Origin of the sequence: Bradyrhizobium sp. SZCCHNR1017 (assembly GCF_032381375.1) — a bacterium.
In the GTDB taxonomy this organism is placed as follows: domain Bacteria; phylum Pseudomonadota; class Alphaproteobacteria; order Rhizobiales; family Xanthobacteraceae; genus Bradyrhizobium.
In genome coordinates this window covers 56,923-113,821 of sequence record NZ_JAUHIR010000016.1, presented here as the reverse complement: position 1 = coordinate 113,821, position 56,899 = coordinate 56,923, and the positions used below count along the sequence as shown (strand labels likewise).

Sequence of the window (56,899 nt, the reverse complement as noted above, 5' to 3'; positions counted from 1 at the left end):
GGCCCGACGGTCCGAATTTCTTTGCCGTTTTCCGCGACCTGTCGCAACTGCATCGCGGCGACAGCGAATTGCTGCAGGCTCGTCGCGTGGCCGATCGGGCCGCCAACGCCAAGGCCGACATGCTGGCCCGGATCAGCCACGAGGTGCGCGCGCCGCTGAACGCGATCATCGGCTTTGCCGAGGTCATGATCGGCGAACGTTTCGGCACGATCGGCAACACGCGCTACGCCGAATACATGAAGGACATCCGCGCCTCGGGCGAGCGCGTCGTCTCCCTGATCGACGATCTCTTGGAGCTGTCGCGCATCGAGACCGGCAAGCTTGAGCTCACCTTCACCAGCCAGAACCTCAACGAGCTGGTGGAGAGCTGTGTCGCAGTGATGCAGCCGCAGGCCAACCGCGCCCGCATCATCATCCGCACCTCGCTGTCGCAACTGCTGCCGCCGGTCATCGCCGACACAAGGGCGCTGCGCCAGATCGCGATGAACCTGATCTCGGCCTCGATCTCGCTGGCAAATCCCGGCGGCCAGGTCATCGTCTCGACCGCGCTGACCGATTTCGGCGAGGTCGCGCTGCGCGTGCGCGACACCGGTCATGGCCTGAACGATCAGGAGGTGGCCGCCGCGCTCGAACCGTTCCGTGCGCCCTCGGCTTCCGAGCAAGGCCCCGATGGCGCCGGTCTCAGCCTGTCGCTCACCAAGGCGCTGGTCGAAGCCAACCGGGCGCAGTTTCATATCAAGGCGGCGCCGAAATCCGGCACGTTGATCGAGGTGGTGTTTCCCCGCGCCGTGGCGCGCAATCAGAGCACCGGCTGAGCCGATCCCGCCCGCCGCACGGCCAGTGACCGACGCTTGAGACCGAGCAGAAGCGGACCGAACGCCAGGACGAAGCCGGCGAATGCGACGATCCAGGCCAACGCCGCGACGTGCAGCAGCACCTCGCCGTGCGCCGGCGCCACTGCGGCGCAGATCCGCGTCACCGCTGCGATGATGATCGCCAGATAGATCGCCTGGGTCGCGGGTGCGGCCGTCAGCGCCTGGCCGGTGTGGCCGAGCGTGGCCCGCGTCATCACGGAAAGCGTCGTGATGCCGGCGGCTCCGACCATCCAGGCATGCAGCCCGGCGCTTGGCAGAATCCATCCGAGGCTGGCGGCCGCCGTGAGCAGGAAGCCGAGCGGGACGAACATGTAACCGACATGCAGGATGACCAGCAGCCGTTCGCGCAAGGTGCGATCGCCGGCCCAGCGCGCGAGCCTCACCACATGCAACATGCCGGCCGCAGCCAGCGCGAGCGCGGTCGGCGCGCTCTCAGGAACCAGGATCCAGCCGAGCAGGCTCAGCGCGCTGAACAGCACGACCGCGATGTCGAAGCGGCCGAACGGCGCCGGCAGCCGGCCGGGATTGTGCTTGACCAGCCAGTTGCGCGTGAAGCTCGGCGTGATGCGGCCGCCGATCAGCGCGAGCAGCAGCACGATCACGGCAACGCCGACGCGGATCGCGTAATCGGCCGAGCCACGCAGATGGGCCTCGACGTGGAAGGCGATGTTGCCGGCGCACAGCACCGTGACGATCGCGACCACCGGCAGATTGCGCCAATTGCGCCCGGCGACGATCTCGCGCGCCGCGGCCAGGACGACGAGCACGAGGAAGCTCGCATCGATCAGCAGCGCGGCCCACCAGGGACCCAGCGCCGACACCGTGACGGCCAGTCGTCCGGCCGTCCATACGAGCACCAGGGTGAGCAGCGGCAGGCCCCGGATCGGCAGCCGTCCGGTCCAGTTCGGAATCGCCGTGAACAGGAAGCCGGTGACGATGGCCGGCAGGTAGCCGTAGAGCATCTCGTGCACGTGCCAGTCTCGGGGGGCAAAGCCCGAACTCAGCTTCAGCTCACCGTAAAAGGCCGGGAGCCAGATCAGGATCGCCAGCGCAGCCTGGAGCGCGCCGAGCAGAAAGAACGGCCTGAACCCGTTGGCGAGGACGGTCCAGCCCTGATAGTTGCGTGGAATGGCCATGTGCATGCTCGCTCGATGAAGGACGGGAACCGCACCGATTGCGGCGCTGTGCTTAACATGTAGTTGCGCGTCGCCCACTATGGCTTGCGCCAGCACAAACTTCCGACGGATCGCAAAAACGTGCTATTGAGCGCCGCAAAATTGAGCCGAATCCGGCCCCGGAGAACATCATGGCTTCCATCGACCGTTCGCTGGTCGCGCATCTGCCGCTGTTTGCAGGGCTGTCCGCTGAGGATCTCACGGACGTGCTGCGGGAAGCCCGCTCCCTTCGCGTCCCCCGCAACGGCGCGGTGTTCGAGCAGGGCGCCGATGCGACCTCGTTCTTCCTGCTGCTCCACGGTCATGTCCGCGCCAGCAAGACGACGCCCACCGGCGACCAGATCGTGGTGCGCTATGTCGTGCCAGGGGACACGTTCGGCGTCGCCCCCGCCATCGGACTCCAACATTATCCGGCGACAGCGACCGCCGTCGATGACAGCATCGTGCTGGCCTGGCCGTCCGCCTCATGGCCGCGGCTGGTCGCGAAGTTCCCATCGCTGGCGGCGAACACGCTGCAGACGGTCGGCCAGCGGCTGCAGGAAACCCACGCGCGCGTGATCGAAATGTCGACGCAGCAGGTGGAGCAGCGCATCGCGCATGCGCTGCTTCGGCTCGCCAACCAGGCCGGCCGCAAGCTCGATCATGGCGTGCAGATCGATTTCCCGATCAGCCGGCAGGACATTGCGCAGATGACCGGGACGACGCTGCACACGGTGAGCCGCATCCTCTCCGGCTGGGAGCAGCTCGGCCTGGTCGAAAGCGGCCGTCAGAAGATCGTCCTGCGCGAGCCGCACAAGATCGTGCTGCTGGCGCAGCAGGGCGCCGGCGACGCGGCCGCATCCCGCAACTGATCACGTGCAGGCACACAGGGCCGCGAGGAACGCGTCGGGATCGACGCCATGCTCGTGGCAGGCATCCGCGACGTTGTGAAAACAAGCGATCGGGCAACCGACGCAACGCATCTGGAAAGCAAGAAAGACGCCGATCGTCTCCGGCCTTCGCCGCATGACATCGTCGACCAGTTCATCGAAGGAGATTGGCATGCGCGCCTCCATTCCAGCGCGAACGGTAGCGGGCATGCCCTTTGCGGTCTTTGTCGCGGCACAAGCACCGCGGCACCTCGACAGTCAGACCGCCCGGCTGTGCAGCTGCTTCGACGCGTCGAGATGCGCATCGAACGCCGCAGCGACGCTGCGCACCAGGAACCGGGAATGCTCGGTCACCGCGAGCGTACCGCCGTTGAGCTCCACCACACCGTCGGAGATCAGCGATTGCAGCCGCGGCGCCGATCTCAGCATGTCGTCGGTGTCCGTGCCATGGCGGGTGCAGATGACGTCGAGATCCACGCCGTAGTCGCACATGATGCGCTCGATGATGTCCGCCCGCAGGCGGTCGTCATCGGTCAGTCCATAGCCTTTCACGGTCGCGAGGCTGCCGGACGCGATCTTCTGCTCATAGGCCCGGACCTGCGGCGCGTTCTGGACATAGCCTTGCGGCAGCTGTCCGATCGCCGAGGCGCCGAAGCCGAGCAGCAGATCATTGGTATCGGTCGTGTAGCCCTGGAAATTACGATGCAGCCGGCCTTCGCGGAACGCGATGGTCATCGGGTCCGTGGGCAAGGCGAAATGATCGAGCCCGATCTGGACGTAGCCTGCGTCCTTCAGCGCGTCAGCGATCGCGCACGCCTGATCGTAGCGTTCCAGACTGTCCGGCAACGCCGAGTCCTGAATCTTGCGCTGGTGCGTCTTGAACGATGGCACATGAGCGTAGCCGAACACGGAGAGCCGGTCGGGGCGCAGGTCGATGGCGCGCCGGACGGTGTCGAGACAGGACTCGACGCTCTGATGCGGCAGTCCGTAGATCAGGTCGAAGTTGATGCCGGCAACGCCGGCCTGACGCAACCCGTTCGTGGCCGCCGCAGTCTGCTCGAAGCTCTGCACGCGGTTGATGGCCTGCTGCACCCGCGGATCGAAACTCTGCACGCCCAGGCTGGCGCGATTGACCCCGCTCACCCCCAGCGCCGCGATCATCTCCGCCGTCAGCGTGCGCGGATCAATCTCGATGGCGATCTCCGCCGATGGCAACACGAAAAAGGAATGGCGCAGCGATCCGACGAGATCGACGAAGGACTCCGGCGCCATGATGGTCGGCGTGCCGCCGCCGAAATGAATGTGCCCGACCTGCAGCCGCCGGCCGATCTGGCGCGCCACCATGTCGACCTCGCAACGTAGTGCCGATTCGTAGACCGCAATCGGCTCGTCGCGTTTGGCGACCATGGTGTTGCAGCCGCAATACCAGCACATCGAGCGACAGAAGGGCACGTGCAGGTACAACGATGCCGTCGCGCTTGCTGGTATCGCGCGCAGCCATTCTGCGTAGGTGGACGGGCCGACCGCGGTGGAGAAATGAGGCGCCGTGGGATAGCTGGTGTAGCGCGGGAGGCGCTCCTGTCCGTAGCATGCTGCAAGATCTGGTCTCATGTCCTGCCTGTCACCTGAGCGTGTCGACCTGGGGTTCGGAGGTTCTTGACACAAGGCAAGGGGGACGACCTTGAGCTTTCTCAAGGCGCGGCCGGCAGATGCCCTGTTGAAGCAGTAGAACGCCGGTGATCACCGCGGACTTTGCGCTTCCTCAAAGTGGCGGGCTCATTTCGCGTCATCATTGATTCACAGACGATTCGAGGAAACCGCAATGGAAGCTGTGCAACTGCTGATCCGTTCATTTGCTGTCCTCGCTGGCATCCGCGGCCATATCCCCCAGTCCGACGGCTTCGAATCGTTCCGCGACGAGTCGGGGCCCGCAGGCCTGCTCGGCAACATCGCCATGTTCATGACCACGGTGTTCTGCATCGCGGCGGCAGTGGCCTTCATGGTGTTGCTGGCGGTGCGCTGGCTGAGCTGACGAGTTCGGGAGCTCATCGTCGATCGGTCCAGAGCTGTGCTCGGAAGCGCGCATCATAGCGCCCGCGATTCTCGTGCCGTATGGGCAAACGGACAGATCCCATCTTATCGCGTCGTCGCGCGGGACAGTCCGGCCCGCTTTGCTCCGCACCCTGTCCGGCCTCCCAAGAAACTGCGCGCCGATGCAACTCATTCGCGCGCTGCGCGGGCGCAGCCGCGCCAAATTCGCTCAAAATCCGCCGCCTGATTCCGCAATTGCGAAGTTGCTTGTTGCAGCACAAACAAGCCGAGTTCCAACGGGAGCATGGTGATTGCGGCACTACAACAGATCCAATGAAGGAGCGATCCATGTTGACCCGCCGCACCGCCATGTTCAGTGCAGCCATCGCCGCGATGATGCTTGCGGCTCCCGCGATGGCCGAGGACCTCAAGCTGCCGCGCCAGAAGGTCGATCTGGTGGCTCCGCCGTTCGTGCATGCGCACGAGCAGGCGACGAAGCAGGGGCCCAAGATCATGGAGTTCAAGCTCGTGATCCAGGAAAAGAAGATGGTGATCGACGAGAAGGGCACCACCTTCCAGGCCATGACGTTCAACGGCTCGATGCCAGGCCCGCTGATGGTGGTCCATGAGGGCGACTATGTCGAGGTGACCCTGGTCAATCCCGCGACCAACAGCATGCCGCATAACATCGACTTCCACTCCGCGACCGGAGCGCTGGGCGGCGGCGCGCTCACCCTGGTCAATCCGGGCGAGCAGGTCGTGCTACGCTGGAAGGCGACGCGGACCGGCGTGTTCGTCTATCACTGCGCCCCCGGCGGACCGATGATCCCCTGGCATGTCGTCTCCGGCATGAACGGCGCCGTGATGGTGCTGCCGCGCGACGGTCTCAATGACGGCCGCGGACACGCGCTGCGCTACGATCGCGTCTACTACATCGGCGAGCAGGACCTCTACGTCCCGCGCGACGAGAAGGGAAACTTCAAGTCCTACGACTCGCCCGGCGAAGCCTATAGCGACACCGAGGAGGTCATGCGCAAGCTCACGCCGACCCATGTGGTTTTCAACGGCAAGGCCGGCGCGCTCACCGGAAAGAATGCGCTCACGGCCAATGTCGGCGAGAACGTTCTGATCGTGCACTCGCAGGCGAACCGCGACAGTCGTCCGCATCTGATCGGCGGCCACGGCGACTATGTCTGGGAGACCGGCAAATTTTCCAACGCGCCGGAGACCGGGCTCGAGACCTGGTTCATCCGCGGCGGCTCGGCGGGCGCCGCGCTCTACAAATTCCTGCAGCCCGGCATCTACGCCTACGTCACCCACAACCTGATCGAGGCGGCCAATCTCGGCGCGACGGCCCATTTCAAGGTCGAAGGCAAGTGGAATGACGACCTGATGATGCAGGTCAAAGCCCCGGCGGAGATTCCGACCGGCACGACGAACTGATCGGCCCTGGGGGCCGGCGTATCCGGCCCCCACTCTCCTGAGTGTGCTGCCATGCTGCTCGCTTTCAAGCTCAAGCTCACCATCGCCTGCGTCGTCGGATTGGCTGGCCCGACCGCAATGGCACCGATCCTTGCCGATCTGCCAAACCGCGCTGCGGACCTCGACGGCCCCGCCCTCACCGAGATCGCACCTGGTACGATCAGCTACCGCGACTCCGGTGACCATCTCCGCGGCGGGCGGCAGGCCGAAGCGCCCATCACGACGGTCCGCATTGATCATCCGCTGACGATCATGACGAACCAGGTCAGTGCCGCGGACTACCACGCCTGCGTCGAAGCGCATGCGTGCCGCGCGCTCGATCGCAACGTTCCCATCGCCAGCGATCGCCCCGCCGTGCAGGTGAGTTGGCATGACGCGGTGGCCTACGCCGAATGGCTCTCACACCGGACCGGCCATAGCTATCGTCTGCCGACCGATACCGAGTGGGCCTATGCGGCGGGCAGCCGCTTCAAGGACGATGGCGTCTCGATCGACGACGCCGATCCCTCGCGACGCTGGATTGCCCGCTACGAACGGGAAGCCGCGCTGCAAGAGGACTCCGAGACGCGCGGCTTCGGCAGCTTCGGCATCAACGAGCACGGCATTGCCGACCTCGCGGGCAATGTCTGGGAGTGGACCTCGACCTGCTTCACACGCAAGATGCAGGATAGCGCAGGTCGCGTCACCAAGACCGTCAGCAATTGCGGCGTGCGGCTGGCCGAAGGCGCGCATCGAGCCTACGTGACCGACTTCATCCGCGACGCGCGCGCCGGCGGCTGCGCCTCCGGCACGCCACCTGCCAATCTCGGCTTCCGGCTGGTCCGCGAACAGCCCTCATGGGGCCGCAGCATGACGCAGCGTCTCAGCCGGCTGCTCGGCGCCATTCGCGCCTGACGCGGCGTGCTCAGCGTTAAGCACGCTCGACAGCAACCGACGCCGGTGCCGGATCGGCGGTGCCCTGACACTGGCACAAATGACAGTCACGCAAAATCAACTTTCGATTGCGGGATGTAAGCTACAAACGTTAGAAATTTCCGTTGAGAGACGCGATGAGCGGACCAGGAGGCGAGTGTGAATTCTCGACATCCGCCGGTCTTCTTCACGTCCGACCTGCACGGTTACGGAATTGGTAACACCAGCTGGTTCGACGACGATTCGCCCCGCGCACTGGCTGGACGCTGCCTCATCGACGCGCTCGAATATCTGCGGACGTCGCCCAAATTCGCCGCCAAGGACTGGCACGTGGTGAATGCGGGCGCGGCGCGTCTCGTGCACCAATGTCTCACGGACGGCGCGCTGGCGCGCAAGGATATTCTCGATCGTGTGGCTCCCGCCATCGAACAGGTTTGCGCACGGATCGTCGCGAGCCGCCAATATCGCATTCCGTTCTATGGCGACGACTTCTGGGACTGGGCCAGTGTGGTCGACGGTTTGTGCGAGGTGCAGCAGGTTTCGGTGACGGCGGGCCAGGTGGCAAGACGCGAGCTCGACCAGTTTCGCAGGACCGTCCACATCCGCATCCCGAGCGGTCTCTCGGTCGGGGACCCCGAGCACGAATGGTTCGGACCGGCGATCGCAACACGCGCCTATCGTCTGCTGGATTCCCGCGCATCGGGAATAGATCCCGACCTGCGCAACGAGTTGCAGGCGCAATCGCTCGAACGCATCGAGCGCGGCAGGTATCGCGGGAGGCAGGTGACCCCGTGGCAACTGAGCTGGCACTACGGTCAGGTCGTCGGCGAATTTCAGCGTGCCGCCAGCGAGCAGGCCGCCGAGCTGGCTGATTTTGCGTGGCTCGCCGTTCCACTCGAACTTGGCAAGCGCGCCCAGGTTCTCGCGCGCATCCTGCAAGGAGCCTACGCCGTCAAGGACCGCAGAACCGTCCTGCAGGCATTGGAGGAGCTCTACCGTTGCGAGACACCCGGCCGCCCGCTCGGCCAGGGCGTGATCGGCGCCGGCATCGAGGCCTCTCTGGACGTGCTCGAAGCGCTGTGGCAGCAGCTCGATGGTCGGGAGAAGGCCAGCATCAACGCGATGCTCGACGCGCTGCGATTTCTCCATGCCAAAGCCAACACGATCGGTTTCCTGGTCGAAACGCCGGAGGATATCGAAGCCCTGGTCCAGGCCATGGGCCCGGGCACACTGATTGAACAGCGCAACGCGGCGCGCGCCATCATCAGGCATTCCTGCTTCCATGCGGTCGTGTGCCTCGGGCGATCGATGGCCGAGGTGGCGAGCGCGGCCGCCGTGGCGATCGAAGAGCATGGGGCGCAGTGGCTGATCATGCCGGGACGGGCCGAAGCACTGGGCCCGAATCTCCCGCACGCGGCCCGCGGCCCGCGATTCGTCGGCGCCGGCCCCGGTGATCTCGTCATCGCCACCGCGGTCGCGCCATTCCGGATTCAGATCAAGCTGCGCGACGCGCTCAGCATTGCCGAGCCGCCCTTGGTCGATGACAGCGGAATGATCATTCCGGCCGATCCCGAGCTTTGCCGCCTCGCGCACGAGGCCGCGGATGGCATGCTGGATGACATCGGCGTGTTCTTCGAAGGAATGACGGTGACGTGCGATGGCGACGGCACGACTGCCGAGATCTCGGCAGCGTTTCCAGGCGCGCTTGCGACGGATAACATGGCCTATGCGATGGGGCTGATCTGCCTCAGCCGCAGTGTGCCGTGTCTCATCATTCAGGGGCTGGCGGAGACCGCCCAGTCCGCCGCTGCGAGCCCGCCGCGGCGAGCGGCATGCCGGCTCGCCGTCAAGGTCGCGGAGATGCTGTGCCGGCGCTGGTAGCCGCGCCCTCAGGCATTCTTGAGCGCGACCCGGAACTCGGCTTCGGTCTTGGCCTTGACCTCGTCGAGCGTCACGCCGTCGGCGAGCTCGATCAGGGCCATGCCGTCATTGCCGTGCTTGTCGATCGTGAACACCGCCAGATCGGTCACCACCATGTCCACCACGCGCTCGCCGGTCAGCGGCAAGGTGCACTGCTTGAGCAGCTTCGGGCCATCCTTGGCGCTGTGCTCCATGACCACGACCACGCGCTTGACGCCGGCGACGAGATCCATCGCGCCGCCCATGCCCTTCACCATCTTGCCGGGGATCATCCAGTTGGCGAGATCGCCGTTCTGGGCGACCTGCATGGCGCCGAGGATCGACAGGTCGATGTGGCCGCCGCGGACCATGGCGAAGGATTCGGCTGACGAGAAATAGCTGGTGATCGGCAGCTCGGTAACGGTCTGCTTGCCGGCATTGATGAGGTCGGGATCCTCCTCGCCCTCATAGGGGAACGGACCCATGCCGAGCATGCCGTTCTCGCTCTGCAGCGCGACGTCGACGCCCGGCGGAATGAAGTTGGAGACCAGCGTCGGAATGCCGATGCCGAGATTGACGTAGTAGCCGTCCCGCAGCTCCTTGGCGGCGCGCGCCGCCATCTGCTCTCGCGTCCAGGCCATCAGACTTCCTCCCCGGCTGCGGCGGCGGCTTCACGTTTGCGCACGGTGCGCTGCTCGATGCGCTTGAGCGCAGTTCCGACCTGGATGATGCGCTTCACGAAGATGCCCGGCGTATGAATGTGGTCGGGATCGATCTGGCCGGCCGGCAGCAGATGCTCAACCTCCGCGACCGTCACCTTGGCCGCAGTGGCCATCATCGGATTGAAGTTGCGCGCGGTCTTGCGGTAGACGAGGTTGCCGGCAGTGTCGCCCTTCCAGGCGTGCACGATCGCCAGATCGGCAAACAGACCGCGCTCCATCAGATATTTCTCGCCGTCGAACTCCCGCACCTCCTTGCCCTCCGCGACCAGCGTGCCGACGCCGGTCTTGGTGAAGAAGGCCGGGATGCCGGCGCCGCCGGCGCGGATGCGCTCGGCCAGGGTGCCCTGCGGGCAGAATTCGAGCTCCAGCTCGCCGGCCAGATATTGCTGGGCAAACAGCTTGTTCTCGCCGACATAGGACGAGATCATCTTCTTGATCTGCCGCGTCTCCAGCAGCCGGCTCAGGCCGATGCCGTCCACCCCGGCATTGTTGGAGATGACGGTGAGGTCCTTCACCCCGGACTCGCGAATGGCGTCGGACAGGGTTTCTGCGATGCCACAAAGACCAAACCCACCCGACATGATGGTCATGCCGTCCTTGAGGAGGCCGGCAAGGGCGGATTTGGCGTCCGGATAGACCTTGTTCATACGGGAATGACCTGATGGAGAGCGGCGACCGCGCGGATATCGACCGGATTATTAGGCGAAATCTTCGCAATGCGTCAATGATGCCTTCCCAACGCGCACATCCTGCTTTAGCTGTCGCACCAGCCTGCGCCTCCGTGGCGATCCGGAGTCCGGAATATCAGGGCTCCGCCGCAATCCGGCCACACCGGCGGCGTGGCCTTGAAAGCGTCAAGAAAGCGCATCAAGTTGTTGATGTTGGCAGGGGTTTTCGGCGCACCCTGCCCATCCCGCGTAACCAGCGATCCGACGATCCCAGGACATGTCCGTGACCATGGCCCAAGGAATGAGGCGCCTCGGCACACCGATCGCGGTGCTGCTGGGCATCGCGTTCGTGGCCCTGCTGGCGAGCTCCTGGCTGGTCAATCGCGAGGCACTGCGGCAGGCGGTGGAGAGCCAGATCCGCGCGGTGACCGGGCTCGAGCTCGTCGTCAAGGGACATATCGACGTCTCCTTGTTTCCGGGCAGCTATGTCTCGTTCCACGATGTCGGCCTGAAGGGCAGCGGCACCGAGGATCCGGCCCTGCGCGTCGACGTGCTGACCGCCAATCTGCAGTTGTTGCCGCTGCTGCTGCAGCGGTTCGAAATCGCCGATGTCATGATGCTGCGGCCGCAGATCAACGTCACCCGCGAGGCCGACGGCAACAGCAACTGGACTCCCTTCATCGAGACCATCGCGCGCACGATGCGTCCGGGGCCCGACAGCCAGATGTCGTTCTCTGAGATCCGCATTCAGGACGGCATCCTGGTCTACGAGGACACCGACCACCACGCTTCCGAGCGGCTCGACGATATCGACCTGTCGCTCGCCTGGCCGTCGATCTCGCGCTCGTTCGCGGCGACCGGGCAGTTCGATTGGCGCGGCCAGCGCATCGAGGGCTCCATCAGCGTCAGCGACTTCCTGGCTGCGCTGTCGGGGGACCGGTCCGGCTTGAAGATGCGGCTCGCCAGCGCGCCGCTGAAAGTCGCCTTCGACGGCACGGTCGCGAACCGCACCAGCGCGCTGATGGAAGGCATGCTGACGGTGGATAGCCCTTCGCTCCGCGATGCGCTGCGCTGGACGGGGCAGACGCCGCTCGGCGGCGGCGGCTTCGGGCGCTTCGCCTTGCGCGCCCGTGCCAACGTGGTCGGCGCCTCGATCGCCCTCACCAATGTCAACGTCGAACTCGACGGCAACACCGCCGAAGGCGTGATGACCTACGCCAATAACGGCCGGCAGACGCTGCAGGCGACGCTGGCGGCCGACGCGCTCGACTTCACCCCCTACATCTCGACGGTCCGGCTGCTGGCCAATGGGGCCCGCGACTGGAATCGGCAACTCTTCGACCTCAAGGCCTTGTCCACCACTGACCTCGACATGCGGCTATCGGCCGCAAAGGTCACGGTCGGCTCCTCGAAAATCGGACGCACGGCCTTCGGCGCCAACCTGCGCAACGGCGTGCTCGCCCTCTCGGTCGGCGAGGCTCAGATGTATGGCGGCATCGTGCGCGGCTCGTTCGGAATCGCCCGTGCCGACACCGTGGCCGACGTGAAGGCTGAGCTGCAATTCAACGATGTCGATCTGCAGGCCTGCGCGAACGAGATGTTCGGCGTGTCGTCGCTGTCGGGACGCGGCAATCTCAACGTCTCGCTGACGGCTTCGGGCTCGAGCCCGTTCGGGCTCGCCCAGTCGCTCGACGGCAGCGCCAACCTGCAGGGCCGCGATGGCGCGATCTCCGGCTTCAACGTCGAGCAGCTCCTGAAGCGCCTCGAGCGCAGCCCGCTGTCGCGCGGCGGCAATTTCCGCTCCGGTTCGACGCCTTACGATTCGCTGACGATCGCGGTCAAGTTCTCCGAGGGTATCGCGACCGCAGAGGACATCCGCGTCGAGAGCCCGACCGCGCGCATCACGATGACCGGTACGGCCTCGGTGCCGACACGGGAATACGATTTCAAGGGCGTCGCGAGCCTGCTGTCGTCCGGCAACGGCAGCAACGGCTTCGAACTGCCTTTCGTCGTCCAGGGCCCCTGGGAAGATCCACTGATCTTTCCCGATCCGGAAAGCCTGATCCGCCGCGCTCCGGCCGCCGCCCCTCTGCTCGATGCGGTCAAGGACCGCAAGACGAGGGATGCGGTGCGCTCGGTGTTGGAACGATTCACCGGCGGCGGATTGCGCCCGGCGCAGCCAGACACTGCGCCGCAGGCTGACGCCCCGACGGGCGACCCTCCCACGAAGCAGAACTGACCGACGCGGCTTGCTTCGCGTGCCGATACGCGGCCGCCGTCACGACCTATGTCTGATATATTACTTCTGGATCACGTCGGGTCCCTGGGCTAGTGTCCGGCCGCAACCGATCAAGCAAGATCGGCGGATCAGGGAGAGACACGTGAAATCCAGGGGAATGGGTGCGCTTTCGATCGCAGTCGCAGCCGCCGGGCTTTTTTGCGCTGCAGCACCAGCCATCGCTCAGGACACCATCACGATCTGGTGGAGCAAGGGCTTCTACAAGTCCGAGGACGATGCGCTGCTCAACGTCGTCAAGAAGTTCGAGGCCAAGACCGGCATCAAGGTCGAGCTGTCGCAATACGCGATCCAGGACATGATTCCGAAGACGGTCGCCGCGCTCGATTCGGGCACCGTACCCGACGTGGCCTACGCCGACACCTACGACGTTCAGGCCCAGGGCAAGTGGGCCTACGAAGGCAAGCTCGAGGATCTCACCGACATCCTGGAGCCGATGAAGTCGGCGTTCGCTCCGAACACGCTCGAGACCGCCTACCTCTACAACAACGTCACCAAGAAGAAGGCCTATTACGGCTTCCCGCTGAAGCAGCAGAGCATGCACGTCCAGATCTGGGGCGACCTGCTGAGCAAGGCCGGCTTCAAGCAGAGCGACATCCCCACCAAGTGGGAAGACTACTGGACGTTCTGGTGCGACAAGGTGCAGCCGGCGGTCCGCAAGGCCACCGGCCAGCGCATGTATGGCGTCGGTCAGCCGATGGGCGTGGAATCCACCGACTCGTTCCAGTCGTTCTACACCTTCATGGACGCCTACAACGTCAAGCTGGTCGACGACGACGGCAAGCTGCTGGTCGACGACCCCAAGGTGCGCGACGGCCTCGTCAAGGCGATGAAGGATTATACCGACACCTACATCAAGGGCTGCACGCCGCCCTCGTCCACGACCTGGAAGGATCCGGACAACAACGTCGCGTTCCACAACAAGACGATCGTGATGACCCACAATTTCACGATCTCGATCGCGGCCAAGTGGTTCGAGGACTCCACCAACCCGGCGCTGACGCCCGAGCAGCGCGCGGCTGGCAAGAAGGCCTATGAGGAGGACATCATCACCGCGTCCTTCCCCAACAAGCCGGACGGCACGCCGATCAAGTACCGCTCCGACGTCAAGACCGGACTGATCTTCGCCAATGCTCCTCACAAGGCGCAGGCCAAGGAATTCATCAAGTTCCTGATGCAGGAGGAGAACCTCGGCCCCTACATCGAGGGCGCGCTGGGCCGCTGGTTCCCGGTGACGACCGCAGGCCAGAAGAGCCCGTTCTGGCAGGCCGACCGCCATCGCAAGGCCGTTTACACCCAGTTCACCGGCGGCACGACGCCGTTCGACTTCACCAAGAACTACAAGTTCACGATCCTCAACAATGAGAACGTCTGGGCCAAGGCGATGAACCGCGTGGTCAGCGAGAAGGTGCCGGTCGAGAAGGCCGTCGACGAGCTGATCGCGCGGCTGAAGGAGGTCGCCGGCTAGTCTCTCGCCTCGCGAGGCACTAGCTCGATATCCTGACAACGACAACAGATCCCGGCCGCAGCGCATGCGGCCGGGATGGCTTATAGGCGGGAAGAGACGACCCGGGAAAAACGACCATGGCGATCACGCTCTCAGCTTCCGATTCCGCAATCGCGGAGGCGCCGCGCCCGGTGCTGCTGACACCGTCACAGGTGTGGGGCATCGTCATGCTTGCCCCCTATCTGCTCGTCTTCCTCGCCTTCGTCGTCTATCCCGTCGGCTACGGCCTGTGGCTCGCCCGGGAGCCGGCCAGCTACGTCGCGCTGTATAACGACCCCATCTTCGCGCGCGCCGCCGTCAACACGCTGATCTTCCTTGTGGTCGGCATCAATCTGAAGATGGTGATCGCGCTGTTCCTGTCCGGCTTCTTCATTCAGCAGCGCGGCTGGATCAAATGGCTGTCGGTCATCTTCATCCTGCCCTGGGCGGTGCCTTCGATCCCGACCATCCTGTCGGTGCGCTTCATGCTCAATCCCGAATGGGGCGTGGTGAACCAGCTGATCTTCAAGTTCACCGGCGAAGATGGCCCCAACTGGCTGAACGATCCGACGGTCGCGCTGTCGATGGCGATCGGCATGCACATCTGGAAATCGCTGCCGTTCTGGACCCTGATCCTGATGACCGGGCGGCTTGCGATCTCGCAGGACCTGTTCGAGGCCGCCGAGGTCGACGGCGCCACCTGGTGGCAGAAGTTCCGCTTCATCACCTGGCCGTCGATGCAGACGCTCTACATCACCTGCACGCTGCTCTCGATGATCTGGACGCTCGGCGACTTCAACAGCGTCTATCTCCTGACCGGCGGCGGTCCCGCCGATCTCACCCACGTGCTGGCGACGCTCGGCATCCGCTATCTCCGGCTCGATCAGCTCAGCCTCGCGATGGCCTCGATCGTCTGCGCGATGCCGCTGGTGCTCCCCCTGGTCTATTTCATGATGAAGCGGTTGTCGCGATGAAGCTCCCCACCCTGCGCGAAGTCGGCACCGAGGCCCGGCTGCTGCTGATCGGCATCCCCGTCTTCATCTGGACGATGATCCCGATCTACCACATGTTCCTGTTCGCGATCTCGCCGAAGGAGGACGCGTTCTCGGGCAAGCTGTGGCCGGACCATCCGACGCTGCACAATTTCTCGATCGTGTTCCACCAGCAGCATTACTTCCTGCGCGATTTCTGGATCCAGTTCGGCAACTCCGTCATCATTGCCGCCGCCGTCGGCGCGCTGACCCTGGTGATCGCGACTTGCGCGGCTTACGCCATCTCGCGCCTGCGCGTGCCCGGCAGCCGGGTGGTGATGAACCTCGCGCTGTTCACCTATTTCATCCCGGCGGCGTTCCTCGCGGTGCCGATGTATCGCACCATGGGCAAATACGGCCTGCTCAACAACGACTGGTCGCTGATCCTGGCGATGGTGACGATTGCCTCGCCCTACGCGATCTGGGTGCTGAAACAGGCCTCCGACAAGCTGCCGGTCGAGCTGGACGAGGCCGCCGTCATGGATGGCGCCAGCCCGCTGCAGATCTTCCGCCTCGTCTATGTGCCGCTGATGATGCCCTCGCTGGTCGCGATCGGAACCTATGCGGTGCTGCTGGCCTGGAACGAGTACCTCTACGCGTTCCTCCTGCTGTCGAACGACAAGGATATCACGCTGCCCGTGGCGCTCGGCAACTTCCTGGCCGCCGACGATTCGCCGTGGGAGCTCCTGATGACCACCGGCTTCATCTACGCGCTGCCGCCCGCGGCGGTCTATTATGCCTTCAAGCGCTACATGGTGGGCGGCCTGACCGCCGGCGCCGTGAAGTCGTGACGGAGCGATGAGGGTCGGATTTCGTCAGGGACGGTTCGCCGACGCTTCGCGGCCGAACTGGGACGACGACGGGCCGCGGCCCATCGACTGGTTCGCCTGGTATCCGGCCGCGGATAGCGCGATCGAAGCGGCGCTTCCGGTCGCCCCATGGCCGCAAGGATGGTTCGAGGCGGGACCTGTGGCGCTGGATGCGCCGCTCGGTCCCAACGGGACTTGCCCGCTCGTCGTGTATTCGCATGGCACCGGCTGCAACGGCCTGCAGTTCGAATGGCTGGCGCGCGAGCTGGCGTCCCGCGGCTTTGTCGCGGTCGCCGTCAATCATCATGGCAACAGCAACGCTGAGCCCTACCGGGCAGAGGGCTTCCTCTGCTCATGGGAACGCCCGCGCGACGTGTCCTTGCTGATCGACCACATCGCCGCTCATCCCGATTTCGAAGGCCGTATCAACCCCGACCGCATCTACGCCGTCGGCTATTCGCTCGGCGGCGTCACCGCCACCGCCTTGCTCGGCGCCATCATGCTCCGCTCGCCGTTCGAGCCGGGCGCCAATCTGGGCCGCGGACCGCGCGAGTTTCCCGATCTCGTCGATCATCTGCCGCGGCTGATGGAGAAGAGCCAGATCTTCCGCGACTCCTGGGGGCGGATGTCGGCCTCCTATCGCGATCCCCGCATCAAGGCTGCGCTGCTGCTGGCGCCGGGCCGATCGGTGCAGGGCTTCTCCGACGAGAGCGTCGCCGCGATCAGCGTACCCGCACGCATCATGGTCGGCGGTGGGGACGCCCTGCTGCCATCCGCGCGCTGGCTGCATGAGCGGCTCAGCGGCAGCACCTTTGATGTCGTTGCCGACGAGGCCGGCCACTATGTGTTCCTGCCGAAGAGCACCGCGCTCGGACGCAGCGCCGACCCGGCGTGCTGCGTCGATCCGCCGTCGGTCGACCGCGGCGCGATCCACCGCACGGTTGTGGCCGCCGCGTTGCATCTGTTCGAGGCCTGAGCGACGCTGCCGCAGCATTCTCCGTCATTTTGAGCGTAGCAAAGCAATCCAGAGTCCTGGCGCGGCCCTGGATTGCTTCGCTACGCTCGCAATGACGACTTCTATAGTGGCGCAGCGCTCTCGCCGCGATCACTCGACAGCTTTGAAGCTAACGACGCCACGACGATCACCACGGCAATCAGCCCGATCACCAGCGTGCAGATCGCGTTGATCTCCGGCTTCACCCCGAGCCGTACTTCCGAATAGATCCGGATCGGCAGCGTCGCCGAGCCCGGGCCGGTGGTAAAGCTCGCGATCACGAGATCGTCGAGCGACAGCGTGAAGGCGAGCATCCAGCCGGCGACCACCGCCGGGGCGATCAGTGGCAAGGTGACCATCACGAACGCGCGCAAGGGATCGCAGCCGAGGTCCATCGCAACTTCCTCCAGGCTGCGGTCGAGCGAGACCAGCCGCGACTGTACGATCACCGCAACGAAGCACATCGTGAGGGTCGTGTGGGCGAGCGTCACCGTCCAGAAGCCGCGCTCGGCCTCCAGCGCCACGAACAGCAGCAGCAGCGACAGGCCGGTGATCACCTCGGGCATCACCAGCGGCGCATACAGCATGCCGGAGAACAGCATGCGGCCGCGAAATCCCTGGCCGCGCGACAGCGCCACCGCGGCAAGGGTGCCGAGCAAGGTCGCCACCGTCGCCGAGGTGGCGCCGACCTGCAGGCTCATCCAGGCTGCATCGATCATCGCGCGGTCGTTGAAGAACTCGTGGTACCAGCGCAGCGACCAGCCGCCCCAGACCGTGACCAGCCGCGAGGCGTTGAACGAATAGATCACTAGGATCAGGATCGGGAGGTAAAGAAAGGCGAGCCCAAGCGTCAGCGAGGCGACGTTGAAGCGCGACAGGCGAGAGGGACTAGGCACGATCTCCTCCTCCCTCAATCCCAGTGAAACCCTCTCCGTTCCCTCCCCCCTTGTGGGGGAGGGTCAGGGAGGGGGGCACCCAGCAAAGACCGCCGATGCGGACCCCCACCCCCAACCCCTCTCCGCAAGGGGGAGGGGAGCGAGAGAACGTGCCTTGCTGTACGCCATCCATCACCTGCTCTCCTCCAACTGCCGGCGCTGCAGCCGGTCGTAGAGCAGAAGCGGAAGCAACAGCACGACCAAGAGGACCACGGCGATGCTGGAGGCCACCGGCCAGTCCTTGTTGGTGAAGAATTCAAGCCACAGCGTCTGGCCGATCATCAGCGATTTCGAGCCGGCGAGCAGATCGGGAATGACGAACTCGCCGACGATCGGAATGAAGCACAGCAGCGCGCCGGCGCCGACACCCGGCAGCGACAGCGGAAACGTCACCAGCCAGAAGGTCTGGCGCGGCGAGGCGCCGAGATCGGCGGCGGCCTCTTCCAGGGTCGGCTCCAGCTTCGTCAGCGTCGCGAACAGCGGCAGGATCATGAAGGGCAGATAGGAATAGACGATCCCGACATACATCGCGCTGTCCGTCGACAGCCACACCACCGGCGCGGACACCAGATGCAGCGCGAGCAGGATCTGGTTCAACAGGCCGTCATGCTGCAGGATGTTGACCCAGGCATAGATGCGAATCAGGAACGAGGTCCAGAACGGGACGATGACCAGCATCATCGCGATGCCCTGCCAACGCCTGGGCAGCCGCGCCATGCCATAGGCGATCGGGTAGCCGATCAGGAGCAGGATCGCGGTCGACGTCGCCGCGACGACGACGCTGCGCAGATAGGACGCGAGATACAGATCGTCCGACAGCAGCAGACGGAAATTGTCGAGCGACAGCGCCGCAAATGCATCCCGAAGCGACGACAAACCATCAGCCAGCGAGAACACCGGCGTATAGGGGGGCTGCGCGATCGCAGTCTGCGACAGGCTGATCTTGGCGACGAAGGCGAACGGCACCAGGAAGAACAGCACCATCCAGACGTAAGGCGCGATCGCCGCAAATCGCGCCGGACGCGAGAAGATGCGGCGCGCGCTCATCGCTCCAGCACCACGCAATCATCGGGCGTGAACCAGGCCACGACGCGCTGGTTCAGCCCATAGCCGTCGGCGTCGAGCCGGGCCGTGTTGGCTTGCGACGCGTGCAGGACAGCGCCGCCGTCGAGCTTGATCTTGTACACGGTCTTGCCGCCGAGATAGCTCGCATCGGAAATGGCGCCCTCGACACAGTTGATCGCTGCGGCATCAGCCGCCGGCCGGCGAAGCGCGAGGCGGATCTTCTCGGGACGGATCGCGACTGCGACCTTGCTCTCGCTGATCGGAGTGACGGGTTGCGCCGCGGCGAGCTCGCCGGCAGCGGCGGTCGTGATCCGGAGCCGGTGCGACTCACGCGCGGTCACCTCGCCCTCGAACAGGTTGATGTCGCCGACGAACTCCGCGACCCACCGCGACACGGGCTCTTCATACAGGCGGCGCGGTGCAGCGACCTGCTCGAGCCTTCCCGCGTTCATTACCCCGATCCGGCTCGCCACCGTCATCGCCTCCTCCTGGTCGTGGGTGACGATGATGAAGGTCATGCCGAGCTTGCGCTGCAGCTCCATCAGCTCGAACTGCGTGCTCTCGCGCAGCTTCTTGTCGAGCGCCGCCATCGGCTCATCGAGCAGCAGTACCTTCGGCCGGCGCGCCAGCGAGCGTGCCAGCGCGACGCGCTGCTTCTGTCCCCCGGACAGTTGATCGGGCTTGCGCTTCTCCAGGCCTTCGAGCCGGACCAGCGCCACCATCTCCGCGACGCGGGTGGCGATCTCGGCGCGCGGCATGCCGGCGCGCTTCAGGCCGAAGGCGATGTTGTCGCGCACGTTCAGATGCGGGAACAGCGCGTAGTTCTGGAACATCATGTTGACGGGCCGCTGATGCGGCAGCACCTGCGCGATCTCCTCGCCCGATAGCAGGATGCGCCCTTCATCCGGCGTCTCGAAGCCGGCCAGCATGCGCAGCAAGGTCGTCTTGCCGCAGCCGCTGGGGCCGAGCAGCGCGAAGAACTCGCCGGCTCGGATGTCGAGCGAGACGCCGTCGACGGCGCGGAAGCTGCCGAAGGTCTTGACCACGTTCTCGATCCGCAGGATCGGCGGCTGAGGATCGGGGCGCGGTTCCGGCAGTGGTGATGCCGCCGGCTCCTCGGCGGGCGCTGGATTTGCGATGTCGTCAGCCATGTCCTGATCAAATCACCCTGCCCGGCCACAACGCCCGGCCGGTCGGCAAGCTAGCCGCCCATGGATTGCAGCTCAACCGCACGGGCCGGACTATCCCCGCTCGCGTCAGCGGCCTGCGGCGAGCCCCGGCCACAGGCGACCGTCGCCATGAACGCGGCGAGCGCATCGCGTTCGGCAGCGGGAAGCGTCAGGCCCAGCTTGGTCCGCCGCCATAGAACGTCGTCGGGAAACCGCGCCCATTCGCGCGTCATGAGGTAGCGGACCTCCGCCTCCGTCAGCTTCGGCCCGAACGCCTGTCCGAGATCGGCCCGGCATCTCGCCCCGCCGAGGATCTCCGCCAGCCGGGTGCCATAGGCGCCGACCAGCCGCCGGGCCTCGGCTTCGCCGAGAAAGCGCCAGCGCTCCCGTGCGTCGTCGACGAGATCCTCGAACCGATCCCAGGCGAAATCGCCACCCGGAAGCGGCGCGCTCGCAGTCCAGCGCGGCGACATCGGGTAGAAGCGCGCAAGCCGCGAGACCGCCCGCTCGGCCCGGTACCGGGCTGTCGTGACATCGCCGCCGCACATGGTCAGGAGCGGCGCCTTGGCGGGCTCCTTGGCGCGGCCGGCATCAAGGCTCACGATCGTTTCCAATTCCCCGCTGTCGGCAGCACGCAGCACCATCATGTTGGCGCCGGACACGCTCCGGACCACATCCGCGGGCTGGACGTCCGAGCGGAAATAGCGGTTCGCCGCCTTGCAGAGATAGGCCACGTCTGCCGCCGGCACCGCCACCACGGCTGGGTCGCCCTTGAAGCCGTGGGCCACCGTGCCGATCAGGGTGAAATCTTGCTCGTAGGGCTGGGCAAAGATCAGCCTTCCATCCGAATTCTGAAACACGTAGACCGCTTCGACATCGAACAGCCGCGGCACGATGATCTGGCTAACCTGCCGCGCGGTGACCCGCGGCGGCGGCTGACGCAGCACGGTTTCCGCCGTCGAGACGCTCCACGCGCCGGTGGCGTTGGCGAGCGCGCGCGAAGTGACGATGCGGCGATGGCCGCGGTCGATGATGGCGAGCCGCCATAGATGGTCACGGTCGGCTCGCACGCAGCGGGCGCCGGTGCGGATCTCTGCGCCGCGCTCGGCGGCATCCATCGCGGTCAGAACCACCAGGCGGGAATCGTCGACCACGCAGTCGGAATAGTCGAACGCCGTCCCGATCGGACGCTTCAGGGCATCGCCGATCGGATGATGCGTGACGTCGAGCACCGACGCGGCCGGCAGCCGGTTGCGCGTAGCGAGGCGATCGTAGAGCCAGAGCCCTGCGCGCAGCTGCCATGGCGGCCGCTCATTGGCGTGAGCCGGAATCGCAAAGCGGATCGGCCGCACCAGATGCGGCGCGACCGTGAGCCAGACGTCGCGCTCGGCGAGCGCGCGGCGCACGCGCAGAAAGCCGCGGCGCTCCAGCGCCGCGAGGTCCCCGTGCACCAGCCGCGACGTGGCCGACGAGGCGGCGCCGCCGAGATCGCCCTGCTCGACCAGGATCACGCGCAAGCCGCGGCCGGCCGCATCGCGTGCCAGGCTGACGCCGTTCAGACCGCCGCCGATGATCGCAAGATCGTAGTCCGCCATACGCAAGGTCTTCGAGCGTGCCAGGGCGAATGATCGTAGACCGGCGGAAATGATTCTCGTAGCGGCCGAGCTGTCGTGCGCGCGGATAAATTCGCGCTGTTGCGCAACAGCCTCTGACCGGAGTGCCTGGTCAGCCCGTCTTGCGAACGGACGCGGCGTCGTCGTCGTGAGCGCGACCGACAATGCCGTCGTATTTGTTGATCGGCAGGGGCTTGCCGAGCAGATAGCCCTGAACCGAGTCGCAGCCCTGCTCGGCGAGGAAGCCGAGCTGCTCGGGCGTCTCGACGCCTTCCGCCACGATCGACATGTTCATGCCGTGACCCAGGCCAATGACCGCACGAATGATCGCCGCCGATTGCGGATTGCGACCGATGTTCATGACGAAGGCGCGGTCGATCTTGATCTTGTCGAACGGGAATGCCTGCAGGTAGCTCAGCGACGAGTAGCCGCTGCCGAAATCGTCCATCGAGACGCGAACGCCGAGCGCCTTCAGCCGGCGCAGCAGCGCGACACCGCGATCGAAATCCTCGATCAGCACACCCTCGGTGATCTCGAGCTCGAGCCTGCCGGGTGCGAGCCCCGTCTCGATCAGGATCGAGTGGACCAGCGCAACGAGGTCGCCATGGACGAACTGGGCCGGGGACAGGTTGACCGCGACCTGCAGCGGCTTGGGCCACGACGCCGCCTCGCGGCAGGCCTCGCGCAGGATCCACTCGCCCATCTCGACGATGAGGCCGCTCTCTTCCGCGAGCGGAATGAAGTCGCTCGGCGGCACGAAACCCCGGACCGGGTGCTGCCAGCGCGCCAGCGCCTCGAAGCCGATGATCTCGCTGGCGTCGACCGTGCGGCCGGAGACGGCCTGCGGCTGGAAGTACAGCGACAGTTCGCCATGCTTGATCGCGACAGACAGCTCCTGATGCAGAACGCGGCGGTCGCGAATCTGCTGATCCATTTCAGGCTCGTAGAAGGTGATGCTGCCGCGCGATTTGGCCTTGGCGCGGAACAGAGCGGCACCCGCATTGGCGAGCAGCGACGCCGGATCCGAACCATTGTGCGGGAACACCGAGATGCCCGTCGTCAGCGCGGTGCGGATCGACTTGCCCTCGATCTGGAAGTCCACCGCGATCGCCGCCGCCAATTGCTCGGCCAGCGCCCTGCCCGTTTCCGGTTGCTTGCCGTCGATGATCAGCCCGAACTCATCGCCGGAGAGCCGCGCGACCACCCCGCCCCGGGCAACGGCATGGACGCGACGGGCGACCTCGATCAACAGCTTGTCGCCGATGGCGTGGCCGAAGACGTCGTTGACGTCCTTCAGGCCCTTGAGATCGACGTTCAGGACCGCGAACTCCTCGTCCGTATCCGCGCAGGCCTCGATCATCTGGCTCAGGGCCTGCAGGAACGCGGCGCGGTTCGGCAGATCGGTCAGGCCGTCGTGATAGGCCATGTGCGCCATCCGCGATTCGGTCTGGCGCCGGTCGGTGACGTCCTCATAGGTCTTGATCAGATATTGCGGCTCGCCGGTCTCGCCCAGCACGGTTGCCCGCCGGGTCAGGAACAGCCGCAGGCCGTCCTTGGTCGAGATCGGATGTTCCTCGGTCAGAAGGCCGCGCTTCTTGATGGCGGCTTCGTCGCGCGCCGTGATCAGTCTGGCCTCGCGCGGATTGAAGATGTCGGCGGTGGTCAGGCCCGTGGCGTCCTCGCGCTTGCGGTTGAGGATGATCTCGGCGCTGCGGTTGGCGAGCAGATAACGGCCGTCGCTGACGCTCTCGACGATGAGCGAAACCGGAATGTTGTCGACAACCAGTTCCAGGAACTTCTTGCTGTTCTCCAGCTCGCGGCTCAGCGATCGCCGCTCCGTGGCATCGTCGAACAGCGCGATGAGGAATTGCGGTTCGTTCTTGTCGTTGCGTGCAACGACCCGGTGGGCGTCCAGGATGCGCTTCTCGTCACCGCGTTGAACCACGAGTTCGCTGCAATAGGTGGTGCCAGGTGCCAGCATCGCTTCGCGATCGGCAGCCGCGATGTCGGCCGCGGTCTCCTCGCCGAACAGGTCGCTCGGGCGCCGTCCGATGATCTGATCCCGCGGCACCTGCGCGAACTGCTCGAACGCCCGGTTGGCAAAGATGTAGCGGCCGTCCTCGATGTTCTTGGCGGCGACGCAGACGGGAACCTGATCGACCACCGATTCCAGGAACTGCTTGGTCGAGGCGAGCTCGCGCTCCAGCCGGTGCTGCACCGTACAGTCTTCATGGATGCCGATCGATCCTCCGGTGGGAAGACGGAAAATCTGGGCACGCACCACACGTCCGTCGGGCAATTCGGTCAGGCACCCGTCCGGTGCCCGCGCCTGGCGCGCATAGTCCTCGACCGTCAGATTGAGCAGGCCACGCTGCCGCCGCAACTCGACCAGATCCCGGCCGGTGCAACCGGGCGGAATGTCGGCCCGGCTCATGCCGTAGATCTCGAGAAAGCGATGATTGTAGAAGACGACGCGGTTGGCGGCGTCCGTCAGCATCAGCCCCTGGCTCAGATTGTTGAGCGCGGAGCTGATGAAAACATTACGCCGCAGTTGTGCCCGCTTGGCGCGCCGCAAGGCCGAATGGATCCAGATCACGACCGACGCGAGGAAGGCGCAGACGACAACGCCGGCGATCAACACCTTCCAGAGCACGTCCGGCTCGATGGTGGCCAAGTAACCGGAGGGCGAGAAATCGGAGGGCGAGAAATCGGAGGAAGCGGCCCAGGCCCGGGTCGGCGCAGCCGCCCACGCTGCCATGGCGGCCACCGAGGCCGCAACGACACGCGCAGAAAACGCGTTTCGGTCGCTCGCCTGCCAATTCTTGCCAGCCATCAATCACCCGCGGTATTCGGCGACAGTATCTGGCTTCACCTATTGGGATCGGGTAAACGGGTTCTGCAAACTTCGAAAAAGACGAAGCAAATTTGGTCAATGGCGCCTTATGATGAATGGTTTGCTAAGGGCCCTCGCACTCCGGACCGGGGTTCCGCCCACCAGGGATTGCAGCGAGGCATGACTTCTCCCAATCGTCTCAGGACTATGCATGGATAGAGTGGATTGCGTCGTCGTTGGCGCCGGCGTCGTCGGACTTGCCGTCGCACGTCAATTGGCGCGGGCCGGACGCGAGGTCATCGTTCTCGAGGCGGCCGAGGGTATCGGAACCGTCACTTCGTCTCGCAACAGCGAAGTGATCCACGCCGGCATCTACTACAAGGCCGGGAGCCTGATGGCCCGCTTCTGCGTGGCCGGCAAACGCCTACTTTACCGCTATTGCGACGACCATGGCGTGCCCTACCGCAATTGCGGGAAGCTGATCGTTGCGACCAATCCGGCCGAGACCGAGAAGCTGCAGGGCATCCGCGCGCACGCCGAAGCCAATGGTGTCGAAGGTATGCGGCTGCTATCCGGAACCGAAGCGCTGGCGCTGGAGCCGGCCCTGGCCTGCCAGGCCGCGCTGCTGTCGCCGTCCACCGGCATCCTCGACAGCCATGCCTTCATGCTGTCGCTGCGCGGCGAGATCGAGGATGCCGGCGGTGCCTTCGCCTTCCACACGCCGTTGCTGCGGGCCAAGGCGACCGGGGGATCAATCGAGGTCGATGCGGGCGGCGCGCAACCGATGAGGCTGAGCTGCCGGCTGCTGGTGAACGCCGCCGGCCTCGACGCGCCGAAGCTGGCGCGGCTGATCGACGGCATGCCGTCGTCGCTGATGCCGACGGCCTATCTCGCCAAGGGCAACTATTTCAGCTGCAGCGCCCGGGCACCGTTCAGCCGGCTCATCTACCCGGTGCCGGAACCAGGCGGCCTCGGCGTGCACCTCACGCTCGACATGGCAGGCCAAACCAGATTCGGCCCCGACGTCGAGTGGATCGACCGGATCGACTATACGGTCGATCCGGCGCGCGCCGAGCGCTTCTACCCGGCGATCCGCAAGTATTGGCCGTCGCTGCCGGATGGGGCGCTGATGCCGAGCTATTCCGGTATCAGGCCGAAGATCGTACCGCCGGCCGTGGCGTCGCAGGATTTCGTCATTCAGGGCCCGCGCGATCACGGGGTGCCCGGACTCATCAATCTGTTCGGAATTGAATCGCCTGGATTGACGTCATCGCTCGCGATTGCGGCTCACGTCTGCGATCTCGCCTCGAGCTGAAGACCCCAGATATCGCGATGAACGGCGTGTCGCGATAGATACGCCGGGAGACAACGCAGGCAGATGCGTCCGCCTCATCGAATATCGCAACTAATTTGATTGGAGTTGCGTCTGGGATGGACTCGTCACCATCCCAGGCGCACGGTCTTACGATCAGATGGTACGGCGGATGATGGTCACATGTCAGTGAAGTGTTTCGCTGGTTACCTGTCTCAAGCGCTCGATCTCATCCTTCACCATCAGTTTGCGTCGCTTCAGTTCGACAATTCGCAGGTCGTCCGTCGATGGATGCAGGAGAGCTTGATGCAATTCGTTTTCAAGAACTTTATGCTTACGCTCCAGTTCAACGAGATGCGCCTGAATGGCCATTCGAAACCTCCTCGGTAGGTGAACCTGAGATTCGACCAGGGCTAATGAGTGTACACAAGTCGCTTGACCTGTCGATGGGGCCAAAAGACCGCACATGCAAATTTGAGCGCCGTGTGTAACGAAGCGTGAGCAGATCCGGACGAATCTAAAGCCGGCGCCAACCCGAAATTCACGGGACAGCCGCACCGATCTCGAGGAGTGCGACTTGCTTATCAGCTTCGCAGGCGCAATATTTGCGCCCGCCTTCGCAAGGCTTTCCACTTCCTTCCGCTTTTTTGCTATCATAGATCATGGCTGACCAAGACGAGCGCGAACTGCAGGCCGAACTCGCGCGCCTGCAGCAGGAGCACCGCGATCTCGACGCGGCGATCGACGCTTTGCATCAATCGCCCGCCCCCGATTTGTTGCGGCTGCAACGACTGAAGAAGCGGAAGCTTCTGCTACGCGATCGGATCGCCTTCATCGAAGACCAGATCACGCCCGACATCATCGCCTGAGGCGAAGCGTCAGCACGGCTGACCGTATGCACACAAGCAATACGCAACAGCGGTGCAGGATTTGCCGAAGCGCCTTGACAACAAGAACAAAAAGAGAACAATCGGACCAGCCCCTCGTAACTCCTGACGACAACAAGGATGGTTGTGATGCCCGCCTCCTTCTCCCCACAGGATCGCCTCTATGAACAGGCCTGTGACCAAGCCATCGCGATGTGCGACGGCAATCTGCGCTCCACGATCAAGGCGCTGATCATGGCGAACGAGTATCTCGAGCTGGAGCTGCAGGAGCTGCGGGCGGCAATCTCCTGCGGCTGCATGCCCAACACCATTTCGGACGATGCGCAGAACAATGCGGCCTGAGCCCTAGGCCGTCGAGGCTTTCCGGACGATTGCCACCGCGCTCGCTCGCAGCTTCGACGAAGGCCGGGAGGTGCGTGCAATGCCTGACATCACCTATTACGTCGCCATGCCGTTCAGACGGGACGAGACTGGGATGCTGGTCGCAGGCGCGGCCGAGGAATGCCAGAGCTCGTCCGCAGCGCTGCGTCGTGCCGAAGCGATGTCGCGCTTGCCGGACAACATCGGCGCCATTGCCTTCAGCCGCAGCGGAGATCCCTTGCTGGGGGAATTCTGCGACGCCCGGCTGCTGCACAAGTTCGGCGAGTTGCCCGACGATCTCGGCGAGTTGTGAGCGCCGTGCACAGCTCTGTCATCGGAGCGGACGGCCCACGAGCGTCACCGCTGGTCGCCCGACAGGGCCGTGCCGTGCGCGGGGCTCTCGTACCTCCGCTGGGCCTTGCGCATATACATCGCACGGTCGGCTTCCTCCAACGCACGTACTGGGTTGACGCGCTTGTCGAGAAGGGCAATCCCGGCCGACGCGCCGGCACGCACGGTCTGATCGCCGAAGGTGAAGGTCAGGCTGTCGAGGGCCTGTTCCAGCTCCGTCGCCTTGGCATGTGCGTCCGCCGCGCTGAGGTGCCAGAGCAGCACGCCGAACTCGTCGCCGCCGAGCCGACCGATCACGTCGGAGGATCGGACATGCTCGCCGAGGACACGCGCAACCGCCTTCAGGACCTCATCACCGGCGGCATGGCCGAACGTATCATTGATCGGTTTCAGCCGATCGACGTCGAGCACGATGAGAGCACCGGTCGCGTCGTAGCGCTTGATGAAGGCGATGGAACGATGGAGTTCGCGGGCGAAGCCGCGACGATTAAAGATGTCGAGCAGGAAATCGCGCTCAGCGGAGGCCGTCAGCTCGGCGATCCGGGCCTGTGCTGTCGCCAACTCCGCCTTGAGGCGTCGGATCGTGTGCCGCGCGCCTGCCGGTACGGAACCGGGTTCAGGAGCCCGCGCGCGCCGCGAAGGCCGATGACGGTAGCGGGTTCTTCGCTTCCCGGCTCGCCACGCGGCCGCCATGCGCTTCTTTTTCATCGGACACCTGCCGCGCCATCGTTTGGGCTTGCCGGGCTTGACCAAGACAGGATAGTCCATTCGTACCTCCATGCCATGGCTTGCCGCTGTCAGGACCGATCCTATACTCCGGCCCATGCTGATGGATTCCCGAGAAGAATTGAGGTCATGACCGCCCCGATCGCCATCATCATGGGAAGCCAGTCGGACTGGGATACCATGCGCCATACCGCCGAGACGCTTGACGCCCTGGGCGTGAGCTACGACGCCCGGATCGTCTCGGCGCACCGCACCCCAGACCGGCTGTATGCTTTCGCCAAGGGTGCCAAGGCGGCGGGCTACAAGGTCGTGATCGCCGGTGCCGGCGGCGCCGCCCATCTGCCGGGCATGACGGCCTCGCTTACGGAACTGCCCGTGTTCGGCGTTCCCGTCGAGTCGAAGGCGCTGTCGGGGGTCGATTCGCTGTATTCCATCGTCCAGATGCCGGCCGGAATTCCGGTCGGAACGCTCGCCATCGGCAAATCCGGCGCCATTAACGCAGCGCTGCTGGCGGCCAGCGTGCTCGCTCTCTCGGACTCCGCGCTCGCCAGCCGTCTGTCGGCTTGGCGGCAGGCGCAGACCAATGCGATCGCCGAACGTCCGGAGGGCACGGCGTGACCGACTCCAATCGGGTGAAGCTCAAGCCCGGCGACACCATCGGTATTCTCGGCGGCGGCCAGCTCGGCCGCATGCTGGCGCTTGCTGCGGCGCGGCTCGGGCTGCGCTGCCAGGTGTTCTCGCCGGACCCGGACTCCCCCGCCTTCGACGTCGTGCTGAACGCAACCTGCGCCGAATATGCCGACGTCGAGGCGCTCGAGCTGTTCGCCAACGACGTCGACGTCGTCACCTACGAGTTCGAAAACGTCCCCTCGGCTGCGGCCATGGTGCTGGCGGCCAGACGCCCGGTGCTGCCGCGGCGTTCGGCGCTCGAGACCACCCAGGATCGCCTCACCGAGAAGGATTTCGTCACCTCGCTGGGCATCGGCACCGCGACCTATGCGGATGTGTCCTCGGTCGCCACCTTGCGCGAAGCCGCGTTCCGGATCGGCTTACCGGCCGTGCTGAAGACGCGGCGATTTGGCTATGACGGCAAGGGTCAGATCAAGATCCACCAGGGTGACGATCTCGAGCGGATCTGGGCCGAGCTCGGCACCAAATCGGCCATCCTCGAAGCGTTCGTTCCGTTCGAGCGCGAGATCTCGGTCGTGGCGGCCCGAGCGGCCGACGGTCAGGTCGAGTGCTTCGACGTGACCGAGAACGAGCATCGCGATCACATCCTGAAGGTGTCGCGGGCGCCGGCGCGTATCCCTGATGCGCTCGCCGACGAAGCCAGGGACATTGCCAGCCGGATCGCGACCGCCCTCGACTACGTCGGGGTGCTGGCCGTGGAGATGTTCGTGGTGTCGGACGGTCCCACTCAAGGCGTCCTGGTCAACGAAATTGCCCCGCGGGTGCATAATTCCGGCCACTGGACCCTCGATGGCGCCTCGATTTCCCAATTCGAACAGCACATCCGGGCGATCGCCGGTTGGCCGCTCGGCAAGCCGCTGCGCCACGGTCACGTCACGATGACGAACCTGATCGGGGACGAGATCGACAGCTACGAGCAGTGGCTCACGGTTCCGGGCGCCACCGTGCATCTCTACGGCAAGGGCGCCGCTCGTCCGGGCCGCAAGATGGGGCATGTGACCCAGGTCTCGCCACTGCCGCCGAGGCAGGGCTGAAATAAACCGCTCCGGCGAGGTTAAACTTGCGGTCAAGAGCCCGTCAGCGGGTGGACAGCGAGGATGTCCTCTGATACACGGGCGCGCTCAAGGTCAAGGGCGCGGCCATCTGCCAGCCCTGGCTTCACCAGATTTCAAACCGATAGACTGAGAAAGAGGATGCCGCGTGCAGGTTCTCGTTCGCGATAACAATGTCGATCAAGCCCTCAAGGCGCTCAAGAAGAAGATGCAGCGTGAGGGCATTTTCCGCGAGATGAAGCTTCGCGGCCATTACGAGAAGCCGTCCGAGAAGAAAGCCCGCGAGAAGGCCGAAGCCGTGCGTCGTGCGCGCAAGCTGGCCCGCAAGAAGTTGCAGCGTGAAGGCCTGCTGCCGATGAAGCCGAAGCCGGTGTTCGGCGCTGGCCCCGGCGGTGACCGTGGTGCTGGTCGTGGTCCGGGTGCAGGTGCCCGTCCCAGCGCGCCGCGCTGATCTGGCCAGATTGATCTGACGTCGTCTGAAGCGCGGGCCTTTGGCTCGCGTTTTTGTTTTGGGCGCCTCCTTTTGATTTCGCGCCTCCTGCCATCCGGCGACCAGGGTCAATCCGGGCTGCGCCGCCGCTCCTCGCATCGCTGCAGAGTTCGCCACTCCAAAGAAAAAGCGGCAGACCGCCCCGGCCCACCGCCTCGATCACGTCCGCGAACGCTTCGATCGGCTACTTCGGCAACACCGAGTGGAACACCGATTTGGCTGCGGACATCATGTCCTGCGCCACGTTGGACATCTGGTCCTTGATCGATGGATCAGTCTTGTCGGCGCGCAGGTCGAGCGGACGCAACTGCTGGATAGGGATCTCCGCCGGAGGCGTCGGGCGCCCGTCCGGCTGCAATGATCCCGTGTAGGGCGGGCTCGAGGCCGACGGCAAGGCAAAGCCCTGCTCGACCGGTGGCGCAGACACCGTCACGGGAGGCGGCAGCGGACGGACCGGAGACACCGGTGGCGCGACGGTCGCGATGCGCGGCGCCTCGCCAGCGCCCCGGGGTGCGTCGCTCGACGGCTTCTCGACAACCGCCTTGCCGGTACCTTCGCTCGCGCGCAACCGCTCGATCGCCGCGCGGGCGAGATCAGCGGCATCCCGGCGATCTTCCTGCTGGGTCGCTGGGGCCTCGGCCGGAGTACCGCGCGCAATCAGTTTTTCCCGCGGCGACGCGGGATGGCGCGAGGCCTGCGGATCGGCCGGGAGGCTCGCCGTTTCGGCCGGCTTCACTTCGACCGCCTTCTCGGCGGCCTTGTCGGCCAGCGACTTCTCCGACACGCCCTTGGCCTTGATGCCGGGAGCGGGAATGCTGGAGATCTCGTTCGACGTTTCCGCCGGCTTGGCGTCAGACTTGGGATCGGCCTTCGCTTCCAGCTTGGCAGGGTCGGTCCCCTTGCCCGTGGATTTCGGAGCGTCGCTCTTTGAGCCGGTGAGCTTGGCGTAGGCAGCCGACGCCACCGACGCCACGGTCGATGGCGGCGAGTCCGGCTTGGTGTTGATGTAGTGATTGACGATGTAGGCCCCGATGATGGTGGCAACCACCGACGGGATGATCTCCATGGCGAACTTTGTGAGATATTTCAGCATGCTGACCACTCCCGCGCGGTATTTGCGGGAACTTTGAGGCACAATTAAGGGACCATCCCACACCTTCCGAAGCTCGCAGACTGCACTCCGCGCAGACGCGACCGCCGAAAAGTCGTTTCCTGAAATCCTTTGAAACCGGAGCCAGCAATCCGAGGGTGTTGCCACAGCTTCCGGATCGCCGGCTCAAGATACCACAATCAGCGGCATCCCGGTAAACAATTGGTTACGGCTTCAATTCAACTTCGAGGAAAACGATCTCGGAACCGGTCTCGTTCAGCACATCGTGTTCGACACCGGCCTTTCGGAAATAGGATTTGCCGACCGCGAGCTGCGCCTTCGAGCGCTCGCCGGACGGCGCCACGATCGTCATCTCGCCCGCGGTGACCGGCACGATCACGTAATCCATCTCATGAACGTGGCGCCCCGTGGCACTGCCGGGCAATAGCCGCCACTCCGTGACGCGGACTTCGGGCGTATCGACCTGGACGTCGGACTGAGCGCTGAGCATGCTGGATCTCTTGAATCAGGGGACGAAGAGCAGGAACACGAATATCGCGAACACCACCATGTGCACCAGCCCGAACAGGATGTTCGTCCGTCCGGTGCCGAAGGTCAGCATGCTCAGGACGAAGGTCAGCACCAGCAGCACTGTTCCCTGCGGGTCCAGCCCGAGGACGAGCTGCCTGTCGAGCACATGGGCGGCGACCGCCACTGCCGGGATGGTCAGCCCTATGGTGGCGAGCGAGGAGCCAAGCGCGAGATTGATGCTCTTCTGAAGGTCGTTGGCGCGGGCGGCCGAGAGGGCGGCGACACTCTCCGGCAGCAGGATCAACAGCGCCACCAGCACGCCTGCGACCGCCTGCGGCGCCCCCGTTGCGGCAACGCCGGCGTCGACCACCAGCGAGAACTTCTTGGCAAGCAGGACCACAGCGAGCAGTGCGACCAGCAGCAGCCCGACACTGAGCAACAGCTTCGCACGCGGCAGCCGGACATCGTCATCGGCGAACCCAGCCGAGCCGCCGACGAAATAATCCCGATGGCGGGTGGTCTGCGTATACAGGAACACCGCGTAGAGCAGGATCGTCACGACGCTGACGAAGGCGATCTGCACGGCAGAATACACCGGACCAGGCGACGTCAAGGTATAATTCGGCAGCACCAGTGTGATGGTTGCCATCGTAAACAGTACGCTGAGATACAGATTGGCACCGGAGACCAGCACGTCCTGCTCGCGATAGCGCAGGCCGCCGATGAAGATGCAGATGCCGGCCAGGCCGTTGCACACGATCATGACGACCGCGAACACGGTGTCGCGGGCCAGCGCGGGCGCAGCCTTGTCGCCGAGCATGATGGTGGCGATCAGCGCCACCTCGATCACCGTCACCGCCAGGGTCAGGAGCAGCGTGCCGAACGGCTCGCCGATCTCATGCGCGATCACCTCGGCATGGTGCACGGCCGCGAACACCGTGCCGAACAGGATCACCAGCAGCACCGCGGCGAAGACCACGCCGGCGGCCGAAGGCGTGAAGTCATAATGCGTCGCCGTGACGATCGCGACGAGCGCGACCGCCAGGCCGGGAAAGATCACCGATGATGCGGGCGTTGCGCCCCTTACGCTCATGATTCGCGTCCTTCGATCCGTTCTGTCCGACTATGCGCGACCGCGAGGCGATCGTCACGCGGTCCGGCCGTGACCGGGTCAACCTGGACGGTCTCTGAAAGTGCCGTCGATCAGGTCAATGCGGGCTGAGCAGCGGATGGATCGGAAGCACGGTCAGCAGCACGAACAGCGGAATGAGGACGGCACCTGCCCGCAGCATGTAGCCGAAGAAACTCGGCATCTTGATGCCGCGCTCAGTGGCGATCGCTGCGACCATGAAGTTCGGCGCATTTCCGATATAGGTCAGCGCGCCCATGTAGACTGCGCCCATCGAGATCGCCGCCAGCGTTCCCGAGAGCTCGCCCATCAGCAGCTTGGGATCGCCGCCCGCCAATTCGAAGAACAAGAGATAGGTCGGGGCATTGTCGAGGAAGGCCGACATCAGCCCGGTGAACCAGAAATAGGCGACCTCCCGCGGCGCGCCGGCGGGTGTCGTCACGGCATCCAAGAGCCAACCGAAAGAGCCACTGCGCCCCGCATTCAGCATGGCGATGACCGGGACGATCGCGGTGAAGATCGCCGCGAACAGTTTGGCGACCTCTCGAATCGGCTCCCAGTTGAACCCGTTCGCCTCGCGGTGCTCGTCCGGCGTCAGCCACAGCGACAGTCCGGCGATCGTCACGAGGACGGCATCGCGCACGAGGTTCTGAAGCTCGACATGCGTGCCGAAAACGTCGAAGGAGATGCCCGGCTTCCAGGTCGCCGATAGCAGCGTATTGGCAACGATCGCGGCGATCAAAACGACATTGATGAGGCCGCGAATGCGCACCGGCTCCCTTGTTACGGACGCTTGCGACGCAAGCTTCTCCGCGCGGAAGCGCCACCAGTCGGTAGCGGCAAAGACGATGAGCAGCAATCCGGCGACGATCGCGGTCTGCAGCCAGAGATGTTGCGTCGTCCAGAAGAAGTCGACACCACGCAGAAAGCCGACGAACAGCGGTGGATCGCCGAGCGGGCTCAGTGCACCACCGACATTGGCGGCCAGAATGATGAAGAAGATCAGCACATGCACATTATGCGGCCGGCTCAGATTGGCGCGGATCAGGGGGCGCACCAGGATCATCGCGGCGCCCGTCGTGCCGACGACGCTCGCGATGATCGTGCCGAGTGCCAGGATGGCCGTATTTGTCGCAGGTGTACCTCTGATGTCGCCGGTCACCAGGATTCCGCCGGCCACCGTATAGAGGGCGAACAGCAGCACGATGAAGCTGAGATACTCGGCGAGCAGCGCGTGGACGAAGGCGGCGAGCGCCGTGCCGAGCCCTGCATTCCAGGTCAACGCCGCCAACGTCATCAAGGCCCATGCCGCGGCGATCTTTCCGTAGTGATGATGCCAGAACCTGGCAAACAGCAGCGGCCCGAGCGCAATCGACAACAGCAGTCCCGCGAACGGCAGCGCGAACGGCCAGGTCATCGCGGAGCCGTTCAGCCCGGCCGCATGCGCCTGCACTGGCAGGCTCCCAAAGACAAGGAGTAGGATGGTCCCGCGCAGGGCCGGCCACCGCGATCCACGGACGTTACGGATTGTCGATGAAGCTCTTTGCCGTCTCAGTCGCACCAAAAAGATCCAGGTCGTTATGTCCGCCGTCGGGAAACCGTACGAAGCGCTTTGGGTCATGCGCAAGTGCGAACAATCGTTCCCCGAAGCGGATCGAAATCGCCGGATCCCGTTCGCCGTGCATGATCAACAGCGGCACATGCACATTGGCGATGCGCTGGTCGGAATGGAAGCGGTCGAGCATCAGCAGGCTGACCGGGACGACCCTGAGCATCGCGGAGGCGACGTCCACGGTCGACGTATAAGGGGCTTCGAGGATCAACTTGGAGATCGGATGCTCCGCCGCGATGGCGGTGGCGACACCGCTGCCGAGGGAAAAGCCCCAGGCGACGATCCGTCCCGCCTCGTAGCGCTCTGTCGTGAACGCATAGGCGACTGCGGCATCTTGCAGCAGCCCGGGCTCACTGGGACTGCCGCTGGACCCCGCATAGCCGCGATAGGAAAGCGCAACGAGACCGGTACCGTCGGCCGTGAGCGCCTTGAAGCGCGACGCCACGCCGGCAAGAAAATCGCCATTGCCCGGGAAGTACAGAACGACCTTGCGGCCCGGCTTCGCCGGCACATGCCAGACGATGACCCGCTCGCCATCGGCCGAGGTCAGCACATGCTCCTCAGCCTGAGGAAGCCCGGCTGCAGCCGGTGCCGTGCGGCCGACCGGCGGAATGGGAAACAGCATCGCACGCTGGCGGACGAACAGGGTCGCAAGCACGATGCCGTAGACCGCCGCCACGACGATCAGGAGCCATTTCAGAAACGTCATGGCTCCCGACGCCGTGGGCTACATGCCCTTGACGATGTTCTCGGTCATCTTCTTGGCGTCGCCGAGCAGCATCATCGTGTTGTCGCGGTAGAACAGCGGATTGTCGATGCCGGCATAGCCCGAGGCGAGCGAGCGCTTGATGAACATCACGGTGCCGGCCTTCCAGACTTGCAGCACGGGCATGCCGTAGATCGGCGAGGACTTGTCCTCCTCGGCCGCCGGATTGGTGACGTCGTTGGCGCCGATCACGAAGGCGACGTCGGCCTGGGCGAATTCCGAGTTGATGTCCTCGAGCTCGAACACCTCGTCGTAGGGAACGTTGGCTTCGGCGAGCAGCACGTTCATGTGGCCGGGCATGCGGCCCGCGACCGGATGAATCGCGTATTTCACCTCGACGCCTTCCTTCTTCAGCGTGTCGGCCATCTCGCGCAGCGCGTGCTGCGCCTGGGCGACCGCCATGCCGTAGCCGGGGACGATGATGACCTTGGAGGCGTTCTTCATGATGAAGGCGGCGTCGTCGGCCGAGCCGAGCTTGGCCGGCTTCTGCTCGCCTGTCGCCCCGCCGGCCGCTGCGGTCTCGCCACCGAAGCCGCCGAGGATGACCGAGATGAAGGACCGGTTCATCGCGTGGCACATGATGTAGGACAGGATCGCACCGGACGAGCCGACCAGCGCGCCGGTGATGATCAGCGCCGAATTGCCGAGCGTGAAGCCGATGCCGGCCGCGGCCCAGCCCGAATAGGAATTCAGCATCGAGATCACGACCGGCATGTCGGCGCCGCCGATCGGGATGATCATGAGCACGCCGAGCGCCAGCGCCAGCAGCGTCACCATCAGGAAGTCGAAGCCGCCGCCGGTCATCACCAGGCGGACCACGAAGAAGACGAGCGCGACCGCGAGCGCAATGTTGATGATGTGGCGCGCCGGCAGGATGATCGGTGCACCGCTCATCCGCGCGGACAGCTTGAGGAAGGCGATGACCGAGCCGGTGAAGGTCAGCGCGCCAATGGCGACGCCGAGCGACATTTCGACCAGGCTCTGCGGATGGATGTTGCCGGGCGTGCCGATGTCGAAGGCTTCCGGCGCGAAGAACGCGCCGGCGGCGACCAGCACCGCGGCCATGCCGACCAGCGAATGAAACGCCGCCACGAGCTCGGGCATCGACGTCATCGGCACCCGGCGCGCAATCACCGCACCGATACCGCCGCCGATCGCAACGCCGAGGATGACGAGCACCCAGGCGATCGCATCCGCCGGTGGATGCCCGGCCAGGGTGGTGGCGACCGCAATCGCCATGCCGGCCATGCCGAAGAAGTTGCCTTGCCGGCTCGAGGCCGGGCTCGACAGCCCGCGAAGAGACAGGATGAACAGCACACCTGCCACGAGATAAAGGAGTGCCGACAGATTGGCGTTCATTGCAGATGCCCCGTTGTGCCTGTCATCCCGCGTCGTGCGGCGTTGTTACCTGGACTTCTTCTTGTACATCGCCAGCATGCGCTGGGTGACGAGGAAGCCGCCGAAGATGTTCACGCAGGCGAAGATCAGCGCGACGAAGCCGAACGCTCGCGCCAGACCGCTGCCGCTCGAGAGCATGGGAACGCCGACCGCCAGCAGCGCGCCGACCACGATCACCGAGGAGATCGCATTGGTCACCGACATCAGCGGCGTGTGCAGGGCCGGCGTCACCGACCACACCACGAAGTAGCCGACGAACACAGCCAGCACGAAGATCGACAGCCGGAAGACGAAGGGGTCGACGGCTTGGACGACATGTTCCATGGCTCTGCTCCTTAGGCCTTCGGCTGGAAGTTCGGGTGGACGATGGCGCCATCCTTTGTCAAAGCCGTGGCCTTGACCAGCTCATCGTCCCAGTTGACCGCCAGTGTCTTTTCCTTCTTGTCGATCATCGTCTCGATGAAGGAAAACAGGTTGCGGGCGTACAGGCCGGAGGCGGACGCTGCGACCCGGCCGGCGAGATTGGGGTAGCCGATGATCTTGACGCCGTCGATCTCGACAGTCTCGCCGAGCTTGACGCCCTCGACATTGCCGCCACGCTCGACCGCGAGGTCGACCAGGACCGAGCCCGGGCGCATCGACTTCACCATCTCCATGGTGACGAGGCGCGGCGCCGGACGGCCGGGAATCAGCGCGGTTGTGATGATGACGTCCTGCTTCTTGATGTGTTCCGCCGTCAGCGCCGCCTGCTTGGCCTGGTACTCCTTGGACATCTCCTTGGCGTAGCCACCGGCCGTCTGCGCGTTCTTGAACTCCTCGTCCTCGACCGCCAGGAATTTGGCGCCGAGGCTCTCCACCTGCTCCTTGGTGGCGGGGCGCACGTCGGTGGCGGAGACCATGGCGCCGAGCCGGCGCGCGGTTGCGATTGCCTGCAGGCCGGCGACGCCGACGCCCATCACGAAGACCTTGGTCGCCGGCACGGTGCCGGCCGCGGTCATCATCATCGGGAAGGCGCGACCGAACGCCTCGGCGCCCTCGATCACGGCACGGTAGCCGGCGAGGTTCGCCTGGCTCGACAGCACGTCCATCACCTGGGCGCGGGTGATGCGCGGCATCAGTTCCATCGCGAACGAGGCAATGCCGGCATCGGCCATCGCCTTGAGCGCGGTATCGTTGCCGTAGGGATCCATGATCGCGAACACCAAGGCGCCACGCCGGTAGTTGGCAAGCTCGGAGGCTTCCGGCCGTTTCACCTTGATGATGATGTCGGCGTCCTTGAGCGCATCGGCGCTCACGGTTGCGCCCGCCGCCGTGAACTCCGAATCCGGCAGGCCGGATTTGATGCCGGCGCCGGGCTCGACCGCGATCTCGGCACCCAACGCCTTGAACTTCTTCACCGTGTCGGGAGAGGCGGCGACCCGCGGCTCCAACGGGTCGATTTCCTTGGCGACGGCAATCTTCATGAGGCCTCCGGCGCGAATGCGCGCGCGAGCTTTAAGAGGGCGGGACGTCCATGGGCTACAGCGTGACGCCTGGTCAGCAATCGGCTTCGGCAGTCAGCTGAAGGCCCGCCAGCGGGGATGCCGGCGGGCCGATCGCGACATTAAGCGAGGAAAATAGCCATCAAGATGACGATGAGAGCGACGCCGATCGTGCCGTACTTCACCAGCCTGATGAAGCCCTCGTAGGTGGCCTCATGCGCCAGATAGTCGTTGCCGTCAGCCGTCGAGTAGGCGATCTCGCCATGGTTTGCCATCGGGGTCCCCCAGAGAAAATATGCTTTGTTAAGGTCGCATACCCCAAAGCCGATGCAAGGGCAACGGCTGGCATGCAAGGCAGTTTTATCACCTTTTCCGATCGCCCTATTGGCAAGGCCAATTATCACGGATCCAGCGCGTCAGGCTGGCCTCGCTGACCTCGCCGGCGCGCCTCTTCGACCCGTTCAACACATGTTATACGCCCCTACCCCATCCGCTCCAGCTCGTCGATCATCCCGGCGATGACCGAGAGACCACCGTCCCAGAACCTGGGGTCCTTGGCGTCCAGGCCGAACGGGGCGAGCAGCTCCGAATAGTGCTTGGTGCCGCCGGCCGCGAGCATCGCCAGATAGCGCTCGGCGAACCCCTCGGCGGCATGCTCGTAGACGGCGTAGAGCGAGTTCACGAGGCAGTCCCCGAAGGCATAGGCGTAGACGTAGAACGGCGAATGGATGAAGTGCGGGATGTACATCCAGAAGTTCTCGTAGCCCGGCTTGATCTCGATCGCCTCGCCGAGGCTCTCGGTCTGCACCGACAGCCAGATCTGTCCCAGCCGCTCCGCGGTCAGCTCGCCGTTCTTGCGCTCGGTGTGGACAGCACGCTCGAACGAATAGAACGCGATCTGCCGCACCACCGTGTTGATCATGTCCTCGACCTTGCCGGCGAGCAGCGCCTGGCGCTGCCTCGCGTCCTTGGTCTCGGACAGCAGGCGCCTGAAGGTCAGCATCTCGCCGAACACGCTCGCGGTCTCGGCCAGCGTCAGCGGCGTCGGCGCCATCAGCGCACCGTTCTTCGCTGCCAGCACCTGGTGCACGCCATGACCGAGCTCATGCGCGAGCGTCATGACGTCGCGCGGCTTGCCCTGGTAGTTCATCAGCACATAGGGATGCGCCGAGGGCGTGGTCGGATGCGAGAACGCGCCCGGCGCCTTGCCCGGCCGCACCGGCGCATCGATCCAGCTCTGGTCGAAGAAGCGCTGGGCGATGTCGGCCATCTCGGGCGAGAAGCCGCGATACGCCGTCAGCACCATGTTCTTGGCCTCGGGCCAGGCGATGGTGGCATTGGCGGCGAAGGGCAGCGGCGCGTTGCGGTCCCAATGCGCGAGCTTCTTCTTTTTGAACCAGCGCGCCTTGAGCTGATAGTAGCGATGCGACAGCTTCGGATAGGCCGCGCGCACCGAGGCCACCAGCGCATCGACCACCTCGCGCTCGACGCGATTGTTGAGATGGCGCGAATCCGCAACGTCCTGGAAGCCGCGCCAGCGGTCGGAGATGTCCTTGTCCTTGGCGAGCGTATTGGTGATCAGCGCGAACGTTCGCTCATTGGCCTTGAAGGTCTTGGCCAGCGCCTCGGCGGCGGCCTTCCGCTTGGCGCCGTCACGGTCCTGCAGGAAATTCAGCGTCGGCTCGATCGCGAGTTCCTTGCCACCGACTTGAAACCGTAGACCGGCGATGGTCTGGTCGAACAGCCGGTTCCAAGCCGAATAGCCGGTCTGCGACTTCTCGTGGAACAGCTGCTCCACGCGATCCTCGAGCTGGTACGGCTTGTCCTTGCGCAGATCCTCGATCCATGGCCGGTAGTGACCGAGCGCGGGCGTCTCCATCGCGCGCGCGATCACGGCATCGTCGATGCGGTTGAGCTCGAGCGGAAAGAACAGCAGGTGCGTCGACGCGGCCGTCAGGCGCTCCGAGATGTCGCCGTAGAATTTCGAGATCGCAGGATCGACGCTGTCGCCGGCATGCGCGAGACCCGCGAAGGAGCCGAGCCGTCCGGCGAGGTCGTCGATCGCCTCGTAGCGCCGCACGGCTTCTGCGAGCCATTCGCCACCGTCTTCGCGCGCCACATGCTCGGCAAGCTTGCCCTTGTAGTCGGTCTCAAACGCGACGCATTCGGCATCCATCTTCGCGAGATCGTGAGCGATCTCCGGCGCGTCGATGCCCATATAAAGATCGCCGAGATTCCATTCGGGCAGCGTCCCGATCCCCGTCTTGGCCGCGACCACCTTCTTCGCCGGCTTTGCAGACGATTTGGCCGTCGCGCCACGCTTGGTCTTGGCGGCTGCCTGCTTCGACGGAGTCTTGACGACGGACTTCTTGGCCGGCTTGGCCTTGGCAGTCTTTGACGCGGTTTTGGGCGGAGGAGCAGCTTTGGTCGGCTTGCGAAGGGCAGAAGAGGCGCGCGAGGTCATCGGATGGGTAACCTGTTGTTCGAACGTTTATCCCGATCAGCGAGGTTTAAGGTTGCGTTAATCGGCGTCGGCGAGAGTGCCCCGATTCGAGACAGATAGTCGTAGCGTGCAAGGAAAGCCATGGCTGCCAGCATTTTGATTGCCGATGATGATCCGGTCCAGCGCCGGCTGGTGGAGAACATGGTGCAGAAATGCGGCTACGAGGCGGTCGTCGTCGAGACCGGCGACGCCGTCATCGAGAAGCTGACGAATCCTGATGCCGGCCCCATCGACGCCATCGTGCTCGACCTCGTGATGCCCGGCCTCGACGGCATGGGCGTGCTCTCCAAGATGCGCGAGACGGGGATCTCGATACCCGTGATCGTGCAGACCGCGCATGGCGGCATCGACAACGTGATCTCCGCGATGCGCGCCGGCGCGCAGGATTTCGTCGTCAAGCCGGTCGGCATCGAGCGGCTCCAGGTCTCCCTGCGCAATGCGCTCAATACCTCGGCCCTGAAGGGCGAATTGCAGCGCATCCGGCACAGCCGCGAGGGGCGCCTGACCTTCGCGGACATCATCACCCGCGCCGAGGCGATGGCGCCGATCCTGCGCATCGCGGAGAAGGCCGCGGCTTCGTCGATTCCCGTGCTGATCGAAGGCGAATCGGGCGTCGGCAAGGAGCTGTTCGCCCGCGCGATCCACGGCACCAGCGAGCGCAAGACGAAGCCGTTCGTCGCCGTCAATTGCGGCGCGATCCCGGACAATCTGGTGGAATCGATCCTGTTCGGCCACGAGAAGGGCGCATTCACCGGCGCGACCGAGCGTCACATGGGCAAGTTCGTCGAAGCCCATGGCGGCACGCTGTTCCTCGACGAGGTCTCGGAGCTGCCGCTCACCGCCCAGGTCAAGCTGCTGCGCGCCCTGCAGGAGGGCGCCGTGGAAGCCGTCGGCGGCCGCAAGCCGGTCAAGGTCGACGTGCGCATCATCTCGGCGACCAATCGCAGGCTGCTAGACCGCGTCAAGGAAGGCCACTTCCGCGAGGATCTCTTCTACCGGCTGCATGTGCTGCCGCTCACCGTTCCGCCGCTGCGCACCCGCCGCGAGGACATCCCGCATCTGTTGCGGCATTTCCTCGCGCGGTTTGCGGCTGAGGAGAACCGCGCCATTTCGGGCATCACCGGCGAGGCCGTCGCCTATCTGACCAAGCTCGACTGGCCCGGCAATATCCGCCAGCTGGAAAACGCGGTCTACCGCGCCGTCGTCATGGGCGAGAGCGACCAGCTCGGCGTTGCCGATTTTCCGCTGATTCCCACCCACGCGCCGCCGGTGGAGCCTGCGCCGGCCCTCACCGTGGAGCGGCCCGTTCCTCCCCTGCCTGCGATGGTGCCGGGGAGTGAAGTCCCCATTGCCCCCCTGCCCTCGCATGGGTTCCTGCCGCTGCTCACCGCAAGCGGCGAGGTGCGGCCGCTCGAGGAGATGGAGCATGAGATCATCCGTTTCGCCATCGCCCATTACCGCGGCCAGATGTCTGAGGTGGCGCGCCGCCTCAAAATCGGACGCTCGACGCTCTACCGCAAGCTCGACGAGGCCAATGGCGAGACGCCCGCGACGGAAAGCCCGCCGCTTGGCTGAGCCGCTCGGATCCTCACCATGGTCGCGCTTGGCTGTCGTCCGAAAAAGGCCGCAAGTCTTGGCAACACTGGAACATCTGAACCGTTGCCTTGCGGTGACAGACAAAGGAAATAACGCGTGGCACAAACGCACGATCGGTTTGGCCGGGGTTTCCCAAGAGTCAGTTTGTCGTGAGTTGTCCCGTGTGGCGCTGGCCGCAGAAGTGGGGCTTGAGTATCGTTTGGGCGTGAATCATTGCGTGCAGACGTGAACCATCCTCACCGGCGGTACCGACGCCGAAGCTGGCAGATCGACCTTGTTACACCTGTTCCAGCCGGGACAGATCATCCGAGGGATTGACGATGCGAGATTGTGTGACCACCCGTGGCGGATATGACCGCGTGCTCATGGCTGTCGCGGCGACCTTCCTCGCGGTGTCCTCGACCTCTGCTTTCGCCCAGAGCGATCCGCCCCGCAGCAGCGCGGCCGAGCTTGCCATCGATGCGGCGATCCCGTTCCCCGAGCCGGCCAACGTGCCGCCGCCGACCGCCAGCGACTTCAAACTCGACACCACCGCCACCGTGTCGCCCGACCCGGCCAAGGCGCCGGAGACGACGACCAAGCCGCTCGACTCTGCCGCGGCGCCTGCGGCCGATCCCGCCAAGACCATCGCCACGCCGCCTGCAGCAGCCCCTGCGACCGCGACAGTCCCAGAGCCGGTCAAGGCCGCCAGCACCGTTCCCGCCGCCGATCAGCCGGTTGCCGACCGTCTGCGCGACCTGATGGCGACCAAGGCGACAAGGTATTTCGACCGCAAGGCCGAACGCGCCGCCGTCGAGAAATTCTACACCGGCCGCGACTACGCGCCGATCTGGACCCAGGGCGGCAACCTGACGGCCGCCGCGAAGGGCGTCATCGCCCGTCTCAAGGATGCAGCGGCCGATGGCCTCAATCCCGGCGACTATCCGGTGCCGGACTTCGCGGCCGCAGCCTCCGCACCGGACGCACTGGCGGAGGCCGATCTCAGGCTCACCGAGAGCATGATGGACTACGCCCGCCAGGCGCAGAGCGGCCGCATGCACTGGTCGCAGGTGTCGGCGGACATCCAGTATCCCGAGCACCCGGTCGACCCGAACGAGGTGCTGGCCAACGTCACCGGCGCCAAGGACGCCTCCGCGGCGCTGGAGAGCTACAACCCGCCGCACCGGCTCTACAAGCTGTTGAAGGCCAAGCTTGCCGAGCTGCGCGGCGTCACCGATGGCGCGCCCGTTATCATCGACGAAGGCCAGCCGCTGAAATACACCCCGGCCCGCGGCAAGAATGCGCAGGAAGCCGAGGCGCAGATGTCCGACCCGCGCGTGCCCAAGCTGCGCGCCAAGCTCGGTCTCACCGAGAATGCCGACGACATCCGCTACGACGCCAAGGTCGCCGCCGCCGTCCGCAAGTTCCAGGAGAGTGTCGACCTCAAGCCGACCGGGGTGCTCGACGACCGCACCGTGAAGGCGCTGAACACGCCCAAGCGTGACAAGCAGATCGATACGGTCCTCGTCAACATGGAGCGCTGGCGCTGGTTGCCGCGCGACCTCGGCGCGCCTGCGATCGGCGACGCCTATGTGATCCTCAACATTCCCGACTACACGCTGAAGGTGATGCAACACGGCGCGCAGGTGTGGACCACCCGCGTGGTGACCGGCAAGCCCGGGCAGCATGCGACGCCGCTGCTCAGCGAGACGATGAAGTTCATCACGGTCAATCCGACCTGGAACGTGCCGCCGTCGATCATCTACAACGAGTATCTGCCGGCGCTGCAGCAGGACCCGACCGTGCTGGACCGCATGGGCCTGCGGCTGGAGCGCGCGCGCGACGGCTCGATCCACATCTCGCAGCCGCCGGGCGAGGCCAACGCGCTCGGCCGCATCCGCTTCAACTTCCCGAACAAGTTCCTGGTCTATCAGCACGACACGCCGGACAAGAACCTGTTCGCCCGTGACGAGCGCGCCTTCAGCCACGGCTGCATGCGCGTGCAGTATCCGGATCAGTACGCGTCGGTGCTGCTCAACATCACCATGCCGAACGAGCGCTACACGCCAGAGCGCATCCGCAGCATGTACGGCCGGAGCGAGATCGACCTGAAATTCCCGACGCCGATCCCGGTCAACATCACCTACCAGACCGCCTTCGTCGACGATGCCGGCAAGCTGCAATTCCGCAAGGACATCTATGGCCGCGACGCCACCATGATCGCGATCCTGAAGAACAACCGCGGCAAGGATCTCGAGAACGTCGTCGCCCACGCCCAACCCAGCTACGCGCGTCCGAAGGGGGCGCTGCCGAACTCGGTCAGCCTCAGCGACAACAGCTTCTCCTCCGGCCCGAACTTCTTCGAGCGTCTGTTCGGTGGCGGTGGCCCGCCGACGCCGCCGGCGCCGGTCGGCCGTCCTGCCCGGCGGGTCTTCACCCGCTGATCAGGCCGCCAATCACGGTCACAATTTCCGTTTGGAGATCAAAGGCCTCGCCGATCGGCGGGGCCTTTGCTTTAGGTTAACCACAAGGATCAACCAAGATTCGATGGCTCTTTTTCGCCACACTCAAGAGTATATGTTAAGGGTAATTGGGGGGCGGGCCGGTCAGTATCCCTTAACCATCCCGCCTTAGGTAAGCGTTTCCTCTCTCTTCCGCCGGACGGGCCGCAAGAGGGTAATCGAGTAAACGCTCGTCGACGGGGTGGGCTGCATCTTGCTGTCTGTTTTCGCGCGCCAATCTGTTTCGCTCACGAGGGCGGGTTGGAAGGCTGGATGCCAATGCGGGCTGGCGGCGCTGCTGCTGCTCATCGGCGCCGGCTCGGTGCATGACGCAGCGGCGCTGAATGAAACCCACACCCTCTCCTTCCACCACACCCATTCCGGCGAGGACCTGACGGTCACCTTCAAGCGCGAGGGCCGCTATGACGAAGACGCGCTGAAGAAGCTCAATCACTTCCTCCGCGACTGGCGTACCCAGGACGAGACGGTCATGGACCGCCGCCTGTTCGACATCCTCTGGGAAGTCTATCGCGACGTCGACGCCAAGCAGCCGATCCAGATCATCTCGTCGTACCGGTCGCCCGCCACCAATTCGATGCTGCGCCGTCGCTCGGCGCATTCCGGTGTGGCGCGGCACAGCCAGCACATGCTGGGCCACGCGATGGATTTCTACATTCCCAACGTGCCGCTGGAGCAGATCCGCTTCGCCGGCCTGCGCCTGCAGCGCGGCGGTGTCGGCTTCTATCCGACCTCCGGCTCGCCTTTCGTGCACCTCGACACCGGCAACATCCGGCACTGGCCGCGGATGACGGCCGACCAGCTCGCCCGCGTCTTCCCCGACGGAAAGACCGTTCACGTGCCGAGCAACGGCGTTCCGCTCAAGGGCTATGAGCTGGCGAAGGCCGAGATCGAGAAACGCGGCAATGGCGATGGCGCGTCGTCCAGCCGCCCCAACCTGTTTGCACGGCTGTTCCGCGGTCGTCCGAGCGAGGATGACGACGAGTCTGGCGAGAGCGAGAGCAAGGCCGACGCCAAGCCGGTCCAAACCGCGGCACTCGCCGCCAAGCCGGCTGACAAGAGCTCCGACAAGGACAGCCGGACCGCCGAGCGAGCGGTGGACAGCAAAGCCGCCACCGCGCGTGGCAAGATCGCCAATGCGCTGCAGTTGGCCTCCGCGGATGCGCAATCTGCCGCTCAGCCCGTGGCGACCAGGCCCGAGACGAAGTCCGAAACGACGGGCGCTGTCGGCAGCAAATCCAGGGACGGCGCACCGCAGAGCGTCGCCGACATCATCAATTCGCGCGGCTTCTGGGGTGACAATCCTGGGACGCCGAAGCAGGCAACCCCCGAGCAGGTTGCCGCGATCACGGCGCGCCGTGCGCTGTCGTCGATCGATCAGCAGCAGACCGCGAGCCTGATGCAGGCCATGGCCTTCGCGCCCCCGGCCTCCTCTCCGCTCGATCGCGCCAATGCCGCCTCCACGACCGCCATCCCGGTGCGAAACTCCCGCCCGGCGACCCGCAGCGTCGCGCCGGCGCCAGAGGCCGCCCCGGTGGCCGCGAAGAACGGGCAAGGTCAGGACGGCACCATCACGATGGCGACGCGAATCTCGGCGGCCAAGGGCCCCGATTCGACCTGGATGCGGGCCATCATGCTGACGCCGAGCGCATCGTCATCGATGTCCGTGACGAAAATGGGCGACGTGGACCTCACCGCGATGCGCAGCTATTTCGTCAAGCCGCAGGTCGCGCTGGCGATGAGCTTCGCCGCCGAGCCGACGCCGGGACTGAGCTATGACCAGTTCACAGGGCCGGCGATCATCAAGCTCGAAACCAAATCCTTCGCCATGCGCGCGGCAGCCTTGCGCTGACGCCGCTGTGGCCGGCTCGTCGTTCTCCTCAGCATTGACGCGTTTGGAGTGCGGCGTCGATCGCCGCAGCAGGCGCATGCCGCCGGCGCGCCGAGCCGAATCGCGAGAAAGCGAATGCCCCGTCAGGGGCCGGCGGAGGTCTCCTGCGGGTAAGCGAGGCCGGCTGCTCAGATCATTCCGAGCGCCTGCATATAGGTCTCGAGGATGCTTTCCTCTTCCTGGCGCTCGTTCGGGTCCTGCTTGCGCAGCCGGATGATCGTGCGCAGCGCCTTCACGTCGAAGCCATTGCCCTTGCTCTCGGCGTAGACGTCCTTGATGTCTTCGGAGATCGCCTTCTTCTCCTCCTCGAGACGCTCGATCCGCTCGATGATCGACTTGAGCTGGTCTACGGCAAAGCGGGTCGCGGGCGAGTCGTCGTCCTTCGCGGCGGCGGAGGTGGCCATCTGATACTCCTGAGTGGAACTCTGTGTCCAAGGAAGGCGCCAAAGGGCGCTGCGTGTTCGCCGCGACCCTCAAATCTGGCGTGCCCTGCGTCAAGGCGACATCGACCTCATCCACAGAGCGCCCACATCTTGTTGGCCTGCGCAGCGTCAAGCCCGCGCAAGCCGCCCGCGCCACTTGTGTTTCGTCGCCATCGCGCGCAGCACCCGATTCGCCGTTCGAAGCCCCTGCCAAGTCTGGACTCGCGCGCGCAGGGCAACACAGCGCGTCTCCTGCGCGCTCCTTCCGGATTCAGTGGCCAGGATGCGCCTTCTTGAACGCTTCGTGCTGCTCGGCGCTCGCCTCGCGCTGGTACTTCGCCTTCCATTGCTCGTAGGGCATGCCATAGACCGCCTCGCGGCTCTCGTCCCTGGTCATTGGCGCCCCCTGGGCGTCGGCGGCGTCCTTCAGCCAGTTGGAGAGGCAGTTGCGGCAGAAGCCTGCCAGATTCATCAGATCGATGTTCTGAACGTCGGTTCTGGTCCGCAGATGCTCGACGAGCCGGCGAAAGGCGGCGGCTTCGAGTTCGGTCCGGGTGGTGCTGTCCATCGTCATCTCTTTGTTCCCTGTTCCGCGCCGTGACGGATGTCTGCTATATAATGAGGCTTCGTCGCAGATTTGGCCATATCGCAGCACCGTCAGGAGGAGCGATGCGCTGGATCGCAGCGGCTTCGCACGAGATCGTCATGGCGTTGATAGCCGCAGCCAAGCCCAGCGACATCGTTCAACGGTTGATATAGCGTCGCGCAATGATCCCGAAAATCTCCTCTCTCTTGCATCGCAATCCCTTCCGCCCCGGTTACGGACTGCTTTCGCTGCTTGGGTTGGCCGCGCTCTGTCTGTGGTCGTCCCCGGCGGCCGCCGATTTTCGGCTCTGCAACAACACCTCCAGCCGGGTCGGGATCGCCCTCGGCTACAAGGACGCCGAAGGCTGGACCACGGAAGGCTGGTGGAACGTGTCGTCACGCAGCTGCGAGACGCTGCTCAAGGGCACGCTGGTGGCGCGCTATTATTACATCTATGCGCTGGACTATGACCGCGGCGGTGAATGGTCGGGACAGGCCTTCATGTGCTCGCGTGACAAGGAATTCACCATCAAGGGCACCGACAATTGCCTGGCCCGAGGCTTCGACCGCACCGGCTTCTTCGAGGTCGACACCGGCGACCAGCGTGCCTGGACCGTGCAGCTCACCGAGGCCAATGAGCAGCCGGCGCAGCAGCGCGTTCCGGGTATCCCGGGCACGCTCGGGCCCGGAGGCAACGTCCCCGGTCTGCCGAATGGGCCGCAGGGCACGCCGCCGGCGGCCGCGCCGGCCCTGCCGCCAGGACAAGCACCCAAGCCATGAGGCGGCTGCGACGCATCAAGATCCTCGCCACGCTCGGTCCCGCCTCCTCGGACAGCACGATGATTCGCAAGCTGTTCGAGGCCGGAGCCGACATCTTCAGGATCAACATGAGCCACACCTCGCACGACAAGCTGCGGGAGCTGGTGGCCACGATCCGCAGCGTGGAGGCGAGCTACGGCCGCCCGATCGGCATTCTGGTCGACCTCCAGGGCCCGAAGCTCAGGCTCGGCACCTTCGCCGAGGGCCCGGTTCAGCTCAACAACGGCCAGAGCTTCGTGCTCGATTCGGACAAGACGCCGGGCGATGTGACGCGGGTCCACCTGCCGCATCCGGAAATCCTGGCCGCCCTGCAGCCGGGACATGCGCTGCTGCTGGATGACGGCAAGGTGAGGCTGATCGCCGAGGAGACCTCGCCGACCCGCGCCGTCACCCGGGTCGTGATCGGCGGCAGGATGTCCGACCGCAAGGGCGTGAGCCTGCCGGACACCGACCTGCCGGTCTCGGCGATGACGCCGAAGGACCGCGCCGACCTCGATGCAGCCTTGAACATCGGCATCGACTGGATCGCGCTATCCTTCGTGCAGCGCGCCGACGACGTGCTGGAAGCCAAGAAGATCATCCGCGGCCGCGCCGCGGTGATGTCCAAGATCGAGAAGCCGCAGGCGATCGACCGGCTCAACGACATCATCGATGTCTCCGATGCCTTGATGGTGGCGCGCGGCGATCTCGGCGTCGAGCTGCCGCTGGAGCGCGTGCCCGGACTGCAGAAGCAGATGACCCGGCTGGCGCGCCGCGCCGGCAAGCCGGTGGTGGTGGCGACGCAGATGCTGGAATCGATGATCCAGTCGCCGGTGCCGACCCGCGCCGAGGTCTCCGACGTCGCCACCGCCGTCTATGAAGGCGCCGACGCCATCATGCTGTCGGCCGAGTCGGCCGCCGGCAAATACCCGGTCGAGGCGGTCTCGACCATGAACCGCATCGGCGAGGAGGTCGAGCGCGACGTGGTCTATCGCTCGGTGATCGCGGCGCAGCGTCCCGAGCCGGAATCGACCGCGGGCGATGCGATCGCCGAGGCCGCGCGGCGGATCGCGGAAAATCTCGATCTTCCTACGATCATCTGCTGGACCTCGTCCGGCTCCACCGCCATCCGTGTCGCGCGCGAGCGGCCGAAGCCGCCGGTGGTCGCGATCACGCCCAATCTGGCGACCGGGCGCCGCTTGTCGGTCGTCTGGGGCGTGCACTGCGTGGTGGCCGAGGACGCGCGCGACCAGGACGACATGGTCGAGCGCGCCGGCTCGATCGCGTTCCGCGACGGCTTCGTCCGCGCCGGACAGCGCGTCATCATCGTCGCCGGCGTGCCGCTCGGCACGCCCGGCACCACGAACATGGTGCGGATCGCCTATGTCGGGCCGTCGAGCGACGCCCATATCTGAGACGACCTATTGGGTCGTATCGATCGCACCCAATCCGGCCGTGGACGGGGGCTTGAGCAGCGCGATCACCGGACAGGCCTCGATGGCAATGCCGGCGGCGCCAGGAATGCGCTCGCAGCCACGCGACGCATCGATCTGGAGGTCGTAGTCGGCGAGCACCTCGAGCCGCGGCGGGTTGTCGGCCGGGCTTCTGGACAGATACAGCGCCCATACGCCTCCCGGCAGCGGGGTGGCGAGGCCGTTGCGAACCCGGCGGTCCAGCACGCCGCCATGCACGATCGGCACCACGAGCTCGGACAACTGATAGACGCGCGAGCCCTGTGGCAGCAACGACGTGACGTAGCCGAGCGGCTTCTGCAGCAGCAGGAATGTCGCCGGACGCTGCAGGTTGGCCGCGAGCTGCGGCCGATAGGGGTCCGACCACGACCGCCGCATCCAGTCGGTCGGCTGCGACGCCAGCGCGATGCCGAGCGCGGCCATCACCGTGACGGCTTGCGTCATCCGCCGCGACGGTGACACGTCCAGGCCAGAGCCCGCCTGCCAGGAATCGATCAGGCGGATGAGCAGCAGGACGATCAGCGGCGCCGACAACAGCTCGAGCGGCATCAGATAGCGTTGGATCGAGAAGGCCAGCATCCACAGGACGTAGCTGAGCCAGAAGAAGATCAGGAGGCGACGCTCGCGCAGCGGCAGCACCTCGCGCCGCCGCCACAGGCCGGTGACGATCAGCGCGACGAGCAGCACGATGACGATGGCGAAGCGCGGATCGCGGAACGGCCATTCCGACGAGGGATGCTTGCCGATCACCCAATAGAATGGATAGGCGAGCGCATCGAGCAGTCCCTGCGGCATGAAGCGCGTATCGACGATCGAGGCCTGCGGCGCTTCGGGCGAACGGAAGATCGTGTTGTAGAACGGAAACAGCGGGCTGCCGTAGTCGCGCGCCATCTTCAGCGCCCACGGCCCCGCGGTCACGATCGCGCCGGCCGCACTGCCGGCCCCGAACGCGACGATCGCGCGCCACGGCCGCGCCACCAGCAGCAGCGACACGCCCGCTCCGACCAGAAACGTCGCATTGGTGAGCTTCAATCCCGTGGCCGCGCCGATCAGCAGGCCCGCGGCGACGAAACGGCGGCCGCGCGCGTCATCTTCCCCGAAGATCAGCGCGATGCCGGCGAGGATCGGAATGGTCGTCAGAATGTCGGCGAAGCTGGTGCCGACCTCGGACAGCGCCATCGGACTGAGGGCGGCGATGATGAGCGCGGCGCTGAGCGTGGACGCGTCAGCCGCGCGCCCGAGCAGCACGCGCGCGACCCAATAGACCAGCGCGAGATTGAGGCCGTGCAGCGCGCCCAGCGCGACGCCCCACCACGGCGCCTCGAGCCCGTGGCGGACCGCGTAAGGCAACAGGTAGATCAGCGGATTGAGGAAGCTCTGAAAGCCGCCGGGCGCCACATCGACATCGAAGCGGCCGTGCAGCAGCGCGAAGCCGGCATAGTCGTGATAGTTCTGCCAGTCCCAGTTGATATCCTCGCCGGCGAGATACGCATAGACGGCGCCGGCGGCGGCCGATCCGGCGATGACGAGGCGCGTCGCCAGAGGGTTGCGTGCAATCGACATCGTCCGAGGAGACACCTGGAGTGAGGCAAGGGCGGCCTCTCGCAGCGCGCCAGCCCCCACCATCGCCGCGACGGGTGAATCCTTGCTTAAGCGCGGCCTTGCCCGACAGGCACGGGTGACGCGGACTACGCGCCGACCAGGCTCCTGACCGGCAGCACGGCCTGCACGACGAGACCGCGCGCACGCGCATCCATGACGCCGACCGCGCGCAGCGCCAGCAGGGTGACCGCCTGAACGGTGTCGCGGAGTTTGGCAGGGTCGTCGGGATTCTCGGTCGCCAGCGGCCCCACCAGCGCCTCGTGCAGCGCGCCGAGCAGCGCGGTCGCGGCCAACTGGGTGTCCTGCGCCGGAAGGTGGCCGGCACGGACGGCCGCGTCGATCCGCGAGGCGATCTCGCCGACGATCTCGCGGCGGCTCGCGATCCGTGACGCCGTCACGTCGACGTCGACCGGCTCGGCCAGGATACCCCAGGCTAGCTTGCGCTGCGACAGGATGTGCACTGCCACCGTGGATACCGCGGCAGCCAGGGCCGAGGACGGACCGGGCGCGGCATCGGCGGCGCGCCGGACGGCAGCGAGTTCGTCGCGCGAGACTTCCGCGATCAGCTCCGAGATCAGATCGGCCTTGGAAGGAAAGTAGCGATAGACGGTGCCGGCTGCGACATTGGCACGGATCGCCACCGGGGCGATCTGGACGGCCGACATGCCGCCTTCCGCAGCAGTCTCGCGAGCGGCTGCGAGAATCGCACTGCGGCGGGCCGCCAGCCGCTTCACGACCTGATGGGTTCGCCGATAGACCATGGCGTTTCTCGTCCCGGACGCGCTCGTCCAGGGCACCCGGCGAACGCTGGTTCAGTATTTTTGGAGGATCGACCTCACAAATGGCTGGGAAGAACTGAACACCTGTTCAGACGATAAGACAAGAGAAATCATGACCCTGCGCTGCGCGATCGATGGGTCAGGCGTGCGCGAGCGCCCTGCCGGCGGGCGCCGGCTGCCGACGCCACCACGAGCCGGCGCGCGCCAGCACCAAGCCGGCCATGATCAGATTGGCGGCGAGCCCAAGCGGAATCCCGGACAGCATGAACGTGATCTGAAGCGCCGCGATGCCGCCGAGCGCGGGCAGCTCGTAGCGGCGAAAGCCCTCGGCGAGGCCGATCCGCACCAGCCACGCCACGGCGATGGCCTGAACCATCATGTCGTACATGAACAGATAAGGCGTCGTCAGCAGCAGTCCGACGGCCAGCGCGGCCGCCTTCAGAGCATAGCGCACGGGGCTGCGCCACAGCATCACCAGCACGACCGCAACGGCCGCGGTCAGCACCCATTGGAAGGTCCAGCCGAGCGCTTCCGAGCCGCCGAAATAGCGCACCAGCGAAAACAGGCTCTGCAGCTTCCACCAGGTCGCCTTGCCCTCGGTCAGGAACGCCTGCGAGAACATCGGCAGCCAATGGAAGAAGGCCTGCCAACTCTCCAGCCCGAAGGCGAGCCAGGACAGCAGCGCCAGCACGATGGCGGTGACGCTCGCAGAGATGAAGGCTGTCCAGCGCTGGGTGGCGATCAGCACGATCGGGAAGAGCAGGCCATATTGCGGCTTGTAGGTCAGCAGGCCGAGACAGATCCCCGCCAGCACCGGCCGCACCGGCAGCAGATAGAGTGTGCCGCCGACGAGCGCGGCGGTGAGGCATCCGTTCTGCCCGACCAGCGCGTTCGAGAACAGGGCCGGAAAGCCGGCTGCGAGCAGCAGGCCGAAGCCGCGGCCGACGATCGCGCGCATCGCGAGCGCATAGGGAACGAAGCTGGCATAGACCCAGCCGACAAAGGCGAGCGTGTAGGGAAATTGCGCCAGGAACGCCGCGACGAACAGGAATGGCGGCGGGTAGTGCCAGGCGAAGTAGCCCGGAAAATCCTGCCGCAGCAGAGCGAGCTCGACCTGGCGCTGCACGTCCCAGTCCCAGGCCAGCGCCGGATGTCCCTGCAGCGCGAGCTTGCCGGCCGCCCAGACATTGACGAAGTCCGTGGGAATGCCGAGCCCGGCCTGGTCCCAGATCCAGGTGCCCGACCACAGTCCGGCCGGGAAGAACGAGGCGTTGATGCAGGCGAGCGCAAAGCAGGCCGCGAACAGGCCGAGCGGAACGTCACGACGCTGCGATGGGATCGCGGCGGCATCAGGATTGTCGGCCATCTGGACCTCGCCCCGCGCTGCATGGATGCATTCCCGATCGAGACATAGGCGCGGACGCTTGAAGAAGGCTTAAGCGCGGGCAACGGCGCGCGACCACGGGCGCCGCACCGATTGTTTACTCGTAATCTGTATCGCAGGGGTCCGAATGCAACCAACGGCGGCAGGCCGGGGAGATCCCATGTTCGTTCATCGCGCTCTCATCGCCCTGCTCGTTTGCATGATCTGGCCGGTAACCAGCCGCGCCCAGGACAAGGGTCCTATCCATGTCTCCTCCGACGTCAGCTATGAATATCTGGCCCGCTGGGACGTCGCCCGGCTGAACACCATCCTCACCGTCGACACGTCGAAATTCGCGGGCGTTTCGGTGACCTACACCCCGGCCCGCAACGCCGTCCGGCTCTATCGCGTCACCTATGCGTCCGTCATCCCCGAGCGCGGCAACAAGCCGATCACGGCGAGCGGCCTGCTCGCGGTGCCCGAGACCGGCGAGACCAGCCTGCCGATGGTGTCCTATCAGCACGGCACGGTGTACGGGAAGCAGGAGGTGCCGTCGTTTCCGGAGCAGTCGCCCGAGACCCAGCTGATGATCGCGCAGTTCGCAGGACAAGGCTATCTGCTGATCGGCGCCGACTATTTCGGAATGGGCATCTCGACCGAGCCAGAAGGCTACATGGTGAAGGCCAGCCATCAGCAGGCCACCTACGACATGCTGCGGGCGAGCCGCGCCGTGCTCGACCAGATGAAGCTGACGAGCGCCAGGCTCGACATCGCCGGCTGGTCGCAAGGCGGCTTCGTGACCATGGCCTTTCTCGAGAAGCTCGAAAGCGCCGGCGTGCCGGTGACGGCGGCGGCGACCGCGAGCGCCCCTGTCGACGTGTCCGTGGCGCTCAACGGCTTCCTCAGCTTCCCGCGCAAGAACGACGCCGCCTGGGTCAATTCGCTGTTCATCCTGTCGGCGTTCGCGTTCGAGAACTACTATGCGGTGCCGGGGCTGGCGCGCTCGGTGATCAGCGACAGCTACTACGATGTGGCGCGCAAGGCCTATGAGCGCGAGCCCTTCAACGTCGCCGACGTCCCGACCGATCTGCACAAGCTGCTCAAGCCCGACTATTTCGATGCGGAGTATTTCGCGGCGTCGGCCTACGGCCGCCTGGTCGCGCAGACGCAGGCCTATCGCTGGATCATCAAGACGCCGGTGCGCAACTATTACGGTGAGACCGACGAGGCGATCTCGACCGGTCTCGGCCGCCTGGCGATGACCTACCAGCAGGCGATCGGGGCCGGTAACAGCAAGGTCGAGGCGGTGTCGACGGGACCGACCAGCCATCGCGGCACGTTCGCGACCGCCGTCCCGCAGTGGAAGGCCTGGTTCGACAAGCCGTAATGCGCGCGGCGCCGCTGGATGCGGTCCGCGGCGCAGCACCCCATCAACGAAAGACGTGACAAACAGAACGCGCGCCCACCGCGCGCGAATCGAACTGCCGCCGGCCCGACTCCGAACAAACGAAAAGCCCGGCTGCAAGCCGGGCCTGTCGTTTCTCTTAATCTTCCGGATCAGACGGGCTGACCGCCGGATGTCCGTTGCATATCAACCCTGGCTCACGCCTGAGGCTGCGGCTCCAGGCCCGGATCGGGTCGCGGCCGCGGTTTGCCGGCCGGCGGCACGGCCGACGCCCGCGGCGTCGACGGCTCGATCGCCGATTCGCGGTTCGGCTTCTTGCCCTTCAGGAGGTCGTTGATCTCCTCGCCGGTCAGCGTCTCGTATTCGAGCAGCGCCTGGGCGATCGCTTCCCAGTCGTCGCGCTTCTCGGTGATGATGCGGCGCGCCTCCTGCTCGCCGGCCTCGATCAGGCCGCGAATTTCGGAGTCGATCAGGCGGGCGGTATCGTCGGAGATGTTGGTCGAGCGCGCCACCGAATGACCCAGGAACACCTCCTGCTCATTGCTCTGGTAGCGGACGCGGCCGAGCTTGTCGGACATGCCCCATTCCATCACCATCGCACGAGCGAGGTTGGTGGCCTGCTGGATGTCGCCGGTGGCGCCGTTGGTCACCTTCTCCGGACCGAACTTCTGCACCTCGGCCTCGCGGCCGCCGAACATCATCGCAAGCTTCGAGACGCACCACTCACGGGTATGCGAGTGGCGGTCGGCCTCGGGCAGCGACTGCACCATGCCGAGCGCGCGGCCGCGCGGAATGATGGTCGCCTTGTGGATCGGGTCGTGGCTCGGGACGTTGAGGCCGACGATCGCATGTCCCGCCTCGTGATAGGCGGTCAGCATCTTCTCTTCCTCGGTCATGACCATCGAGCGGCGCTCGGCGCCCATCAGCACCTTGTCCTTGGCCTCCTCGAACTCGGACTGCGTTACCATCCGCTTGTTGCGGCGGGCGGCGGTCAGAGCAGCCTCGTTGACGAGGTTCATCAGGTCGGCGCCGGAGAAGCCGGGGGTGCCGCGGGCGATGGTCTTGAGGTTGACGTCCGGCGCCAGCGGCACCTTGCGGACGTGAACCTTGAGGATCTGCTCGCGGCCGATGATGTCGGGGTTCGAGACCACGACCTGGCGGTCGAAGCGGCCGGGACGCATCAGCGCCGGATCGAGCACGTCGGGCCGGTTGGTGGCCGCGATCAGGATCACGCCCTCATTGGCCT

At 65.4% G+C, this 56,899-nt stretch carries 52 protein-coding genes (2 of these 52 running past the window's edge); 24 read left to right on the top strand and 28 right to left on the bottom strand.

The features are described from left to right. On the top strand, window positions 1-815 hold the end of the coding sequence (locus tag QW863_RS29685) for a PAS domain-containing sensor histidine kinase (RefSeq protein ID WP_315717529.1). The gene continues 2,527 nt to the left of window position 1, outside the view; the window shows 815 of its 3,342 coding nt (coding positions 2,528-3,342); its start codon lies beyond the left edge, outside the window; it ends in the stop codon at window positions 813-815. Here the strand turns inward: QW863_RS29685 and QW863_RS29680 are convergent. After that, entirely contained in the window at window positions 800-2,011 is a 1,212-nt protein-coding gene (locus tag QW863_RS29680; RefSeq protein ID WP_315717530.1) for an NnrS family protein, read from the bottom strand. The genes QW863_RS29685 and QW863_RS29680 overlap by 16 nt on opposite strands. A gap of 170 nt (window positions 2,012-2,181) precedes the next feature. Between QW863_RS29680 and QW863_RS29675 the strand changes: the two genes are divergently transcribed. Next, window positions 2,182-2,901: a Crp/Fnr family transcriptional regulator gene (locus QW863_RS29675; RefSeq protein WP_315717531.1), complete on the top strand. Its 720-nt coding sequence runs from the start codon at window positions 2,182-2,184 to the stop codon at window positions 2,899-2,901. On the opposite strand, the gene QW863_RS29670 is transcribed toward QW863_RS29675, so the two are convergent. Next, window positions 2,902-3,093 (bottom strand): DUF1858 domain-containing protein, encoded by a 192-nt coding sequence (locus tag QW863_RS29670; protein ID WP_315717532.1) that lies wholly within the window; start codon window positions 3,091-3,093, stop codon window positions 2,902-2,904. An 84-nt stretch (window positions 3,094-3,177) separates the two neighbouring features. Continuing rightward, the gene (hemN, locus tag QW863_RS29665; RefSeq protein WP_315717533.1) at window positions 3,178-4,530 is read right to left on the bottom strand and encodes an oxygen-independent coproporphyrinogen III oxidase; all 1,353 of its coding nucleotides are present in this window, start codon (window positions 4,528-4,530) and stop codon (window positions 3,178-3,180) included. A 211-nt stretch (window positions 4,531-4,741) separates the two neighbouring features. Between hemN and QW863_RS29660 the strand changes: the two genes are divergently transcribed. The 4 genes from QW863_RS29660 (at window position 4,742) to QW863_RS29645 (ending at window position 9,225) form a co-directional block, all read left to right on the top strand. Beyond that, entirely contained in the window at window positions 4,742-4,951 is a 210-nt protein-coding gene (locus QW863_RS29660; protein WP_315717534.1) for a hypothetical protein, read from the top strand. Between the two features lie 347 nt (window positions 4,952-5,298). Further along, complete coding sequence (nirK, locus tag QW863_RS29655; protein WP_315717535.1) at window positions 5,299-6,393, top strand: copper-containing nitrite reductase; 1,095 nt, start codon at window positions 5,299-5,301, stop codon at window positions 6,391-6,393. 51 nt (window positions 6,394-6,444) lie between these two features. Continuing rightward, window positions 6,445-7,326, top strand: coding sequence for a formylglycine-generating enzyme family protein (locus tag QW863_RS29650; protein WP_315717536.1), 882 nt, complete (start codon window positions 6,445-6,447; stop codon window positions 7,324-7,326). Window positions 7,327-7,503: 177 nt separating this feature from the next. Continuing rightward, on the top strand, window positions 7,504-9,225 hold the full coding sequence (locus tag QW863_RS29645; RefSeq protein WP_315717537.1) for a hypothetical protein: 1,722 nt from the start codon (window positions 7,504-7,506) through the stop codon (window positions 9,223-9,225). Window positions 9,226-9,233: 8 nt separating this feature from the next. On the opposite strand, the gene QW863_RS29640 is transcribed toward QW863_RS29645, so the two are convergent. Beyond that, window positions 9,234-9,884 carry a 3-oxoacid CoA-transferase subunit B gene (locus QW863_RS29640; RefSeq protein WP_315717539.1) on the bottom strand — a complete coding sequence of 217 codons (651 nt, stop codon included), beginning with the start codon at window positions 9,882-9,884 and terminating at the stop codon, window positions 9,234-9,236. Continuing rightward, window positions 9,884-10,612, bottom strand: coding sequence for a CoA transferase subunit A (locus QW863_RS29635; protein ID WP_315717540.1), 729 nt, complete (start codon window positions 10,610-10,612; stop codon window positions 9,884-9,886). Before QW863_RS29635 ends, QW863_RS29640 begins: the two co-directional genes overlap by 1 nt. A gap of 310 nt (window positions 10,613-10,922) precedes the next feature. On the opposite strand from QW863_RS29635, the gene QW863_RS29630 reads away from it, so the two are divergent. The 5 genes from QW863_RS29630 (at window position 10,923) to QW863_RS29610 (ending at window position 17,231) form a co-directional block, all read left to right on the top strand. Next, a complete protein-coding gene (locus QW863_RS29630) occupies window positions 10,923-12,872 on the top strand; it encodes an AsmA family protein (RefSeq protein ID WP_315769536.1) in 1,950 nt (649 codons plus the stop codon). A 142-nt stretch (window positions 12,873-13,014) separates the two neighbouring features. Beyond that, the gene (locus tag QW863_RS29625; RefSeq protein WP_315717541.1) at window positions 13,015-14,397 is read left to right on the top strand and encodes an ABC transporter substrate-binding protein; all 1,383 of its coding nucleotides are present in this window, start codon (window positions 13,015-13,017) and stop codon (window positions 14,395-14,397) included. Window positions 14,398-14,513: 116 nt separating this feature from the next. Continuing rightward, entirely contained in the window at window positions 14,514-15,389 is an 876-nt protein-coding gene (locus QW863_RS29620) for a sugar ABC transporter permease (protein ID WP_315717542.1), read from the top strand. Next, window positions 15,386-16,237, top strand: coding sequence for a carbohydrate ABC transporter permease (locus tag QW863_RS29615; RefSeq protein WP_315717543.1), 852 nt, complete (start codon window positions 15,386-15,388; stop codon window positions 16,235-16,237). The genes QW863_RS29620 and QW863_RS29615 overlap by 4 nt, the downstream gene beginning before the upstream one ends. A gap of 7 nt (window positions 16,238-16,244) precedes the next feature. Then, window positions 16,245-17,231 (top strand): alpha/beta fold hydrolase, encoded by a 987-nt coding sequence (locus QW863_RS29610; RefSeq protein ID WP_315717544.1) that lies wholly within the window; start codon window positions 16,245-16,247, stop codon window positions 17,229-17,231. 101 nt (window positions 17,232-17,332) lie between these two features. Here QW863_RS29610 and QW863_RS29605 read toward each other — a convergent pair whose 3' ends face one another. From QW863_RS29605 to QW863_RS29585, 5 genes are all read right to left on the bottom strand, one after another. Beyond that, a complete protein-coding gene (locus tag QW863_RS29605) occupies window positions 17,333-18,145 on the bottom strand; it encodes an ABC transporter permease (protein ID WP_315717545.1) in 813 nt (270 codons plus the stop codon). Window positions 18,146-18,316: 171 nt separating this feature from the next. Beyond that, the gene (locus QW863_RS29600) at window positions 18,317-19,231 is read right to left on the bottom strand and encodes an ABC transporter permease (protein ID WP_315717546.1); all 915 of its coding nucleotides are present in this window, start codon (window positions 19,229-19,231) and stop codon (window positions 18,317-18,319) included. Next, entirely contained in the window at window positions 19,228-20,400 is a 1,173-nt protein-coding gene (locus QW863_RS29595; RefSeq protein WP_315717547.1) for an ABC transporter ATP-binding protein, read from the bottom strand. Before QW863_RS29595 ends, QW863_RS29600 begins: the two co-directional genes overlap by 4 nt. 50 nt (window positions 20,401-20,450) lie before the next feature. Next, complete coding sequence (locus QW863_RS29590; protein ID WP_315717548.1) at window positions 20,451-22,013, bottom strand: glycerol-3-phosphate dehydrogenase; 1,563 nt, start codon at window positions 22,011-22,013, stop codon at window positions 20,451-20,453. 130 nt (window positions 22,014-22,143) lie between these two features. Continuing rightward, a complete protein-coding gene (locus QW863_RS29585; protein WP_315717549.1) occupies window positions 22,144-24,864 on the bottom strand; it encodes an EAL domain-containing protein in 2,721 nt (906 codons plus the stop codon). A gap of 211 nt (window positions 24,865-25,075) precedes the next feature. Here QW863_RS29585 and QW863_RS29580 point away from each other — a divergent pair, with 211 nt between their 5' ends. After that, window positions 25,076-26,179: an NAD(P)/FAD-dependent oxidoreductase gene (locus QW863_RS29580; RefSeq protein ID WP_315717550.1), complete on the top strand. Its 1,104-nt coding sequence runs from the start codon at window positions 25,076-25,078 to the stop codon at window positions 26,177-26,179. Between the two features lie 183 nt (window positions 26,180-26,362). On the opposite strand, the gene QW863_RS29575 is transcribed toward QW863_RS29580, so the two are convergent. Further along, a complete protein-coding gene (locus QW863_RS29575; protein ID WP_315717551.1) occupies window positions 26,363-26,548 on the bottom strand; it encodes a YdcH family protein in 186 nt (61 codons plus the stop codon). Between the two features lie 290 nt (window positions 26,549-26,838). Between QW863_RS29575 and QW863_RS29570 the strand changes: the two genes are divergently transcribed. From QW863_RS29570 to QW863_RS29560, 3 genes are all read left to right on the top strand, one after another. Continuing rightward, window positions 26,839-27,045, top strand: a complete 207-nt coding sequence (locus QW863_RS29570; RefSeq protein ID WP_009028242.1) for a YdcH family protein — start codon at window positions 26,839-26,841, stop codon at window positions 27,043-27,045. Window positions 27,046-27,192: 147 nt separating this feature from the next. Then, entirely contained in the window at window positions 27,193-27,405 is a 213-nt protein-coding gene (locus QW863_RS29565) for a hypothetical protein (protein WP_315717552.1), read from the top strand. A gap of 79 nt (window positions 27,406-27,484) precedes the next feature. Beyond that, window positions 27,485-27,736, top strand: coding sequence for a hypothetical protein (locus QW863_RS29560; RefSeq protein WP_315717553.1), 252 nt, complete (start codon window positions 27,485-27,487; stop codon window positions 27,734-27,736). A 44-nt stretch (window positions 27,737-27,780) separates the two neighbouring features. On the opposite strand, the gene QW863_RS29555 is transcribed toward QW863_RS29560, so the two are convergent. Then, the gene (locus QW863_RS29555; protein WP_315717554.1) at window positions 27,781-28,542 is read right to left on the bottom strand and encodes a GGDEF domain-containing protein; all 762 of its coding nucleotides are present in this window, start codon (window positions 28,540-28,542) and stop codon (window positions 27,781-27,783) included. Window positions 28,543-28,629: 87 nt separating this feature from the next. Here QW863_RS29555 and purE point away from each other — a divergent pair, with 87 nt between their 5' ends. The 3 genes from purE (at window position 28,630) to rpsU (ending at window position 30,693) form a co-directional block, all read left to right on the top strand. Next, a complete protein-coding gene (gene purE / locus QW863_RS29550; protein WP_315717555.1) occupies window positions 28,630-29,118 on the top strand; it encodes a 5-(carboxyamino)imidazole ribonucleotide mutase in 489 nt (162 codons plus the stop codon). Further along, a complete protein-coding gene (locus tag QW863_RS29545) occupies window positions 29,115-30,224 on the top strand; it encodes a 5-(carboxyamino)imidazole ribonucleotide synthase (RefSeq protein WP_315717556.1) in 1,110 nt (369 codons plus the stop codon). Before purE ends, QW863_RS29545 begins: the two co-directional genes overlap by 4 nt. A 166-nt stretch (window positions 30,225-30,390) precedes the next feature. Next, complete coding sequence (gene rpsU, locus QW863_RS29540; RefSeq protein WP_315717557.1) at window positions 30,391-30,693, top strand: 30S ribosomal protein S21; 303 nt, start codon at window positions 30,391-30,393, stop codon at window positions 30,691-30,693. 223 nt (window positions 30,694-30,916) lie between these two features. Here rpsU and QW863_RS29535 read toward each other — a convergent pair whose 3' ends face one another. From QW863_RS29535 to QW863_RS29490, 10 genes are all read right to left on the bottom strand, one after another. After that, the gene (locus tag QW863_RS29535; RefSeq protein ID WP_315717558.1) at window positions 30,917-31,825 is read right to left on the bottom strand and encodes a hypothetical protein; all 909 of its coding nucleotides are present in this window, start codon (window positions 31,823-31,825) and stop codon (window positions 30,917-30,919) included. Between the two features lie 223 nt (window positions 31,826-32,048). Beyond that, window positions 32,049-32,333 carry a cupin domain-containing protein gene (locus tag QW863_RS29530; protein WP_315717559.1) on the bottom strand — a complete coding sequence of 95 codons (285 nt, stop codon included), beginning with the start codon at window positions 32,331-32,333 and terminating at the stop codon, window positions 32,049-32,051. A 15-nt stretch (window positions 32,334-32,348) separates the two neighbouring features. Next, on the bottom strand, window positions 32,349-33,446 hold the full coding sequence (locus QW863_RS29525) for an ionic transporter y4hA (RefSeq protein ID WP_315717560.1): 1,098 nt from the start codon (window positions 33,444-33,446) through the stop codon (window positions 32,349-32,351). A 115-nt stretch (window positions 33,447-33,561) separates the two neighbouring features. Next, entirely contained in the window at window positions 33,562-34,899 is a 1,338-nt protein-coding gene (locus QW863_RS29520) for a sodium:proton antiporter (RefSeq protein ID WP_315717621.1), read from the bottom strand. A gap of 103 nt (window positions 34,900-35,002) precedes the next feature. Next, a complete protein-coding gene (locus tag QW863_RS29515) occupies window positions 35,003-35,803 on the bottom strand; it encodes an alpha/beta hydrolase (protein ID WP_315717561.1) in 801 nt (266 codons plus the stop codon). Between the two features lie 18 nt (window positions 35,804-35,821). Next, window positions 35,822-37,219 carry an NAD(P)(+) transhydrogenase (Re/Si-specific) subunit beta gene (locus QW863_RS29510; protein WP_315717562.1) on the bottom strand — a complete coding sequence of 466 codons (1,398 nt, stop codon included), beginning with the start codon at window positions 37,217-37,219 and terminating at the stop codon, window positions 35,822-35,824. Between the two features lie 45 nt (window positions 37,220-37,264). Next, the gene (locus QW863_RS29505) at window positions 37,265-37,582 is read right to left on the bottom strand and encodes a proton-translocating transhydrogenase family protein (protein WP_315717563.1); all 318 of its coding nucleotides are present in this window, start codon (window positions 37,580-37,582) and stop codon (window positions 37,265-37,267) included. Between the two features lie 11 nt (window positions 37,583-37,593). Next, window positions 37,594-38,721, bottom strand: coding sequence for a Re/Si-specific NAD(P)(+) transhydrogenase subunit alpha (locus QW863_RS29500; protein WP_315717564.1), 1,128 nt, complete (start codon window positions 38,719-38,721; stop codon window positions 37,594-37,596). Between the two features lie 140 nt (window positions 38,722-38,861). Continuing rightward, on the bottom strand, window positions 38,862-39,014 hold the full coding sequence (locus tag QW863_RS29495; protein ID WP_315717565.1) for an aa3-type cytochrome c oxidase subunit IV: 153 nt from the start codon (window positions 39,012-39,014) through the stop codon (window positions 38,862-38,864). Between the two features lie 206 nt (window positions 39,015-39,220). Further along, the gene (locus tag QW863_RS29490) at window positions 39,221-41,203 is read right to left on the bottom strand and encodes a M3 family oligoendopeptidase (protein ID WP_315717566.1); all 1,983 of its coding nucleotides are present in this window, start codon (window positions 41,201-41,203) and stop codon (window positions 39,221-39,223) included. Between the two features lie 120 nt (window positions 41,204-41,323). Here QW863_RS29490 and QW863_RS29485 point away from each other — a divergent pair, with 120 nt between their 5' ends. The 3 genes from QW863_RS29485 to QW863_RS29475 all read left to right on the top strand — a co-directional run bounded on the left by QW863_RS29485 (window position 41,324) and on the right by QW863_RS29475 (window position 47,188). After that, complete coding sequence (locus tag QW863_RS29485) at window positions 41,324-42,817, top strand: sigma-54 dependent transcriptional regulator (protein ID WP_315717567.1); 1,494 nt, start codon at window positions 41,324-41,326, stop codon at window positions 42,815-42,817. Between the two features lie 386 nt (window positions 42,818-43,203). After that, window positions 43,204-45,261, top strand: a complete 2,058-nt coding sequence (locus QW863_RS29480) for a murein L,D-transpeptidase (protein ID WP_315717622.1) — start codon at window positions 43,204-43,206, stop codon at window positions 45,259-45,261. A 271-nt stretch (window positions 45,262-45,532) separates the two neighbouring features. Next, entirely contained in the window at window positions 45,533-47,188 is a 1,656-nt protein-coding gene (locus QW863_RS29475; RefSeq protein ID WP_315717568.1) for a DUF882 domain-containing protein, read from the top strand. 167 nt (window positions 47,189-47,355) lie between these two features. Here the strand turns inward: QW863_RS29475 and QW863_RS29470 are convergent, their stop codons facing one another. Then, complete coding sequence (locus QW863_RS29470; RefSeq protein ID WP_008961835.1) at window positions 47,356-47,631, bottom strand: DUF2312 domain-containing protein; 276 nt, start codon at window positions 47,629-47,631, stop codon at window positions 47,356-47,358. Window positions 47,632-47,920: 289 nt separating this feature from the next. Then, window positions 47,921-48,223, bottom strand: coding sequence for a DUF1244 domain-containing protein (locus QW863_RS29465; protein ID WP_315717569.1), 303 nt, complete (start codon window positions 48,221-48,223; stop codon window positions 47,921-47,923). Between the two features lie 194 nt (window positions 48,224-48,417). On the opposite strand from QW863_RS29465, the gene QW863_RS29460 reads away from it, so the two are divergent. Together QW863_RS29460 and pyk are read left to right on the top strand one after the other, a co-directional pair. Further along, window positions 48,418-49,014, top strand: a complete 597-nt coding sequence (locus tag QW863_RS29460; RefSeq protein WP_315717570.1) for a DUF1036 domain-containing protein — start codon at window positions 48,418-48,420, stop codon at window positions 49,012-49,014. Continuing rightward, on the top strand, window positions 49,011-50,447 hold the full coding sequence (gene pyk / locus QW863_RS29455; protein WP_315717571.1) for a pyruvate kinase: 1,437 nt from the start codon (window positions 49,011-49,013) through the stop codon (window positions 50,445-50,447). The genes QW863_RS29460 and pyk overlap by 4 nt, the downstream gene beginning before the upstream one ends. 6 nt (window positions 50,448-50,453) lie before the next feature. Here pyk and QW863_RS29450 read toward each other — a convergent pair whose 3' ends face one another. From QW863_RS29450 to QW863_RS29440, 3 genes are all read right to left on the bottom strand, one after another. Then, on the bottom strand, window positions 50,454-52,067 hold the full coding sequence (locus tag QW863_RS29450; protein WP_315717572.1) for a glycosyltransferase family 87 protein: 1,614 nt from the start codon (window positions 52,065-52,067) through the stop codon (window positions 50,454-50,456). Between the two features lie 125 nt (window positions 52,068-52,192). Beyond that, window positions 52,193-52,867: a helix-turn-helix domain-containing protein gene (locus QW863_RS29445; protein WP_315717573.1), complete on the bottom strand. Its 675-nt coding sequence runs from the start codon at window positions 52,865-52,867 to the stop codon at window positions 52,193-52,195. A gap of 157 nt (window positions 52,868-53,024) precedes the next feature. Beyond that, a complete protein-coding gene (locus tag QW863_RS29440) occupies window positions 53,025-54,251 on the bottom strand; it encodes a glycosyltransferase family 87 protein (RefSeq protein ID WP_315717574.1) in 1,227 nt (408 codons plus the stop codon). 178 nt (window positions 54,252-54,429) lie between these two features. Between QW863_RS29440 and QW863_RS29435 the strand changes: the two genes are divergently transcribed. Further along, window positions 54,430-55,635 carry an alpha/beta hydrolase family protein gene (locus tag QW863_RS29435; protein WP_315717575.1) on the top strand — a complete coding sequence of 402 codons (1,206 nt, stop codon included), beginning with the start codon at window positions 54,430-54,432 and terminating at the stop codon, window positions 55,633-55,635. Window positions 55,636-55,850: 215 nt separating this feature from the next. On the opposite strand, the gene ftsH is transcribed toward QW863_RS29435, so the two are convergent. Beyond that, window positions 55,851-56,899, bottom strand: the 3' portion of a protein-coding gene (gene ftsH / locus QW863_RS29430; RefSeq protein WP_315717576.1) for an ATP-dependent zinc metalloprotease FtsH. 868 nt of this gene lie beyond the right edge of the window; only the last 1,049 of its 1,917 coding nucleotides appear in the window; the start codon falls outside the window, past its right edge; the stop codon is at window positions 55,851-55,853.

Excerpts from the sequence above, each read along its gene's own strand:
- QW863_RS29680 (WP_315717530.1), bottom strand. The coding sequence starts at position 2,011 with ATGGCCATTCCACGCAACTATCAGGGCTGGACCGTCCTCGCCAACGGG.
- QW863_RS29675 (WP_315717531.1), top strand. The coding sequence starts at position 2,182 with ATGGCTTCCATCGACCGTTCGCTGGTCGCGCATCTGCCGCTGTTTGCA.
- QW863_RS29670 (WP_315717532.1), bottom strand. The coding sequence starts at position 3,093 with ATGCCAATCTCCTTCGATGAACTGGTCGACGATGTCATGCGGCGAAGG.
- hemN (WP_315717533.1), bottom strand. The coding sequence starts at position 4,530 with ATGAGACCAGATCTTGCAGCATGCTACGGACAGGAGCGCCTCCCGCGC.
- QW863_RS29660 (WP_315717534.1), top strand. The coding sequence starts at position 4,742 with ATGGAAGCTGTGCAACTGCTGATCCGTTCATTTGCTGTCCTCGCTGGC.
- nirK (WP_315717535.1), top strand. The coding sequence starts at position 5,299 with ATGTTGACCCGCCGCACCGCCATGTTCAGTGCAGCCATCGCCGCGATG.
- QW863_RS29650 (WP_315717536.1), top strand. The coding sequence starts at position 6,445 with ATGCTGCTCGCTTTCAAGCTCAAGCTCACCATCGCCTGCGTCGTCGGA.
- QW863_RS29640 (WP_315717539.1), bottom strand. The coding sequence starts at position 9,884 with ATGGCCTGGACGCGAGAGCAGATGGCGGCGCGCGCCGCCAAGGAGCTG.
- QW863_RS29635 (WP_315717540.1), bottom strand. The coding sequence starts at position 10,612 with ATGAACAAGGTCTATCCGGACGCCAAATCCGCCCTTGCCGGCCTCCTC.
- QW863_RS29630 (WP_315769536.1), top strand. The coding sequence starts at position 10,923 with ATGGCCCAAGGAATGAGGCGCCTCGGCACACCGATCGCGGTGCTGCTG.
- QW863_RS29620 (WP_315717542.1), top strand. The coding sequence starts at position 14,514 with ATGGCGATCACGCTCTCAGCTTCCGATTCCGCAATCGCGGAGGCGCCG.
- QW863_RS29615 (WP_315717543.1), top strand. The coding sequence starts at position 15,386 with ATGAAGCTCCCCACCCTGCGCGAAGTCGGCACCGAGGCCCGGCTGCTG.
- QW863_RS29610 (WP_315717544.1), top strand. The coding sequence starts at position 16,245 with ATGAGGGTCGGATTTCGTCAGGGACGGTTCGCCGACGCTTCGCGGCCG.
- QW863_RS29600 (WP_315717546.1), bottom strand. The coding sequence starts at position 19,231 with ATGAGCGCGCGCCGCATCTTCTCGCGTCCGGCGCGATTTGCGGCGATC.
- QW863_RS29595 (WP_315717547.1), bottom strand. The coding sequence starts at position 20,400 with ATGGCTGACGACATCGCAAATCCAGCGCCCGCCGAGGAGCCGGCGGCA.
- QW863_RS29590 (WP_315717548.1), bottom strand. The coding sequence starts at position 22,013 with ATGGCGGACTACGATCTTGCGATCATCGGCGGCGGTCTGAACGGCGTC.
- QW863_RS29585 (WP_315717549.1), bottom strand. The coding sequence starts at position 24,864 with ATGGCTGGCAAGAATTGGCAGGCGAGCGACCGAAACGCGTTTTCTGCG.
- QW863_RS29580 (WP_315717550.1), top strand. The coding sequence starts at position 25,076 with ATGGATAGAGTGGATTGCGTCGTCGTTGGCGCCGGCGTCGTCGGACTT.
- QW863_RS29575 (WP_315717551.1), bottom strand. The coding sequence starts at position 26,548 with ATGGCCATTCAGGCGCATCTCGTTGAACTGGAGCGTAAGCATAAAGTT.
- QW863_RS29570 (WP_009028242.1), top strand. The coding sequence starts at position 26,839 with ATGGCTGACCAAGACGAGCGCGAACTGCAGGCCGAACTCGCGCGCCTG.
- QW863_RS29565 (WP_315717552.1), top strand. The coding sequence starts at position 27,193 with ATGCCCGCCTCCTTCTCCCCACAGGATCGCCTCTATGAACAGGCCTGT.
- QW863_RS29560 (WP_315717553.1), top strand. The coding sequence starts at position 27,485 with ATGCCTGACATCACCTATTACGTCGCCATGCCGTTCAGACGGGACGAG.
- QW863_RS29555 (WP_315717554.1), bottom strand. The coding sequence starts at position 28,542 with ATGGACTATCCTGTCTTGGTCAAGCCCGGCAAGCCCAAACGATGGCGC.
- purE (WP_315717555.1), top strand. The coding sequence starts at position 28,630 with ATGACCGCCCCGATCGCCATCATCATGGGAAGCCAGTCGGACTGGGAT.
- QW863_RS29535 (WP_315717558.1), bottom strand. The coding sequence starts at position 31,825 with ATGCTGAAATATCTCACAAAGTTCGCCATGGAGATCATCCCGTCGGTG.
- QW863_RS29530 (WP_315717559.1), bottom strand. The coding sequence starts at position 32,333 with ATGCTCAGCGCTCAGTCCGACGTCCAGGTCGATACGCCCGAAGTCCGC.
- QW863_RS29525 (WP_315717560.1), bottom strand. The coding sequence starts at position 33,446 with ATGAGCGTAAGGGGCGCAACGCCCGCATCATCGGTGATCTTTCCCGGC.
- QW863_RS29520 (WP_315717621.1), bottom strand. The coding sequence starts at position 34,899 with ATGACCTGGCCGTTCGCGCTGCCGTTCGCGGGACTGCTGTTGTCGATT.
- QW863_RS29515 (WP_315717561.1), bottom strand. The coding sequence starts at position 35,803 with ATGACGTTTCTGAAATGGCTCCTGATCGTCGTGGCGGCGGTCTACGGC.
- QW863_RS29510 (WP_315717562.1), bottom strand. The coding sequence starts at position 37,219 with ATGAACGCCAATCTGTCGGCACTCCTTTATCTCGTGGCAGGTGTGCTG.
- QW863_RS29505 (WP_315717563.1), bottom strand. The coding sequence starts at position 37,582 with ATGGAACATGTCGTCCAAGCCGTCGACCCCTTCGTCTTCCGGCTGTCG.
- QW863_RS29500 (WP_315717564.1), bottom strand. The coding sequence starts at position 38,721 with ATGAAGATTGCCGTCGCCAAGGAAATCGACCCGTTGGAGCCGCGGGTC.
- QW863_RS29495 (WP_315717565.1), bottom strand. The coding sequence starts at position 39,014 with ATGGCAAACCATGGCGAGATCGCCTACTCGACGGCTGACGGCAACGAC.
- QW863_RS29490 (WP_315717566.1), bottom strand. The coding sequence starts at position 41,203 with ATGACCTCGCGCGCCTCTTCTGCCCTTCGCAAGCCGACCAAAGCTGCT.
- QW863_RS29485 (WP_315717567.1), top strand. The coding sequence starts at position 41,324 with ATGGCTGCCAGCATTTTGATTGCCGATGATGATCCGGTCCAGCGCCGG.
- QW863_RS29480 (WP_315717622.1), top strand. The coding sequence starts at position 43,204 with ATGGCTGTCGCGGCGACCTTCCTCGCGGTGTCCTCGACCTCTGCTTTC.
- QW863_RS29470 (WP_008961835.1), bottom strand. The coding sequence starts at position 47,631 with ATGGCCACCTCCGCCGCCGCGAAGGACGACGACTCGCCCGCGACCCGC.
- QW863_RS29465 (WP_315717569.1), bottom strand. The coding sequence starts at position 48,223 with ATGACGATGGACAGCACCACCCGGACCGAACTCGAAGCCGCCGCCTTT.
- QW863_RS29460 (WP_315717570.1), top strand. The coding sequence starts at position 48,418 with ATGATCCCGAAAATCTCCTCTCTCTTGCATCGCAATCCCTTCCGCCCC.
- pyk (WP_315717571.1), top strand. The coding sequence starts at position 49,011 with ATGAGGCGGCTGCGACGCATCAAGATCCTCGCCACGCTCGGTCCCGCC.
- QW863_RS29450 (WP_315717572.1), bottom strand. The coding sequence starts at position 52,067 with ATGTCGATTGCACGCAACCCTCTGGCGACGCGCCTCGTCATCGCCGGA.
- QW863_RS29445 (WP_315717573.1), bottom strand. The coding sequence starts at position 52,867 with ATGGTCTATCGGCGAACCCATCAGGTCGTGAAGCGGCTGGCGGCCCGC.
- QW863_RS29440 (WP_315717574.1), bottom strand. The coding sequence starts at position 54,251 with ATGGCCGACAATCCTGATGCCGCCGCGATCCCATCGCAGCGTCGTGAC.
- QW863_RS29435 (WP_315717575.1), top strand. The coding sequence starts at position 54,430 with ATGTTCGTTCATCGCGCTCTCATCGCCCTGCTCGTTTGCATGATCTGG.